54 protein-coding genes (1 of these 54 cut by a window edge) are annotated in these 49,733 nt (G+C 37.6%); all 54 read right to left on the bottom strand.

Annotation, left to right across the window (positions count from 1 at the left end):
* Positions 1 to 474: the 5' portion of an adenine phosphoribosyltransferase gene (locus tag K9L86_02425; protein ID MCF7907715.1), read on the bottom strand. The gene continues 39 nt to the left of window position 1, outside the view; the window shows 474 of its 513 coding nt (coding positions 1-474); it begins with the start codon at positions 472 to 474; its stop codon lies off the left edge, out of view.
* The gene (locus K9L86_02430) at positions 474 to 1,292 is read right to left on the bottom strand and encodes a sigma-70 family RNA polymerase sigma factor (protein ID MCF7907716.1); all 819 of its coding nucleotides are present in this window, start codon (positions 1,290 to 1,292) and stop codon (positions 474 to 476) included. The genes K9L86_02425 and K9L86_02430 overlap by 1 nt, the downstream gene beginning before the upstream one ends.
* A gap of 8 nt (positions 1,293 to 1,300) precedes the next feature.
* Positions 1,301 to 4,021 carry a pyruvate, phosphate dikinase gene (ppdK, locus tag K9L86_02435; protein ID MCF7907717.1) on the bottom strand — a complete coding sequence of 907 codons (2,721 nt, stop codon included), beginning with the start codon at positions 4,019 to 4,021 and terminating at the stop codon, positions 1,301 to 1,303.
* Positions 4,022 to 4,047: 26 nt separating this feature from the next.
* Positions 4,048 to 5,379, bottom strand: coding sequence for a glycine--tRNA ligase (locus K9L86_02440; protein MCF7907718.1), 1,332 nt, complete (start codon positions 5,377 to 5,379; stop codon positions 4,048 to 4,050).
* A 68-nt stretch (positions 5,380 to 5,447) separates the two neighbouring features.
* Entirely contained in the window at positions 5,448 to 5,987 is a 540-nt protein-coding gene (locus K9L86_02445) for a YdbL family protein (protein MCF7907719.1), read from the bottom strand.
* Entirely contained in the window at positions 5,984 to 6,751 is a 768-nt protein-coding gene (locus K9L86_02450) for a M48 family metalloprotease (GenBank protein ID MCF7907720.1), read from the bottom strand. The genes K9L86_02445 and K9L86_02450 overlap by 4 nt, the downstream gene beginning before the upstream one ends.
* Positions 6,729 to 7,490 carry a thermonuclease family protein gene (locus K9L86_02455; GenBank protein MCF7907721.1) on the bottom strand — a complete coding sequence of 254 codons (762 nt, stop codon included), beginning with the start codon at positions 7,488 to 7,490 and terminating at the stop codon, positions 6,729 to 6,731. Before K9L86_02455 ends, K9L86_02450 begins: the two co-directional genes overlap by 23 nt.
* The gene (locus tag K9L86_02460) at positions 7,490 to 7,858 is read right to left on the bottom strand and encodes a hypothetical protein (GenBank protein ID MCF7907722.1); all 369 of its coding nucleotides are present in this window, start codon (positions 7,856 to 7,858) and stop codon (positions 7,490 to 7,492) included. Before K9L86_02460 ends, K9L86_02455 begins: the two co-directional genes overlap by 1 nt.
* A gap of 73 nt (positions 7,859 to 7,931) precedes the next feature.
* Positions 7,932 to 8,549, bottom strand: coding sequence for an HAD family phosphatase (locus K9L86_02465; GenBank protein ID MCF7907723.1), 618 nt, complete (start codon positions 8,547 to 8,549; stop codon positions 7,932 to 7,934).
* Positions 8,539 to 9,471, bottom strand: a complete 933-nt coding sequence (locus K9L86_02470; protein MCF7907724.1) for an NAD(P)-dependent oxidoreductase — start codon at positions 9,469 to 9,471, stop codon at positions 8,539 to 8,541. Before K9L86_02470 ends, K9L86_02465 begins: the two co-directional genes overlap by 11 nt.
* On the bottom strand, positions 9,468 to 10,436 hold the full coding sequence (locus tag K9L86_02475) for an aldo/keto reductase (GenBank protein MCF7907725.1): 969 nt from the start codon (positions 10,434 to 10,436) through the stop codon (positions 9,468 to 9,470). The genes K9L86_02470 and K9L86_02475 overlap by 4 nt, the downstream gene beginning before the upstream one ends.
* Before the next feature lie 14 nt (positions 10,437 to 10,450).
* The gene (locus K9L86_02480; GenBank protein MCF7907726.1) at positions 10,451 to 11,371 is read right to left on the bottom strand and encodes an aminopeptidase; all 921 of its coding nucleotides are present in this window, start codon (positions 11,369 to 11,371) and stop codon (positions 10,451 to 10,453) included.
* 175 nt (positions 11,372 to 11,546) lie between these two features.
* Positions 11,547 to 13,043, bottom strand: coding sequence for a [FeFe] hydrogenase H-cluster radical SAM maturase HydG (gene hydG / locus K9L86_02485; GenBank protein ID MCF7907727.1), 1,497 nt, complete (start codon positions 13,041 to 13,043; stop codon positions 11,547 to 11,549).
* Positions 13,044 to 13,685, bottom strand: coding sequence for a redox-sensing transcriptional repressor Rex (locus K9L86_02490; protein MCF7907728.1), 642 nt, complete (start codon positions 13,683 to 13,685; stop codon positions 13,044 to 13,046).
* Entirely contained in the window at positions 13,672 to 15,003 is a 1,332-nt protein-coding gene (locus K9L86_02495; protein MCF7907729.1) for a HypC/HybG/HupF family hydrogenase formation chaperone, read from the bottom strand. Before K9L86_02495 ends, K9L86_02490 begins: the two co-directional genes overlap by 14 nt.
* Positions 15,004 to 15,017: 14 nt before the next feature.
* Entirely contained in the window at positions 15,018 to 15,260 is a 243-nt protein-coding gene (locus tag K9L86_02500; protein MCF7907730.1) for a hydrogenase/urease maturation nickel metallochaperone HypA, read from the bottom strand.
* Entirely contained in the window at positions 15,239 to 15,715 is a 477-nt protein-coding gene (locus K9L86_02505; GenBank protein MCF7907731.1) for a hydrogenase 3 maturation endopeptidase HyCI, read from the bottom strand. The genes K9L86_02500 and K9L86_02505 overlap by 22 nt, the downstream gene beginning before the upstream one ends.
* 40 nt (positions 15,716 to 15,755) lie before the next feature.
* Entirely contained in the window at positions 15,756 to 16,367 is a 612-nt protein-coding gene (locus K9L86_02510) for a 4Fe-4S binding protein (GenBank protein MCF7907732.1), read from the bottom strand.
* A gap of 84 nt (positions 16,368 to 16,451) precedes the next feature.
* Positions 16,452 to 16,787: a monovalent cation/H(+) antiporter subunit G gene (gene mnhG, locus K9L86_02515; GenBank protein MCF7907733.1), complete on the bottom strand. Its 336-nt coding sequence runs from the start codon at positions 16,785 to 16,787 to the stop codon at positions 16,452 to 16,454.
* Positions 16,780 to 17,142: a cation:proton antiporter gene (locus K9L86_02520; GenBank protein MCF7907734.1), complete on the bottom strand. Its 363-nt coding sequence runs from the start codon at positions 17,140 to 17,142 to the stop codon at positions 16,780 to 16,782. The genes mnhG and K9L86_02520 overlap by 8 nt, the downstream gene beginning before the upstream one ends.
* 38 nt (positions 17,143 to 17,180) lie before the next feature.
* The gene (locus K9L86_02525) at positions 17,181 to 17,678 is read right to left on the bottom strand and encodes a Na+/H+ antiporter subunit E (protein MCF7907735.1); all 498 of its coding nucleotides are present in this window, start codon (positions 17,676 to 17,678) and stop codon (positions 17,181 to 17,183) included.
* The gene (locus tag K9L86_02530; GenBank protein ID MCF7907736.1) at positions 17,675 to 19,174 is read right to left on the bottom strand and encodes a monovalent cation/H+ antiporter subunit D family protein; all 1,500 of its coding nucleotides are present in this window, start codon (positions 19,172 to 19,174) and stop codon (positions 17,675 to 17,677) included. The genes K9L86_02525 and K9L86_02530 overlap by 4 nt, the downstream gene beginning before the upstream one ends.
* A 2-nt stretch (positions 19,175 to 19,176) precedes the next feature.
* Positions 19,177 to 19,512 (bottom strand): sodium:proton antiporter, encoded by a 336-nt coding sequence (locus K9L86_02535; protein ID MCF7907737.1) that lies wholly within the window; start codon positions 19,510 to 19,512, stop codon positions 19,177 to 19,179.
* Positions 19,509 to 19,964 (bottom strand): hypothetical protein, encoded by a 456-nt coding sequence (locus K9L86_02540; protein MCF7907738.1) that lies wholly within the window; start codon positions 19,962 to 19,964, stop codon positions 19,509 to 19,511. Before K9L86_02540 ends, K9L86_02535 begins: the two co-directional genes overlap by 4 nt.
* Positions 19,965 to 20,513, bottom strand: coding sequence for a DUF4040 domain-containing protein (locus tag K9L86_02545; GenBank protein MCF7907739.1), 549 nt, complete (start codon positions 20,511 to 20,513; stop codon positions 19,965 to 19,967).
* Between the two features lie 7 nt (positions 20,514 to 20,520).
* Positions 20,521 to 22,179 (bottom strand): hypothetical protein, encoded by a 1,659-nt coding sequence (locus K9L86_02550; GenBank protein MCF7907740.1) that lies wholly within the window; start codon positions 22,177 to 22,179, stop codon positions 20,521 to 20,523.
* On the bottom strand, positions 22,176 to 23,363 hold the full coding sequence (locus K9L86_02555; protein ID MCF7907741.1) for a nickel-dependent hydrogenase large subunit: 1,188 nt from the start codon (positions 23,361 to 23,363) through the stop codon (positions 22,176 to 22,178). The genes K9L86_02550 and K9L86_02555 overlap by 4 nt, the downstream gene beginning before the upstream one ends.
* On the bottom strand, positions 23,363 to 23,836 hold the full coding sequence (locus K9L86_02560; GenBank protein ID MCF7907742.1) for an NADH-quinone oxidoreductase subunit C: 474 nt from the start codon (positions 23,834 to 23,836) through the stop codon (positions 23,363 to 23,365). The genes K9L86_02555 and K9L86_02560 overlap by 1 nt, the downstream gene beginning before the upstream one ends.
* Positions 23,833 to 24,273, bottom strand: coding sequence for an NADH-quinone oxidoreductase subunit NuoB (nuoB, locus tag K9L86_02565; GenBank protein MCF7907743.1), 441 nt, complete (start codon positions 24,271 to 24,273; stop codon positions 23,833 to 23,835). Before nuoB ends, K9L86_02560 begins: the two co-directional genes overlap by 4 nt.
* Positions 24,270 to 25,193, bottom strand: a complete 924-nt coding sequence (locus K9L86_02570) for an NADH-quinone oxidoreductase subunit H (protein MCF7907744.1) — start codon at positions 25,191 to 25,193, stop codon at positions 24,270 to 24,272. Before K9L86_02570 ends, nuoB begins: the two co-directional genes overlap by 4 nt.
* The gene (locus tag K9L86_02575; protein ID MCF7907745.1) at positions 25,190 to 25,756 is read right to left on the bottom strand and encodes a 4Fe-4S binding protein; all 567 of its coding nucleotides are present in this window, start codon (positions 25,754 to 25,756) and stop codon (positions 25,190 to 25,192) included. Before K9L86_02575 ends, K9L86_02570 begins: the two co-directional genes overlap by 4 nt.
* Positions 25,757 to 25,763: 7 nt before the next feature.
* Positions 25,764 to 26,588, bottom strand: a complete 825-nt coding sequence (locus K9L86_02580; protein MCF7907746.1) for an FAD/NAD(P)-binding protein — start codon at positions 26,586 to 26,588, stop codon at positions 25,764 to 25,766.
* Positions 26,581 to 27,606: a 4Fe-4S dicluster domain-containing protein gene (locus K9L86_02585; protein MCF7907747.1), complete on the bottom strand. Its 1,026-nt coding sequence runs from the start codon at positions 27,604 to 27,606 to the stop codon at positions 26,581 to 26,583. Before K9L86_02585 ends, K9L86_02580 begins: the two co-directional genes overlap by 8 nt.
* Positions 27,607 to 27,735: 129 nt before the next feature.
* The gene (locus K9L86_02590; GenBank protein MCF7907748.1) at positions 27,736 to 28,029 is read right to left on the bottom strand and encodes a hypothetical protein; all 294 of its coding nucleotides are present in this window, start codon (positions 28,027 to 28,029) and stop codon (positions 27,736 to 27,738) included.
* A gap of 95 nt (positions 28,030 to 28,124) precedes the next feature.
* Positions 28,125 to 29,156 carry a lipopolysaccharide heptosyltransferase II gene (waaF, locus tag K9L86_02595; protein ID MCF7907749.1) on the bottom strand — a complete coding sequence of 344 codons (1,032 nt, stop codon included), beginning with the start codon at positions 29,154 to 29,156 and terminating at the stop codon, positions 28,125 to 28,127.
* Between the two features lie 3 nt (positions 29,157 to 29,159).
* Entirely contained in the window at positions 29,160 to 30,089 is a 930-nt protein-coding gene (locus K9L86_02600; protein MCF7907750.1) for a glycosyltransferase family 9 protein, read from the bottom strand.
* The gene (waaF, locus tag K9L86_02605; GenBank protein MCF7907751.1) at positions 30,082 to 31,092 is read right to left on the bottom strand and encodes a lipopolysaccharide heptosyltransferase II; all 1,011 of its coding nucleotides are present in this window, start codon (positions 31,090 to 31,092) and stop codon (positions 30,082 to 30,084) included. The genes K9L86_02600 and waaF (K9L86_02605) overlap by 8 nt, the downstream gene beginning before the upstream one ends.
* An 11-nt stretch (positions 31,093 to 31,103) precedes the next feature.
* On the bottom strand, positions 31,104 to 31,868 hold the full coding sequence (locus K9L86_02610) for a polysaccharide deacetylase family protein (GenBank protein ID MCF7907752.1): 765 nt from the start codon (positions 31,866 to 31,868) through the stop codon (positions 31,104 to 31,106).
* Entirely contained in the window at positions 31,865 to 32,938 is a 1,074-nt protein-coding gene (locus K9L86_02615; protein ID MCF7907753.1) for a glycosyltransferase family 4 protein, read from the bottom strand. The genes K9L86_02610 and K9L86_02615 overlap by 4 nt, the downstream gene beginning before the upstream one ends.
* The gene (locus K9L86_02620) at positions 32,938 to 34,992 is read right to left on the bottom strand and encodes a glycosyltransferase (GenBank protein ID MCF7907754.1); all 2,055 of its coding nucleotides are present in this window, start codon (positions 34,990 to 34,992) and stop codon (positions 32,938 to 32,940) included. The genes K9L86_02615 and K9L86_02620 overlap by 1 nt, the downstream gene beginning before the upstream one ends.
* Positions 34,992 to 36,797, bottom strand: coding sequence for a mitochondrial fission ELM1 family protein (locus tag K9L86_02625; GenBank protein MCF7907755.1), 1,806 nt, complete (start codon positions 36,795 to 36,797; stop codon positions 34,992 to 34,994). Before K9L86_02625 ends, K9L86_02620 begins: the two co-directional genes overlap by 1 nt.
* Positions 36,798 to 36,799: 2 nt before the next feature.
* A complete protein-coding gene (gene lpxK / locus K9L86_02630; protein ID MCF7907756.1) occupies positions 36,800 to 37,819 on the bottom strand; it encodes a tetraacyldisaccharide 4'-kinase in 1,020 nt (339 codons plus the stop codon).
* Entirely contained in the window at positions 37,812 to 39,116 is a 1,305-nt protein-coding gene (locus K9L86_02635; GenBank protein ID MCF7907757.1) for a 3-deoxy-D-manno-octulosonic acid transferase, read from the bottom strand. Before K9L86_02635 ends, lpxK begins: the two co-directional genes overlap by 8 nt.
* Positions 39,113 to 39,994 carry a tyrosine recombinase XerC gene (locus K9L86_02640; GenBank protein ID MCF7907758.1) on the bottom strand — a complete coding sequence of 294 codons (882 nt, stop codon included), beginning with the start codon at positions 39,992 to 39,994 and terminating at the stop codon, positions 39,113 to 39,115. The genes K9L86_02635 and K9L86_02640 overlap by 4 nt, the downstream gene beginning before the upstream one ends.
* Positions 39,994 to 41,967 carry a type I DNA topoisomerase gene (gene topA / locus K9L86_02645; protein MCF7907759.1) on the bottom strand — a complete coding sequence of 658 codons (1,974 nt, stop codon included), beginning with the start codon at positions 41,965 to 41,967 and terminating at the stop codon, positions 39,994 to 39,996. The genes K9L86_02640 and topA overlap by 1 nt, the downstream gene beginning before the upstream one ends.
* Positions 41,968 to 41,972: 5 nt before the next feature.
* Positions 41,973 to 42,887 (bottom strand): DNA-processing protein DprA, encoded by a 915-nt coding sequence (gene dprA / locus K9L86_02650; protein ID MCF7907760.1) that lies wholly within the window; start codon positions 42,885 to 42,887, stop codon positions 41,973 to 41,975.
* Positions 42,880 to 43,392: a shikimate kinase gene (locus K9L86_02655; GenBank protein MCF7907761.1), complete on the bottom strand. Its 513-nt coding sequence runs from the start codon at positions 43,390 to 43,392 to the stop codon at positions 42,880 to 42,882. Before K9L86_02655 ends, dprA begins: the two co-directional genes overlap by 8 nt.
* 174 nt (positions 43,393 to 43,566) lie before the next feature.
* Complete coding sequence (locus K9L86_02660) at positions 43,567 to 44,730, bottom strand: acyl-CoA dehydrogenase family protein (GenBank protein ID MCF7907762.1); 1,164 nt, start codon at positions 44,728 to 44,730, stop codon at positions 43,567 to 43,569.
* Positions 44,731 to 44,746: 16 nt separating this feature from the next.
* Entirely contained in the window at positions 44,747 to 45,208 is a 462-nt protein-coding gene (locus K9L86_02665) for an N-acetyltransferase (GenBank protein MCF7907763.1), read from the bottom strand.
* The gene (locus tag K9L86_02670) at positions 45,205 to 45,840 is read right to left on the bottom strand and encodes an acyloxyacyl hydrolase (protein MCF7907764.1); all 636 of its coding nucleotides are present in this window, start codon (positions 45,838 to 45,840) and stop codon (positions 45,205 to 45,207) included. Before K9L86_02670 ends, K9L86_02665 begins: the two co-directional genes overlap by 4 nt.
* Positions 45,841 to 45,879: 39 nt before the next feature.
* Complete coding sequence (locus tag K9L86_02675; GenBank protein MCF7907765.1) at positions 45,880 to 47,112, bottom strand: NAD(P)/FAD-dependent oxidoreductase; 1,233 nt, start codon at positions 47,110 to 47,112, stop codon at positions 45,880 to 45,882.
* The gene (locus K9L86_02680) at positions 47,100 to 48,017 is read right to left on the bottom strand and encodes a malate dehydrogenase (GenBank protein ID MCF7907766.1); all 918 of its coding nucleotides are present in this window, start codon (positions 48,015 to 48,017) and stop codon (positions 47,100 to 47,102) included. The genes K9L86_02675 and K9L86_02680 overlap by 13 nt, the downstream gene beginning before the upstream one ends.
* A gap of 10 nt (positions 48,018 to 48,027) precedes the next feature.
* Entirely contained in the window at positions 48,028 to 48,531 is a 504-nt protein-coding gene (locus tag K9L86_02685) for a 3-isopropylmalate dehydratase (protein MCF7907767.1), read from the bottom strand.
* 9 nt (positions 48,532 to 48,540) lie between these two features.
* Positions 48,541 to 49,590, bottom strand: coding sequence for a type IV pilus twitching motility protein PilT (locus K9L86_02690; GenBank protein ID MCF7907768.1), 1,050 nt, complete (start codon positions 49,588 to 49,590; stop codon positions 48,541 to 48,543).
* Between the last annotated feature and the right edge of the window lie 143 nt (positions 49,591 to 49,733).

Here is a 49,733-nt window from a genome sequence, read left to right on the forward strand (position 1 = left end):
CTTGTCTTTACCTTTAAGGCCAACAAGCTCGATTAAAAAAGCAATACCAACAATCTCGGCCTTGAGTTCTTTTGCTAGATTAACCATAGCATTAGCAGTTCCGCCAATTGCCAGTAAATCGTCTAGGATTAAGACCTTAGCTCCTTCAGGGAAAGCATCCTTGTGAATTTCTAAGGAGTCCTCTCCGTACTCTAAAGCATAAGTATGACTATGAGTCTCAGCCGGAAGCTTTCCCGGTTTTCTGACCGGGACAAAACCACAACCTAATTTATAAGCCAATGCTCCACCAAAAATAAAACCGCGAGATTCAGCAGCCACAATATAGTCAAACTGAAGATCTTTAAGTAATTCTGCCAATTGATCAATCGCCAATCTAAAAGCCTCTTTATTATTCAATAATGTAGTAATGTCACGAAACAAAATACCTTTCCTAGGGAAGTCAGGAATAGCCCTTATGTATTTGCTAAGTTCCATTACTCTACCTCCCTTTTTCGCTCTTCTTGAGTATACTTACGTAATTTCTTTAAAGCTTCTTGCTCGATTTGTCTTACTCGTTCTCGAGATACATTTAAAACACTCGCCACCTCGGCTAAAGTATGCGGTCGACCATCAGTTATTCCAAAGCGTAGATCAAGCACCGACTTCTCACGGTCACCAATCGAAGTAAGTAGCTGCTTGACTCTTTCTTTAGTAAAAGCCATCTCAACGTTAGCTTCGGTGTCGGCATATTCGCTACTCTCGATAAAATCACTTAATTGTGATTCGCCTTCGCTTCCTACCGGGGCCTCAAGCGAGGATTTTTTCTGAGACCAAAGTTCAATCTCAGAAATTTTATCAACTTTCATCTTTAGCTTTTTAGAAAGCTCAAGTCTAGTTGGTTCGCGACCATTTTTTTGACGTAACTGCTCGCAAGCTTTCTTATACTTTGATTGTAGCTCACTCATATATACCGGAATGCGAATAGTTTTACCTTGATCGATTAAAGATCTCGTTACGGCTTGGCGTATCCACCAAGCAGCGTAAGTTGAAAAGCGGTAGCCTCTGCGAGTATCGAATTTGTCGATCGCCCGCATAAGACCAATATTTCCTTCAGCAATTAAATCCATCAAGGTGAGATTAAAGTGACTGTAGTGTTTAGAAATATTTACCACTAATTTTAAATTACAATTAATTACTTTACGACGAGCATCTCGGCTGCCTTTTTTTGCCTTTTGAATTAAATCTATCTCTTCTTTTTTAGTAAGCAGCGGTAGATCTTTGATTCTTTCTAAATAGGCTTTAATTGCGTCCATAGTATTTTTTACTTTTTAGATTTAGTTTTCTTTTTTTGTCCGTTTTCCATTATTACTGCTTGAGCAGCAGCCAATTTGGCAATCGGCACTCGGTAAGGAGAGCAACTAACATAATTTAATCCGGCCTTGTGACAAAACTTAACTGACTCAGAATCTCCGCCATGCTCTCCACAAATACCACATTTGAGCTTCTCATTGGTTGTTCGGCCTAAGCGTACTGCAGTTTTTACAAGTTGCCCGACACCTTCTTGATCAATTGTTTGAAAAGGATCATCAGGTAAAATTTTCTTTTCGATGTATTCCGGAAGAAAAACTCCGGCATCATCGCGACTGTACCCGAAAGTCATCTGAGTAAGGTCATTTGTACCAAAAGAGAAAAATTCAGCTTTTTTGGCAACTCGGTCAGCAGTTAATGCTGCCCGAGGAATTTCAATCATTGTCCCAACCATATACTTTACCTTAGATTGCGATTTAGCAAGAACTTCCTCAGCAGTCTTACGAACGATTTCTTCTAAATATTCAAATTCATTAGTTGTTCCAATAAGTGGGATCATGATTTCCGGAAGAACTTTTACCCCTTTCTTGGCCATGTTACAAGCAGCTTCGATAATCGCTGTTGTTTGCATAACACAAAGTTCAGGATAAGTAATTGATAACCGACAACCACGATGACCAAGCATCGGATTTAACTCGTGTAATTTTTTAACCAACTCATTTACTTTTGCTGGTGTAATATCCAAGCGTTTTGCCATTTCCTTTTGCCCGGCCTCATCATTAGGTAAAAATTCATGTAATGGCGGATCAAGAAGTCGAATTGTTACCGGCAGACCATTCATCTCTTTAAAAATCCCTTCAAAGTCTTTTCTTTGAAAGGGAAGTAATTTCTTGAGTGCTGCCTCTCGGCCTTTCAAATCTTGAGCTAAAATAAACTCGCGCACAGCCCAAATTCTTTCTCCCTCAAAAAACATATGTTCGGTCCGGGTAAGCCCAATGCCTTCGGCGCCCAATTTCCGAGCTGCCGCTGAGTCTTTAGGGGTATCAGCATTGGTTCGAACATTAAGCTTTCGATATTGATCAGCCCAAGCCATTACCTGAACAAACATTTTGTAAATCGGGCTCTTTTTAGCAATTGGATTGTTCTCAACAACTCCGGCGATTACTGGACTCACCGTAGCTGTTACATCTCCGAGCATAACTTCTCCGGTTGATCCGTCCAAGGAAAGACAATCACCCTCGTTAATTATAATATTGCCAACTGATATTTGTTTTTTAGCGTAGTTAATATTTAAAGCGCTACATCCAGCAATACAACATTTACCCCAACCTCTAGCAACTACAGCTGCATGGGAAGTCATTCCACCGGTTGAAGTCAATATTCCTTCGGCAGCATGCATTCCAGCCACATCTTCAGGAGAAGTTTCGTGACGGACAAGTATAACCTTTTTTCCTTTTTTCTTCCAAGCTTCGGCATCTTCAGCGGTAAATACGACTGATCCGGAAGCAGCCCCTGGTCCAGCCGGAAGGCCTTTAGCCACTCTTTGAGCTTTATTTTTAGCTGCGGGCTCAAAGATTGGAAAAAGAAGCTGATTGAGTTGGTCACCCTCAATCCGCATGATTGCTTCTTTCGGTGTAATCATTTTTTCTTGTACCATATCATAGGCAATCTTAACTGCCGCAAGCCCAGTACGCTTTCCAGTACGAGTCTGAAGCATAAATAGTCTGCCTTCCTGTATGGTGAATTCTACATCTTGTATATCTTTGTAGTGTTGTTCGAGTTTTTCCTTAATCGCATAAAGTTGTTTGTAAATTTTCGGCATTTCTGTTTTAAGGTCCTCTATCGGCTCAGGGGTTCTTATTCCAGCAACCACATCTTCACCTTGAGCATTAATAAGAAACTCGCCAAAGAATTTCTTTTCTCCATTTGAAGGATTACGAGTAAAAGCCACTCCAGTTCCCGAAGTATTACCCATATTTCCAAAAACCATAGCTTGAACATTAACTGCTGTTCCCAAGAGTCCGGTGATTTTATTTATTCTTCGATAAATTACGGCTCGCTCAATATTCCAGGAAGCAAATACGGCATTAACTGCCGCCATTAATTGATCTTTTGCGTCAGTTGGAAATGCCTTCTTTACATGTTTTTTATACACATCTTTATACTCCGCAACCAACTCTTTAAGCTGTGCGGCGGTAAGATCATTGTCCTGCTTTGCTTTATATTTTTTCTTAATCAAGGTTAGTTTTTCTTCAAAATGTTCATGGTCAACACCCATAACTACATTTCCAAACATATCAATAAAACGTCGGTAAGCATCCCAAGCAAGACGTTCGTTACCAGTTTTCTTTGCTAGACCGATTACCGCAGCATCATTTAAGCCTAGATTAAGAACTGTATCCATCATTCCCGGCATTGAAACCGCGGCACCGCTGCGTACTGAAACTAACAAAGGGTTATTAGAATCACCCAATTTTGCCTGCATGCTTTTTTCTAAATTGCTAATGTTAGCATCGATTTGTCTTTGCAAATCAGCTGGATATTTTTTTCCGTGTTTATTATAATAGTCGCAAACTTCAGTCGAAATCGTAAACCCCGGCGGCACCGGTACTCCGATGCTACACATTTCAGCCAAATTTGCACCTTTTCCACCAAGAATATTCTTCATTTTTGCATTACCATCAGATTTTTCCTTGCTGAAAAAATATACGTACTTTTTCTTCTTGTCAGCCATTTTTAGCCTCTCCTTATTTTGCTGCTTTAACCTATTTTTGAAGTAATAAATCCAAGCAATTTATCAATTGAAAGTCTTTCCTGCTTCATGGTGTCGCGATCTCGAACTGTAACACACTTATCAGTTAGACTATCAACGTCAACGGTTATACAAAACGGTGTACCAATCTCATCCTGCCTCCGGTAAAGTTTCCCGATCGCGCCGGTATCATCGTAGGTAGCAGGAACCTTATCTTTTATATCATAAAAAATATTTTTTGCAAGTTCAACTAGCTCGGCTTTATTCTTCAATAAAGGAAATATCGCCGCTGCATATGGGGAAAGCTTCGGCTTTATCTTTAGAACCGTTCTAAGCTTACCTTTCACCTCTTCTTCATGGTAAGCATCGGAAATTATGGCGAAAAAGGTCCGATCCACTCCAGCTGAAGGCTCAATCACAAAAGGAACTACCTTTTCTTTACTTAGTGGATCAAAAAAAGACAGTTCTTTTTTACTTACCCGAGCATGTTCAGATAAATCAAAATCACCCCGGTTAGCTATACCTTCCAATTCGCTCCAACCAAAGGGAAAATTAAACTCAATATCGGTGCAAGCTTTAGCATAGTGAGCCAACTCATCCTTTGCGTGCTCACGTAACCTTAAACTATCTTTTCTTAAGCCAATTTTATCAGTATAAAAACTCAAGCGATCGCTTACCCAATTTTTATATGAATTATTAGCATCCTTGGGATAAACGAAATACTCTATTTCCATTTGTTCGAATTCTTTCATTCGAAAAATAAAACTACCGGTTGTAACCTCGTTACGAAAAGCCTTTCCGATTTGGGCAATACCTAAAGGGAGCTTTTTATGGGTAGTGTTTAAAACGTTAGCAAAGTTAACAAATATTCCTTGAGCAGTTTCCGGACGAAGATAGCCATAGTAAGGATCGTCTTCGGTTGCGCTCATATTTGTTTTAAACATAAGATTAAAACTACGCGGTTTATTTTTAGTAGTATCTATCTTTTCGCTGCATTCAGGACAAATATACAGATCCTCTTTACTCTTCTCCATTTTATCAATTCGGAAGCGTTTTTTACAACCTGGGCAATCGACCAAAGAATCAGTAAAACCTTCAAGATGGCCAGAGGCCCTAAACACATCCTCATGCATAATAATGCTGGAATCGAGACCAACAATATCTTCGCGGGAGTCAACATAGGTTTTCCACCAAATGTCTTTTATCTTTTTTTTAAGACGAGCTCCCAATGGTCCATAGTCCCAAACACTGGAAAGCCCTCCATAGAGCTCAGAACCGCCAAAGATAAAGCCCCGGCGCTTACATAAAGAAACTATCTTAGATAAACGATCTTCAGCCATAAGGGTACAATTATACCTTAAAAATTGATTTTTTTAAGCATTATTTTGAAGTTCTAAAAGATGGGTTTTTACTTCTGCTTCCAGATATATTGGCCATTTTCCGGAACCTGAAACCACCAACCACTAGAGGCTCGATCGTAATCATCTTCCAAGAACACCTTTCTTGTCTCGGAAATGCTAACCGAATTTCTGGTAGCGGTGTAGGTATATACAGCCTCACGGTCGAAATTCTCCTGAGCGATTAACTCAGCTGCATCAGCCGGAGCGCCCTTGCGTGTCTCAAGCAAAGCGTTCTGATTTTCGCCAATAAATCCTTGATTAAAATAGCTCTCAACCTTTTGAGCCCTAGCTCTTCTTCTATCAATAATTGCCTGAATGTCGGCCGATAAATCAGAAGCATAGGCTTCAGCAAAGTTAAAAAGAGCATTAAATTTCTTTTCTTTATTACCATAAATCTGATCGTTGATTGATTCAGCATCTTTAGCAACATGTTGATAAACATCAATTCGCATATTTATGTCGACTTTAATCGGATTTTTAGTCTCAACGCTTACCTTAGCGCAACCGAACACAACTAAAGCTAACAAAATTAAACCAAGTTTCCTCATTGAACACCTCCACCTTTTAATTCCTTCAATTTAGAACTTATATTTTTTATCCTCTGATCACTGTTTGGATGTGAACTTAGATAAAAAGGTGGCCTGGCCATCCCTTTATTTGCCTCCTTAAGCTTTTCGAATAAACTAATCGCTGCCCTAGGATCATACCCAGCATCTGAAACATAGTTAAAAGCTAAATTGTCAGCTTGTAACTCATCGCTTCTAGAATAGCCTTTTGCCACAAGACCAAACAACTGATTAACTAACTGTTTTGCTTGAGCCTGATCAGGACTCCTTAAAAGGGTAGTCGCCAAGATGCTAAAGCCCAAAGTTGCCCCTAGTTTTTTCAAACTGTGTCGAGCAGAAATATGACCAATTTCATGAGCTAAAACAAAAGCTAACTCTGAGTCATCAACCGTATCTAATAAACCTTTATATATAAAGACATGCCCTCCGGGAATAGCCAAAGCATTCATTTGATCCTGATCAATGATATAAAACTTATAGTTAAGGTTGCTGCGATGACTCACCTTTGCTAAAGACACACCGATATCTTTAATATAATTGATTCGCTTCTGATCATCAAGAAGTTTATTTTCTTTAATAAATTCATTAGCCATGGCGTCGCCCCAGGAAATCTCTCCTTTTTCATCAAAAAGATACCATTCCTTTTTACCGGTTACCGGATTATAAACTGAGACACATCCAGTTGAGAAAATAATAAAAGTTAAAAAACCAAACCAACTAATCTTAATCCAAAATTTGTATCTCATAAGGGGTATTCACAATAATTTCCGGACCATTATACTCTCTAATTCGGCCGGAAACTTCAACTATTTTATTTCGATAAAAAGTTATAGGATCTATCTTCTGTTGAGTAAACGCACTAAAAGCGTTGTTAAAAATAACTACAGTGAAATCATGCTTATAGTCACCGCCGAAATTTAAGAATAGACACTTAGACGATTTGTAGGTACTGAGAACTCTTCCCCGAACAGTCCTTATTTGACCAATATATTTATAAGCCTGTTCCTGGTCTATAACTTCGTAGCTTTCCCAAAGCCCTTGTTTTTTTGCCCGGGCTTGCTTTTGTAAGCTAACAAATTTATCGACATATTTTACATTAGGTGGATAGGTGTAAAGCACCGCCAACCCTTCTTGAATCAATTTAGCATTAACGAAAGTATCTCCGATAAAGCAATAGCCTAGTAGTCGACCGTACTTATCCTGTTTTTCTAAATCAAACTCTATTCTTACAGCCTTTCCCTCTACTAATTTTCGGTTATATTCTGTAGCTTCTAACGAAAAAGGTTGAGGATCGTAGATAAATTTTCCATCTTTTTTGCTTCGTACTTCAGGAGTATCAAGTCCGATATAACGCAAAAGTTTCCCGTTAGAAAGCTTGATCGTATCACCATCAATAACTTTTGAAACAAAGATTTGTGAATAATCCGTAGGAATTCCCGTGCAGGCAATTAAAAAAAGGGCTAAAAAAAGAAGTTTTTTCTTCACTATAAGTCTTCAACAATCTTAAAAAAGACTTTTTGTGCAAGCTGTGGCTTAGGAAGGAAATTTCTTCGAGCAGAAACCTTTAAGCGTTGACTCTCAGGAGTAAGCGTATTTATCTTTATCACTACGCTGTGATCAGAAACTTTAGCCTTAATCATCCCCTTAGATTCATTAACAACTAATATTTCTGCCTCCATCACCTCTAGGGTATCTAAACAAATATCCCAAAGTATCCGGTATTCACTTTTTACAGTACCATTGGCTGAATCATTGCTTATGCCATAACCGGTAACTACTCCGGCAGCAATCAAGGCCGGTACGCATCCGGCTAACAACAATATACCCACCATTAGGGAAATTATATTTTTCATAATTTATTCTCTTTCGTATTTACTATACCAAATATTTTTTTCTTTTGCAAGCTATAATCATAAAATATCTCACTCATTCGATGATGACCTTTAAATGCTTAAGGCTTTTAATAAGTTGCTGATGATTTTCAAATTGAATACAGTTAAGTCCAAGTTTGCTTGCCTCAATTATTAAATCCTGACGATCGTCAATATAGATTATGTCTGAAAACCGGGCCCCAGAGATATTGCTTAAAGTCTGATAGATCTTAAGTTCTGGTTTAACTGATTTAACTTCATAAGACAAAATCAACCGATCAAAAAGAGAAAATACCTGTTTGTATTCTTGGTAAAGATATTCAAAATGAAGCTGATTAATATTAGAAATTAGATATAAAGGATATTGACCTTTAAGTAACTTAACTAATTCAATAGTCTCAGTAATCGGTGAAAATATTTTACACCAAACATCAACAAATTCAGAATAAGAAAAATTAATACCGAATTCATCACAAAAGTTCTTATGGAACTGCTCGCCGGAAACTAGACCTTTTTCAAAAGGAATAGTAAAGTTTTTATCATAAAGCGAATAAATAACCTCTGAAATAGACAACTTCATCCTGTCTTTAATCTTATTCAGAGCTAAAGTATAGTCAAACTTAAAAAGAACATTGCCGAGGTCAAAAGCTAAAATTTTACTTTTATTTTCCATAGTACAGTTTTTCAGCACTGATAATAAGACTTTTTTTGGCCTCGAAATGAGGCTTAAATCCTAAAGATTCTATCCTTTTTAAGCTGTATATTCGATCTTTCAAAAAAAAGCTAATTTTTTTACCTATACCTGGTAAATTAAGCAATAAAAGTTCGGTTAATTTAAAAAGCCTGCCCGGAGGTTTTGCGCCTATCCCCTTTGCCAAGGCTTTGAAGATATCTTTAACCCTTAGGGCTTCTTTATCGGCAACAAAAAAAGAACCTTTTAAGAATTCATCACTCTCTAAGCAAAACAGCATCGCCGAAACAACATTTTCAACATAAGCAAGATGAAGTATATTTTCTCCTTGATTAATTAAAGGCAGAAGCCTTGCCTTAAGCAACTTGAGTAGAAATTTTAAAGCATGGGGCTCATCCTCGCCATAAACTATTGGCGGTCGGAGTATGGTTATGGCTAAGCCTTTATTTCGAAATTCCAAAGCAACTTTTTCAGCCTCAATTTTAGACTCACCATAAGCATTAGTAGCTGCGAAAGGTAAATCTTCCCTCAAGGGAAGTTCAGTATTTCCGCTAATAACGGCAACCGAGCTCAAGTATACCAACCTCGACACTCGATGCTCTAGGCAAATATCACAAACATTCCTTGTGCCTTGAACATTAACCTGGTGCAGTTTTTTAATATTTTTATTCTCAACATAGGCTGCACAATGAAAAGCAAGGTCAATCTTATACCCTTTAAGCTTAGCTAACGACTTTTTATCGGTGATATCGCCATAAATAAGCTGAGCCCCTAACCCTTCAAGTAATTTTGCTTTTTTCGGATTACGAACAAAACAAAAAACATCATATTTTTTATGATGTAGCAACTCACGTACTAGATGTCGCCCGATAAATCCAGTTGCCCCAGTAACTAATACATTCATAGCCCCTCTATTTCTCCTTGACGTTGGGTAAGAATTTTATTTATTTTCTGCATATCAACTTCAGATATTGTCCAACCTAAGCCACCTAAGTTATCTTTAACTTGTTCTAAGTTCCGCATACCAACGATAGTTGAAGTAACCCCCTTCTGGCTAAAATTCCAATTTATCGCTAGTTGAGTTAATGTCTTTTTGTAATTAACGGCAATGGTTTTTAACTGACTAAGTGCTTCTTTATTTATCGAAAAAAGCGGTTCTCGCAAATGTCTTTTTTTCATTTTTCTATTAGTATCATTAGGAATTGAAACCTTATCGAAAAAAAACTTACCAGTTAATAAACCACTATAAAGCGGTGCGTAAGCTATTACCGCTATATTATTTTTTAGACAAAATGGAATGATCTCCTCTTCGATACCACGATTAAACATGCTGTATTCGGGTTGTAAACAATGTAGTGGTGCATATTTCATAAATTCGCGCATTTGAGCAACTGAATGATTACTTACACCAATGGATTTGATAATTCTCCGTTGATATAATTCATAGATCACCTCGGCGGTTTCGCCAATCGGTATATTAGAATCAGGCCAATGGACTTGGTAAAGATCAAAATAATCAGTTTCAAGACGTTTACGTGATATATCTACCTCTTCTAAAATCCTTTTTTTACTAAGATTATGTAAAATCTTTGGCCCTTCCCAGGAAAGACCGACTTTAGTAGCCAAAACTACCCTTTCACGAAGTTTCCTTTTTCTAATAAAAGCTCCGATGATCCTTTCTGAACGACCCTTACCATATATCGGCGCAGTATCAATAAGCGTAATGCCACTAGAAATAGCTTTATCTAAAACCGCTACTGAGTTAGCATCTTCCTGAGGCCCCCACCAACTATCGCCGCCAAAAGACCAAGTGCCTAAAGATATTGGTAAAATAGCTTGATCCAATCCTTTTATTTTTCGATAATCCATATTTATTTTTTAATTTAAATTTTTATCTTAATGCCGTCGGCAATAACTGTTGGTTTTAAAAAAACAAAATCCAAATGAGACGGGCAACTTACACGGCCACCAAAAGATTTATTATTGCCAAAGGCAATGTGAGCAGTGCCCAAACTCTTCTCATCTTCAAGAATGCTTCCAGTTACCTTCGCCTTAGGATTAAGACCAATGCCCAATTCAGCGACGTTAAGAATCTTTCTACCGTATAAATGCACTAAAGGCCTCATCTTTGCTATCGGAACATTCTCAGCATAACCATTTTTTATTTTTATTTTAAGCGACTTTTTTAATTTACCAAGAAATGGAGCACTGCCATCAATAACTAACTGCCCATTAGCAGTTCCCTCTAGAGGACTAATACAAGCCTCACCGGCCGGTAAATTTCCGAAAGCACCGGATTTTATATATAAGCCGTTATCACTAAAACCGCGCCGACCCTTAACTGACATTGTTAAATGAGTTCCGGCTTCAGTGTAGACTTCAATCTTTTTTGCTTTAGTCAAAGAATTGGCTAACTTTGTTGTTTTTTTTGCCAAATTTGAATAATTAAGACAAATAGCGCGATTAAGCATCGCCAGAGTTACCCCCGGAAGACTCCCAATGCGCGTCCCATACTTTTTAGAAGCAATTTTACGAGCCTTAGTGTGAGAAAGGGACATCGAAGTAAATAACAATGCGGCATCGGCTTTCTTTAAGGCTTCAGCGACCACAGCCGGAGGTTCTTGGCCGTGCATTTGGCGAGGTTTAATCAAAAAACAACTGCTTTCTATCCCTTGTGACTGCGCTAAACGATAGAACTCATAAGCAAGTTTACAAAGCTTATCATCACACACAATCAAAAGCTCTTCTGATTTTCTCAAACCAAGACATTTTCTCGTTATGGTTTTGACGATTTGCTTTTTCACTAAATTTAGTGTTAGTCGAAGGCTTGAGAAATGCCGTAGGCTGCAGCAGCTGAGATGCCGGCTCCGATAAGAGCGCAACCCTGCATAAGCGGTAATAATACTAAAATTGAAATGATAACAATTCTTTTAATCATCCTCTTTTCCTCCTTTAAATAATTATATCACAAGATATGCTCTAGAAAAAGAGATCTCTTTCGCCTTCTTTAATCCTTCGATAATAACTCATGAATTGGTCAAAAACCTGAGGGATGTTTTTGCGGACTTCCTCTATTTCTTTCGTGATTACTTTCTCAGCTATATTTTTAGTTTCCTCGCTGGCAAAATCATCTAACCATTCACGAAAAGTTAAAACAGCATTTAATTTACAAAATTTACCTTCTTGACCAGTTTTAAGTAACTCCATAATGCATTCACCCGTTCTGCCGCAGCGATAACCAGCAGTACAAAAAGAACTGATTACCCCCATTGAGGCAAACTCTCTAATCATCTCATCTAGGCTACGAGTATCAGCCAAAATAAATTGCTGTCGGGGGCTGTCTTGAGTTTTACTCTGATCGCTGTATGAACCAATTCCTATTTTGGTAGAAGCATCAGTTTGAGTTATTCCTAGCCTGATTGAATCTCTCTTCATCTGAGGGGTTTCCCGACAAGTAATAATTAGACCAGTATGAGGCACAGCCAGTCTAAGCACAGTAATTAACTTTTTAAACTGCTGATCCGAAACCTTATATTTTAAATTATCATTAAAAGGCGTGTTTTCTGCCGGTTCAAGGCGTGGAAAAGATATCGTATGAGCTCCGACACCAAATTTATCCTCTAATTCACGATTATGCGCAACCAAGCTCATTAGCTCAAACTTCCAATCGTAAAGCCCAAATAAAACACCCAAGCCAACATCATCAACCCCAGCCTCAAAGGCACGATGCATCGCATAAAGTCGCCAGAAGTAATTTCCTTTTATTGTAGTTGGCGGATGAATAGTTTTATAGGTGGTCTTATGGTAAGTCTCTTGGAAAACTTGATAGGTACCAATTCCGACATCTTTTAGACGACCCAATTCCTCTATCGATAAGGGCGGAGCATTCACATTTACCCGACGAATCTGACCAACGCCATTTTTGGTTTTCTCCCGAACATTATAAATAGTACGAATTGAATCAACCATGTAATTTATATCATTCGAAGGATGCTCTCCATAAACGACAATTAAACGTTTATGACCAATCTTACCAGCCAAAACAGCGGTTTCCTTCTCAACCTGCTTTAAGCTTAAGACTCGGCGTTCACTCTTTGTGTTAGATCGTCTGAAACCACAATAAAGACAATCATTAACACAATAATTCCCAAGATAAAGCGGAGCAAAGGTGACGATTCGATTGTCATAAACCTTTCGCTTCACCCTTAAGGCGCATTCCTTCATCAATTCTAATGTTTTAGAATCAGTTACCCTTAAAAGGGTTGCCGTCTCATCAAGAGTTAAAGTTTTAATCGCTAAGGATTTATTTAAAATGTCTTCGACTTCTTTGGAATCAGGCTCCTGAGTGCATGATAATTTCGTAAAGATTTCTTTCTGAGGAATAAAATCCTTACCCTCAATCATATAACGCTCAATTTGGTCGCGCTTTATACGTTGAGACTCCCAACTCTGAAATTTATTAGTCTTAATTAACATCTAACTTCCCTGCTTTACAAAAAATATTAAACTCTCTAACTCACAAGCCATATCAACGTTAGAAACAAATATATTATCAGGAACTTTCAAGGCAATTGGAGCGAAGTTAAGTATTCCCTTAATATTTGAATCGATTAACTGGTTAGCTATGTCTTGAGCTACTTCAGGCGGCGTAGCTATTATTGCTATTTTTATTCCATCTTTTTTAATCATTTCACTCAAATTATCAATAGCCTGAACTACGATACCTTTTTTTGTTTTACCAATCTTTTTCTGATCATTATCAAAAATTGCAGTAATTTTTATATTAAACTTTGAAAAACCATCGAACCCCAACAAGGCCCCACCGACTCTACCTAGGCCTACCAAAGCAATATTCCAATCAATATGGGTTCCGACTATTTTTTGGATTTGTCCAATTAAAAAATCTACGTTATAGCCCACACCGCGCTTGCCAAATTCACCAAAATAAGACAAATCCTTTCTAAACTGAGACGGAGTTACGTTTAAAAACTTAGTTATTTTATCCGAAGAAATAACTTCAACTCCCTGCTTTTTTATTTTTCGTAAGTTACGTAAATACAGAGTAAGCCTTCTGATCGTTTCCAAAGAAAAATGTTTCTTGTCTTTACTGTTTTTCATCAGATACTCTAGTATCCCGAGCTATACCTAAATCGGTAGGCGCCCGGCCTAAAGATTTAAGTAAATTAATAGTCTCAGTAATCTGATCATTAATCTCCGCTTCGCCATAGGCCTTATTAGGATAAATTGCATAATACTTTCGATATTTACGCGGAGTTAAATTGAGCATTACCGAATTTCCACCCGAAGACAATCCTTTCTTGCGTGCCTCTAAAGATAAGGTCTCAAAGGCTGTGGTTATAAGAATTTTAGCCGCTTCTGGATCGATTAAACGAGCCAAAGCAAGGTTTTTTAAAACTTCTTCTTCAGAAGGAGCTTTGCAATTGGCCAAGAGACTATTCGGGTGAGGCAAAAATGGCCCAAATGAGTACATCTCAGAGCCCAAAGCCTTAGTTAGATAAATATCATTTATCGTATCTTGATTAGTTTGACCAGGCAAACCAATCAAGGCACCAGTCATAACTAAATACCCTAATTCATGGGCTTTTTTTAGATGATCCAGGCGACTATCTAAAGTTTGGCCAGGATGTAATTTCTCATAGATTTTAGGATTTGAAGTTTCAAAACGCATCAACAATGCTCTTGCCCCAGCCTGATAAAGCTTAAGCAATCCATCAAGCCCGACTTCACCAAAGCTTATACAAATCAAAACTGGAACCGTTTCTTTAATTTTTCTTATAATTTCCGCTAGATCATCTATGCTATAGTGTGGGTCTTCTCCCGATTGCAAAACTAAAGCCTGGAAACCATACTCTTTAACGGCACCAACTGCCGTCTCAATGATTTCCGCCGCTGACATTCGATAACGCATAAGATTCTGGTTGTCAGCTGAAATACCACAATATTGACAACTCTGCTTACAAAAATTAGATATTTCGATTATCCCATGAATACAACATGAATTTTTATGGTACTTTTGACGCAAAAAGTTAGCGGTTCGATAAAGAATATCTTGAGCCTCAGGCTTATCTAACTTAAGTAAATAAAATAACTCTTCTTTACTCAATTGAATATTTTCTAAAGCTTTATCTAAAATAAGACTTAGCTGCCTGTCGATATTTTTTTTGCTAAGATCCAAGCGAGACAATCGTAAGTCCATATCCTGAAGTTCGAAAAAAAGCTCATTCCAAGCTGCCAAGGTCTCCTCAGCCTCCTTTGGGGAAACTTTTTTAATTACAAACCCGCCTTGAGCCGACACATAATCACCGGGTTTGATATCATAAAACTCATTGATTGCTTTTTTTTCTTCACCAAAGTAATCAACCAGAACGGTTTTCCCAACTATTTCTTTTACCTTGCCAGGTATTGCATAACACATAACAAACTCCAATTTTACTCTACATCAAACGATAGCACCTGTATCACTGTTCCCGGGAAAAAAGTTAGCTCTAGCTCAGCCTTAGCACAAGGAGTCCCCTCAGCTAAAATTTTAAAGGTTTCTCTAAATGAATCCTCCTTGATCCCGTTCAGCTCACCGATTTTTATATGTATCTTAGACACTACCTTTGAGCCTTCTTTTTCAGCGTGTTCACAAATTCCTTTAATCAATGGTTTTATGATATGGGTTTCGTGCATGTTTTTACCTCAATAATTAAATTAGTTAATTCCTTTAATGTTTTAGCAACACTTTGTGAAATCTCATCACCAAACTCAAGAGTTTTCGGTTGCACCCCTAAAAGAAAAATATCAGCTTCGGTTTCTTTACCCAAAAAATCTAAAAACATCCTTGGTGATAAATCATGAGTAGTGAATCCCGATTTCACGATATCTTCCTTAACTAAAATCTCATAATCTCCTGGCTCTTTACCAAGATCAACAACATCAACTATTAAAATCGTATTTGGACGTTCTTTGGTTATTTTGCCAATATAGTTTTCTGGTGCTGAACCAACATCAATACAGGTTGCATCCACTTTCTGGTAAACAGTCTCAATGAACTTAGGACCGAAAGCATCGTCACCACGCATAATATTTCCTACCCCAACGATAACGACTTTCCCTTTAAAAACATTCCGAAAAATATTATTCATAGTGTAAAATAAAATTTAAATGAAACTGTCTTAGTTGATATTACTCAGCAGTAAGGGTGGTTTCACGTCGACAGCGGGCGCATAGAATCTTAACTCGATCAGAACGCCCATCATCCCTTAAAGCTGAAACAATATTTTCATCTACAATACCAAGACTTTTAAGATGGGAAAGATAAAGCGTAGGACTTGAGTAGGTAAGCTCACCTAATTTTTGAGAAATCCATTTAAGGTGATCTTTGCAGGCTATTACATCGCCGCAAACTTCACAAAGTTGTAGTTCTTTTTCTATTTGTTCTTGGGCTTGAGCGCGGTCAAAAAATGATAACTCCCAATCAGTAGATAACTTAATACCTTGCTTATCAGCCAAACAGGCTGCTTCACACTGTCCACAAAAAATACAAGTATCAGTATAATGAATCATCAGCCGCTTAGGATCATCTTTATTTTCAGTAATATCCTTATGAGAAATCGCTTCAACTGGGCAAACCTCTTCACAACCGCAACAACCAACACATTTTTGATCATTAAACTTCGGCTGACCGCGAAAGTTAGGATGAGCCACATGGGCCTCTTTAGGGAACTTTGACGTGTAAGGCCCCTTAATCAATGCCTTGATTGCTTCAACCAACTCTCTTAATTTTGGCAACTTCATAAATTTATCTTAAAAAAGAAGCGTAAAACGTAGTCTAGACTCAATATTCTTGAATCACCCGTGGCTAAAACTTTTCGTCTACGTTTACGCTTCTCCTTCCTTATCCTCTTTATATTTATCAATTACACTACCTTCCCAAAGTTTAACCCCGGCCCGATGGGCTCCTCTGGCTACAGCATGGGCAGCTACCGGCGAGGTTAACAAAAGAAAAACCGCACAAAGAAGCGCCTTAAAGCCCGCGGCAATAAAGCCAACAATTAAAAATGTTCCAAAAAGAATACTACAAGTTCCTAAAGTAACACACTTGGTGGCTGCTTGAAGACGATTATATACATCCGGAAGTCTTACCAAACCTAAGCAACCAACTATATCAAAAGCTAACCCACCGGAAATGAATATCAAACCAATAATATCACTCATCAAACCCTCTTCCCTCTAAATATTTCGAAAGAGCTAAGGTGCTAATAAAACTTTGAAGCGCCCAAGCAATTCCAATATCCAGATACCAAGATCTTCCAGTCGAAATAGTTAAAACTGCACAAAGCCCCACAATCATAATCCCTAAAATATCAATCGCTACAATTCTGTCGGCTCCGGTAGGACCTTTAGCAATACGATAAAGCGCCAGTACACATCCTAGAATTAGAATGTAAAGTGCCCTCCCAACAAGACCACTATAGACGAGATTTTCAGGAAAAAGAAAACCAAAAGGCCTAAAAATAATTAAGCCTAAAACAATACTAAGGGTAGTTGCTCCAAACAGCCAATTTAACATCTTTTTGCTTTCAGCTTTTTTCTTTTTAGCCATAGTAATTATTCAAATATTTTTCTTAATATTTTCTCAAACCGCTCAATAATAACTTTGGTAGCAGCTTCAGTCTGAGTTTCCTTCACGTCAATCCAATGTACATATAAAACACCATCATCCTTGTCAATATCTACAGTTAAAGTTCCTGGAGTAAGTGTTATTGAATTCGCTAAAAATGTAAGCGCTGTATCTGTCTTAAGCGTAGTTTTCACCTTAACAATGCCAGGTTTTATCGGTAAATTAGGATGTAGAATCCTGTAGGCAACATCAATATTTGCTTTAAAACACTCCCATAGAAATCTCGGAAGATAATAAACAAAAAAATACCAGTATCTCAAAGGGTGCTTAAGGACATGAGGACGTTTTACAAACAAATCTCCGGTTAAAAAAGCACAAAGAGCGGCTGCGAATACACCAATAGCTAGATGCTGCCAATCCGGTACCCAGTTCAATAAGCACCATACAACAAAGGCAACTAAAAATAAAACTATTTTTCTTTTCATTGGACTGCTCTGATAATATTTATTGTGTAGTTTTTTGTGCCAAGCAAAACCCCAGAGGCTTTAAGCAGGAATTGTTCTCTTATCCCCGGAAAAAATAAAAACCCACCTAAAAGGCAAACTAAAACTAAGATAATCATCGAAGCCTTCATGAAAGCAGGCACTTCAGTAATATTTTCCCACTGTTTCCTAAGATTTCCAAAAAATGCATACTTCATAACCTTGGTAAAAGAAGCAAGGGTCAAAATACTAGCCAACACTGCCCAAAAACCATACCAATACTGGTTGGCCTGAACACAAGCAATAATAATAATTAACTTGCTCCAAAAACCATTAAACGGCGGAATTCCAGCGATTGACATAGAAGCTCCAAAAGCAGTAGCTGAGGTAACTGGCATTCTTTGACTTAATCCCCCCATTTTTTTTAAATCTCTGGTTCCGGTTGTGTATTCAACAGCACCAGAATTTAAAAAAAGAAGAGATTTGAATATTGAGTGATTGAACAAATGGAATAAGCCTCCGATTATACCTAAAGGAGTGCCCAAACCTATCCCCAAAATAACATAACCAATCTGGCTTATTGAATGATAGGCAAGCAAACGTTTCAAATCCCACTGTCCGATAGCCAAAAATACACCAACCACCATTGAGAGCGCACCGAGCGCCATCAAAATCATTGAAAGCTGACTATTCACACCTAAAATATTAAAGAATATACGGCAAAGAGTGTATACTCCTAATGATTTAATCAATACCCCAGAAAGCATAGCTGATATTGGAGCTGGTGCTGAAGGATGAGCATCAGGAAGCCAGGCATGAAACGGCACCAAAGCTGCTTTTAAACCAAAACCCATAAGAAACAATACACTTACTAATATTAAAACATTTGGGCAGTCGGCTTGAGACAAAACTAAACCCATATCAGCCATATTTAGGGTTGAAGTGCAACTATATAGAAATACAATACCTAAAAGAATAAATAATGACCCTACGGTACTCATCAGGGCATATTTAAAGGCGGCTTCAAGCTCATGGCGTTCAGTTCCAAAAGCAACCAGAGCATAACTAGCAACAGAGGCAATCTCTAAAAAAACAAAAAGGTTAAATATGTCGCCAGTTATCAAAACCCCGTTCATCCCTCCCAACATCAATAGAAATAAGGTGTAAAATTTCCATTTAGCGGTGAACTTTTCCATGTAGTTAATTGAAAAAAGAGCTACACAAAAAGCAACTAAATTAACCGTAACTAACATAAAACTAGTTAGACCGTCTAAGACAAAAGTTATCCCGATTGGCGGCTTCCAAGATCCAGCAGCATAAACCAACACTCCATGCTCAGCCACAAGTTTTACACTGTAAAGCGACAAAAATAAAAGAGCTGTTGTGCATAAATTACCAATTAAATCCGGCAGCCATTTACTTTTTTTACCAAACAAAACAGTTAAAAAGGCACCCGAAAGACAAACTACAACAAAAATTGGTATAATATTAGAACTCATATCTATCCCCGCAACTCTCTAATTTTAGTAATATCAAATGTTTGATACTTTTCATAAATTCGCATAGCGATTGCAATAAGCAAAGCTGTTGATGCCAAACCAATAACAATTGAAGTCAAAACTACTGCCTGAGGTAAGGCATCGACCATATTATTAATTGTTGTGTCTGGTGAATATATCGGAGAACGCCCCTTTATCCGATAAGCAACTAAGATAAATAAAAGATTTACTGCATATTCAGCGATGATAACACCAATAATAATCTTAATTATATTACGTTTACGTAAAATACAATAAAGACCAACACAAAAAAGCACCAAACAAAGCAAGTAGATCATTTTCCTTCGGTTCCTCCATCAAATTTAAGCAAAGTAAGGGCAATAAATATAGCAAACAAACCGGCCCCGACCTTTAAACTAATTGCAATATTACAAAGTGGAATAATCCCAGCTGAAAAAAGTCTAAACGGCTCCCCCTTAGGAAGAAAGTTTAAAAAGAAATACCCACCAGTAAACCCCAAAAGGGCAATTGCTAAAAACATTATTGCTCCAAAACCTTCAAAAAAAGAAATAGCTTTCTTAGGCATTCTTTTTAAAGCCGCGTCTTTACCATAAGCAAGCATTAAATGAATAAAGCTGAGTGCAATAATTACCCCTCCGGCAAATCCTCCACCGGGGGAAACATGACCATGAGAAAGAATATAAATACCAAAAAGAAGTATTATGCCCACGGTAAGACGAGTAATTGTCTTAACGATTACCGACATTCCCTTTTCATGCTCTTTGCTCATTTATTCATCCTCTGGGTCTACTTTCTCATTAATTTTTTTACGCCCGACCCTGCGCACTAGGGTTAAAACACCTATTACTGCGGTAAATAAAACTGTAGCTTCACCTAAGGTGTCATAGGCTCGATAATCAAGAATAACTGAAGCAACAATATTAGTTGCTCCGGTCTTAGCTAAGCCTTGCTTAAGATAAGTATCGGCCACCCGCATAATTGGATAACCAAAACGTGGCAAATCACCAATTGCCTTATAGGCTGCAAATAAAAATAAACTAACAAAGCCTAAAATAATTGAGGTATTAAGTAACCATCGACCACTAGTTGAAAAAGGTAAATCTTTTTTTAAAGTTGCCCGAATCAAAATGATTAAACATAATATCTCAACTACTAATTGAGTAATTGCAACATCGGGAGCTTTGAGAATAATAAACGTTATCGAAAGCCCTAGCCCTACGGCACCGACGGCAATAACTGAGGAAAGCAGATCTTTAAGCTCAACGGCGACAATTGCCCCAACAATCATAAAAATTAATAAAATATATAGCTCAAACATATTTAAGTTACTTTAAAAGTATATAAAAAAGTATCCCCATACCTAAAAGACACCAGGACAAATAAGTAGATAAAATGCCATTATGCAAATAACGCAAAATACTGTTAAAGCCAAAAGTAATTTTACTACCGACTTCATAAATATCGAATAATTTCTTATTAGCTAAACTATAGATAACCTTTAACAGGCCCAACTCTTTGATTGTGTTATAAAAATCAGTTCCTGAAACTCTCATCTCGGGATATTTTTCAGTGCTTTCTCCGCCCATAAAAATATTAACCTGGCGACTCTTTGAAACTGTGCCCAAAAGATAAACTATTAGACCAATGACCATGCCAGCAAGAATCAAAGCCGTAGCTAAACTTGCATTCCAGACTCCGGAAAACTCTACTGGCTGCCAAATAACCGGAAAGATAAAAAACTTAAGCGGAAGCCGGTAAGCAAATACACCAAAAACTACACATAGTAAGGCTAAAATTGCTCCCGGTATCCACATCGCTAGCCCAACCTCTTTTTTCTGATCTTTACTGAGTGCTTTTACGGTTGTGCTTTCTTGACCCAAAAATACAGCATGAACAAGTTTCATGAAACTTGCCAAAGTTAAGGCACTTCCAAACATGGCTGAAACTAACCAAACGACCCATAACCCACCACTGTTTTTAGCCGTCTCAATGATACCCTGGTAGATCATCCATTTAGAAACAAAACCATTAAATGGCGGAACCCCAGAGATAGCAAATGAAGCAATCAAAAAAGTAATAAAAGTAATCGGCATATATTTAGCAAGACCGCCAAGTTTATCTAAATTAGTAGTTTTGGTCCTTTTTTCTACAGAGCCACTGGTTAAAAATAAACAAGACTTATAAATCGCATTATTCAGCATATGAAATAGTCCACCGGCAATACCGATAATTGTACCCGTACCAATACCTAAAATCATATAACCAACTTGACTTACCGCATGATAACCAAGGAGTCTCTTTAAGTCATGTTGGACTAAAGCCATCATAACCGCAGCTATAATAGTAAAGCTACCGATAAACATCAAAAATGTATTCATGCTTAAACCTAAACGAAACATTTCCAAGGAAATTCTAATTAAAAGATATATTCCCAAAAGTTTGTCCAAAGAAGCAGGCAAATAAGCCGCAACCGGAGTTGGTGAGTCTTCAGCTGCGTCAGGAACCCAGGTATGAAAAGGCATAGCCCCGGCTTTAGCAAAAGCTCCGACCGCCAAACAAAGATAGGCAAAAGTAGCCACCTTAGAAGTCAATGGTATTGATATTAAATCCATCTCGAATAAACCGGTAAGTTTCCAAATTAAGGCAACTCCCAAAAGCATTAAAGCATCGGTTCCACCAATTATAATAAATGCTTTCTTTGCCGTAGCTGAGCTATTATCCTTTTTACCAAAGCCAATTAAAAGATAAAGAAGCAACCCCAAGAATCCCCAGAAAACCATGAACAGAATTAAATTATTGGCAAAAACCACACCCAAAGAAGCAATCAAAGTAAAAAAGATATAAAGGTAGTAACGTGAAATTCCACGTTGGGCACGCATGTACCCCATCGAATATACAGTTACCAAAATAGAAAAAAACCAAATAAATATTCCGACAAATATCGACAAAGCATCAAATCTAAAATAATTCGCTAAAAAATTCATTTTATGCCTAGTTTACTTTTTATCTTTTCGGTTTTACTTTGTGAAAGGCGAACTAAATCCTCACCGTTATATATTTTTTTACCCTTAGTGTTACGTACCGCCACTCTCTCAGTACAACAATAACAAGGATCAATGGACGCTAAAATTATCGTTGCATCAGAAATCGTCTCGCCAACCACAGTTGCCTTATAGGTCGGTAAATTCATAAAAGTAGGTGCTCTTACTTTGTGACGAGCCGGTCGATTGGTCCCATCGCTTTTCACATAATGAAAACATTCACCCCGCGGCGCCTCAATATGACCGATACCTTCACCTGAAGGAATACTTTTAATCTTAGCATCAATTTCTGTATCCGGAAGGTTTAAAAGGCAATACTTAACCATATCTATCGATTCAAAAGTCTCTAAAATTCTTACTACCGCTTTATCGAAAACATCGCCATTTTTAGTCACAATCATATTCCAGTTAAACTGATCATATGCCCCATAAGGAGAATTTTTACGTAGATCTCTGGCCACCCCCGAAGCCCGAGATACCGGACCGAGAGCACAAAAGTTAATTGCCTCATCCTTAGTGAGGATACCTATTCCTTTAGTCCTAGCATGTAACACCGGGTCATCGATTACTGCCTTTTTAAGCATTTCAAGAGTCGGGATAATCGAATCTATCTTTTTTATCGCAAAAGGTATATCTTCTTTTTTTATGTCTCGCCGAACCCCTCCCGGCTTAAACATAGCATAGTTGTTGCGATTTCCCGAAAGTGCCTCCATAACATCAAGGATTTCCTCACGCAACTTCCAAGCCCACATATAAACAGTATTGTAACCTAAAAAATGTCCGGCAAGACCCAACCATAAAAGATGTGAATGAATACGTTCTCCCTCAGCGATAATTGTTCGGATATATTTAGCCCTCATTGGCACTTCTAGAGGGATAACATCCTCAACTGCCCGAGTATAAGCATAAGGATGACTGGTTGAACAAATACCACAGATTCTCTCAATTACAAAAGTAGATTGGTCGAAGGTTTTTCGCTCAGAAAGCTTTTCAATGCCGCGATGGTTATAACCAATCTGAACATCGATATCAACAACTGTCTCCCCATCTACAGTTAAGCTGAAAAACTCAGGCTCTTCCTGTAAAGGGTGATATGGTCCGATTGGAACTATAGTTCGTTTTCCCATTATAATCCTCGATCTCTAATTGATGAGTCGTCCCACTCTTGATAATCGCGTCTCAAAGGATATACACCTTGTGGCCACTCATCGGGCAAAAGCAACCGCTTCAACTCTGGATGACCGCGAAAATTGACTCCTAACATTTCAGCTATCTCACGTTCAATCCAATTAGCACCTTCAAATATTGGGGCTAATGAATCTATTTCTAATTTGCTCTTATCCAACTTAACCCGGAAAGAAACTACTAAATTTATATCTTCAAAGGTAAAATGATAAAGAATTTCTATATGTTTAAATGTATCTACTCCCGAAGCAATATTGAATCTGGCCCCCAAATTTTTAAAAACATAGGTCGCAACCTTAACAATCGCCTGAGGTTTAATCTCAATATAGACCCGAGTTAAGGTCTTATCGAAAATATCTAAAATATCTTCGTCGAATCTTTTCTTTAAATCTTTAATAACTTCGCTTCTGGTCATTTTGCTTGAGGGTTTCCAGCCCCACTTAATTTATCGATTAACTTAACAACCCCGGCAATAATCGCCTCTGGTTTCGGCGGGCACCCAGGTATATATACGTCTACCGGAATAATTTTATCAACTGGCAAAGGACAGTTATAGCTATGAATAAACATACCTCGCGACAAAGAGCACTCACCAACAGCCACTACTACACAAGGCTTCGGCATCTGCTCATATACTTCTTTAATCCGAGGAATGCACTTTCGATTAGCAGAACCAGTTACTAAAAGCACGTCAGCATGTTTTATGCTTCCGGCTAAAAGCATGCCAAACCTTTCGATATCAAAGCGTGGGGTTAAACAATCCAATATTTCAATATCGCAATTATTGCAACTACCAGTTGAAAGATGAAAAACCCATGGTGACTTGAGTAATGCTTTAAGTTTTATGCTCATAAACCCTTTAAGGCTAAAATAACTGCGATTATAGCAATAATCAACATTGGCCCCCAAAAAAATCTTATTGCCTGATCAATTCTAACTCTAGGATTAGTATTACGAATAACGGTGATCAAGGCAACCAAACCAACATACCTCAACACCCCGTATATAAGATTTAAGCCGTTTAGTCTTAACCCACCAATAAAAGTAATCATTATAAAGAAAGGCAAGACAAAGAACAACATATTTTTCATAAGTTTGTATACCGCAAGCGGGGCTCCCGAATACTCAACTAACGGTCCACCAATAATTTCGGTCTCAGCTTCAGGAATATCAAAAGGCACTAAGGCTAGTTTTGCCTGTACACACATAATAATTACAATAAAAGCCAAAAACCCCGACCAGCTTCCTAAGATTACGCCATTTTGAGCCTGATAAGTGATAATTTCACCTAAACGCAAGCTAAACCCGCTTTGAATAACCGGAACTAAAACCGCTAGAATAAATGGCAATTCATAACTTAAAACTAATTTCATTTCTCGTGATGCACCAATACTAGCTAAAGGATTGCCTGAAGCAAAGCCTCCGATAATTATGCTTATTGAAGGAATAGCCAATAAATAAACTACAACAACAATATCACCAACAAAGGTCCTCAGCGGATTAAAATTATTAAACCAAAGCACCGTAGACACAACAATAACACTCCCTAAACCAATAATCGGAGCGCTCAAAAAACTAAACTGAGAAGCGCCTTTAGGAACCAAAGTCTCTTTTCCAAGAAGCTTCACCAAATCAATAAGCGGCTGTAGGATTGGCGGCCCAACGCGATACTGAACTCGAGCGGTAACTTTACGGTCAACCCAGCTAGTTAACAAACCAATAATGGCGGTTAACAAGAATCCGAAAATAAAAAGATAAACTAAATAAATCATACTTTTTCTCTATCCCAATGAGTAGAATGTACTATTAAATTGTCACCAACTAAAAATGAATCTTTGGTTAATAAATCATCCGAATTTACTAATTTTAATGCTCCGTATGGGCATGATTTTATGCAAAGCGGTTCATTTTTTTTATCTCTTCGATCAAAACAAAAATCACAATTATGAATTAAATAAGGCACATGCTCAGGATAAATGGTTCCGTAAGGGCAAGCATGAGAACAAGTTTTGCAACTTACGCAACGCATATTATGCCTAATCAAAAGGTTGTCTTTTTCGGTTTGTTGTTCCAAAGCCTCAAATGGGCAAGCATTAACACAGTGAGGTTCTTGGCATCTACGACAAACCAAAGCATAAGTTGCCAATTCAGCTACTGAAACTATTCCATTATTTATCGGATCTTGAGTGTGGTAAAAATAGCTGCACTCTAACTTACATTTTTTGCATTCTCCGGCCGCACAAATATCAAGATCAACAAAAAGCCGTTGACCACTATCAGATTTAGCTTCGGTATTTAATTTTCCTTGATGTAGTTGTTCGGCACTTGTATCCATAATAGCTCTAATCCCAAATATTAGGAAAATTCTTTATTTTGTCGTAAGTAAACACTGGTCCATCTTTGCAGGCATAATAAGTCCCTAGCCGACAATGACCGCATTTACCAATTCCACAAGACATATTTTTTTCCATTGAAAGATAGATATTCTTCTCCTTAAAACCCAACTCAAGCAATTTTTTAGTAGAAAACTTCATGGCGATTGGCGGCCCGCAAACAATAGCTATTGCCTCAGGGCAATTCATATCTAAATCATCCAAAATTGTAGTAACAACACCTACGTTACCTTTCCAATCAGGGCTAGCTTTATCAACAGTAAGTCTTAAATTTAAATCATCTCGCTTTGCCCAGCCGGCTATCTCAGTTTTATAGAGTAGCTCCTGTGAGGTTTTACAGCCACCCCGAAAAGACAGCTTCTTAAACTCCCCGCTTCGGGCAAAAAACTCATACATCAAACTACGCAAAGGAGCAAATCCACATCCACCACCGACGACAACGATTTCCTTACCTTTAAATTCATCAATCGGGTAACCAGTCCCAAAAGGGCCTCTCACTCCAATCAAATCGCCTTTTTTAAGCTGATGAACTTTATCGGTAACCTTGCCAACTTTCATTACCGTGACTTCCATTACATCTCTCACTGATGGCCTCGATGAAGGTGTAAATGGCGCCTCACCCACGCCGGGAACAGTTAATTCGATAAATTGACCGGTCTCAAAACCCAAAGGCTCTTTAGGACGAAAACGTATGGTTTTAATCGTTGGCGTTTCGGTTATTACATCAAGAACTTCGGCCTCAATCGATCTGTAAGGATTCTCGATTTTATGCATTATCCACCAACTTCTTTAAGACTTTTCGAATATCAATTTTAGCCGGGCAAGCTGTTATACAACGGCCACAGCCGGTACAAGCATACTCAGCGGCCACCTTGGGAAAAAAATCAAATTTTTTCTCAAACCTATTACGCAATCTCATCCAAAGCCTCTCTCGAGGATTGGCTCCGCCAGCAACCCGAGCAAAATCTTTTATCATACAAGAATCCCAAATGCGTAAACGCTCCATCTTGTCTTTATCTTTTTGATCATACAAAAGAAAACAATGGCAGGTTGGGCAAATTGCATTACAGGCTCCACATTCAACGCAAGTTTTTGCTTCGTCTTCCCAAATTTTAGACTCATAGTTTTTCTGAACCACATCTTTGAAGCTGCTTTGGTCAGGAACGGTATTTTTACTTAGGTTAGCGTTAGCTTCTCCAGTTATTTTTTCACGCTTCTTATCTCTGGTAACAACTAGATCTTCTCGAGTTTGACGAAAAAGAAGAGTATATTGCTTCAGAATACTCTCACCTTTATCGGATCCGCTTTCAACAACAAAGCCATCATCAACCACAGAAAGATTTAGATCAAAATTATCTTTAGGATACGGTTTTAGACCTAAAGCCGCACAAAAGCAAGTATCAATTACGCAAGTGCAATCAGCTGAAATAATAAGGCTATCCTGACGTAACTTTAAATAAAAAGGATCCTGATAATCGGGATTATCAAAAACATAGTCTTGAATTTTAAAACCTTTCAGATCACAAGCCTTGACTCCGACAATAGCAAAAGGCTTACTCGGAGACTGCGGAAGATCCGGACTAAAACCAGAAGCTACCTTCTGACGAGCCTTCAAAAAAAATGATTTTACCGGCTCAAAAGCCCTTACCTCGCCAACAACGAATTCACTAGTCGAGCTATCGAACTTATCGTAAAACCGCTGCTGACCTTTTTTGACCGGAACAAATACCTGATAATCTTTATTTAGGTTTTCAAGAAATTTAGAAAAATTATCGGAAGAGATATAATACATCAGAAGTCCTTGTTCTGTTTATGATTGATACTTAAATTAACCATACTTTGTGATTTTATTCACAAAGTATTAAAGGCTAAATTAACATAAATGCTATAATCTGTCAAATATTTTTTATCTAATCGTTGATTAGGTAGGTTTTTTAATATCTACATAATTCGTTAGGGTCGGGTTAAACTTAGCCAGAAAAAGCATTATCCCCCAAATTATAATCGTAGCTAAAGCAATAACTACCCCCAACAGCAAATCTCTGCCTATATTTTCAGTAACCAGAAATAGTTCACGATTCCAAAGGTGATCGATAAAACCAAATAAGGCACCACCGTAAAACAATAGGGTTAACCACCAAATTTTTACATTTTTACTTTTATACCAAGCTAACGATGTTGCGGCAGCGCCCAGTAAAGATACAGCATAACACATTTAAACACCTCCGTAGTAAAATTAACCTTTTTATAATTAAACTAACGAAACTTTACCAGATTCGAGTCTCATCAAAAATAGTCACTTATCATACCCTAAGTTTTATTTAAAATCAAGAGCGATTTTTCAACTACTTCTTGAGGGGTAATTTTTCCAAGGCAAATAAAATCTTCTTTACAATTATGAGCAAAACAAACCGAACAACCAGAATCCTTATGAAGGTAAGTTGAATTTTCTCCTAAAGGTTTCCAGCGTTTTGGAGAAAGACCAGAATCCTTTCGACCAAAGATAGAAATTACTGGTGTATTAACGCTAGCGGCAATGTGTACTGGTCCAGAATCATTAGAAATAAAAAGACTTGCCCGTTGCAGAATGGCCCCAATTTCAGAAATATTAAGTCTTCCACGAAAATCAATAACCTTATTTTGCTTAGTAATCTTTTGCGCAAAGCTGGCTTCTTTTTTCGAAGTTATAACTACCACCTTAATCTTTAGTTTATCCTGTAGAATTTTGATAACTTCTGAAAAATAATCTTGCGGCCAACGCTTAGAAGGACACGACGCTGAAGGATGAATTACAATAAACTCATCCTCTACTCCCAAATCGGCTTCTTTAAGTAATTTATCTACCCTCTTTTTCGCCTCAACAGATACTGGAAAAAACAACTCCTTATCTTTTACCGGTATCTTTAAATAACGCAAAATATCTAAGGTGTATTCTAACTCATGCTTCTGGCCTTCTTGTTTAGTATGCGGTAACCTTTCACTAAGTGACCAATCCATATTTTTGGCCCAACCAATACGTCTAGGAATAGCAGCAAAAAAAGACACCAGATGCATTCGATTCGTCGGATGCAAAATTAAAGCTAAATCAAATTTCTTTTTTTTCAGCTCCCAAGCAAATTTTATCGTTCCCCAAATACTTTTATGCTTACCATATTTATCATAAACAATAATTTCATCCAGATAAGGATTTCCGATCAAAACTTCTTGCGTGTAGGGACGGCAGATAAAAGCAATGTGCGCCTTCGGATAGTAAAGACGTAAGTTTTTAATTACTGGAGTCGAAAGAATAACATCACCCAATCGATCGGTTCTTGCGATTAGTATCTTTTTGGGTATACCCATTAGCTATTTTCCGATTGTTTTTTCTATTGCCTTAAGCACCTGCTCGGGCTCTATCTCCATCCGCTTGAGCAAAACTTGATAATTCTGTTTTCTCTGCGCTGACGAAGGCGCCATATATTTATTTTTTTGCAAAACCGAATATTTAGCAGACCAGGGTCCGTATCGAACTGGATCACTGTGCCCAAAAAGAGCAACTATCGGCAAGTCGAGATAACTAGCCAAATGCATAATGCTTGAATCAACACAAAGAAGCAAATCAACATAATTTTTGAGTAAGAAATAAACCTCGTTCATTTCAGTTTTGCCAACAAGATCAATCACCCCCGGAAAATATAAAATATCCTTATAAAAATCCCGGTCCTTAGCCACACCAAGAATGGCCACTGAATGCTTAGCAATTAATTCGCTAACTACCACTTTTAAATATTCGTAAGGATATTGTTTGAGTTTTTCTCTGGAAGAACAAGCAATAAACACGGATTTTTTTAACTTTAAACTCTCTAAATTTTTCTTTTTGGACTCCTCAAGGATAAGCTCACTTTTCAATCTCGCTTCTTTAGGGGCAACTTTAGCAATCAGACTTAAAACTTCATCTTTTGCATGCATTCCTTTAGGGAATTTGCGCACGAATGATGTGCTTTTTCGAACCCCTAAAGCAACCGGAAGAAAAGTGTTTTTTAAATCAATCATTAAATCATATTTTCCACGAAGATCTAAAACGAACTTCAATTTTTGACCCCAAGGCCAAAGTTTATTGTAAAGAATAACTTCGTCAATAAAATTATTCTCAAGAAGAAAAGTTTTTGTTTTTAAAGACGCAATTGCGGTTATTTTTGAATCAGGGTAATTAGTCTTCAAGCGATCGAGTGCCGGCAAGCTGACAATCGTATCGCCAAGATTACTAAGAAAATTTATCAGTATACTTTTAACCACAGGACAATTGTTTGGCCGCAGCAGCTGCGACCTCTTCTACGGTTATATTGCTCATACATTTATTATTTAAACAATTAAGATCATAACAAGGAATTTTACAGTCAAAATCTTTTTGGATTATAATAACTTTTCTGCCACGGGGAGCTGTTAATTCCCTTGCTGTGGGTCCAAAAAGAGCTATCGTTGTAACACCCAAAGAAGCGGCTAAATGCGCCGGACCAGAGTCATTAGAAATAAAAAGTTCACTATTTTTTATTAAAGCACCTAACTCCTTAAGGCTGGTTTTACCGCAAAAATCATAAGCCTTAAACTCCATATTTTTTATAACTTCATCGACAATCGACCTCTGATCTTTGGCTCCGATAAAAATTATCGCTGCCCTATGCTTCTTGATTAAAAAATCCGCAAGCCTGGAAAAATTTTTGGCTGGCCAACGCTTCAGCTTCCAATTTGCCGAAGGATTAATCCCAACAATTAAGCTATGTTTTTGTTTTAAAACCTGCAAGGATACGTCTACCTGTTGCTGTGTTTTACGGTCAATAAAAAAAGTAGGTATTTTTTCGTTAATTACTATATCCTGACTCTCAAAAAGATTCAAATAGTAATCCTGTCGATGAAGAAAACCTTGAGGCACTGAAACCGTTTTAGTTAAGAAAAATAAATTTTTGAGTCGCTTGTAACCAATTCGCAAGCTAATACCAGACAACCAGCAAATAATGGCCTTAGTTGCTGAGCGATGTATAAGAAACGCCGTATCAAACTTTTTTTCTTTTAAAAACTTAATAAACCGTAACTTAGCGATCAATCCCTTCTGATTATTTTTCTCATCAAAAACAATAACTTCGTCAATAAATGGATTATCATCAAAAACGCCTCGCACTCGCTCAGGAACCATTACCCCTAAATAAGAAGAAGGAAATTGGTCCTTAATCGCCTTAAAAACCGGGGTAGTCATTAACGCGTCACCTAACCAATTAACCGTAACTATCAGTATTCTTTCCATTATTGCAATACTTAATAAGGATGCTTGGGTTTTCTAAAAATATCATAAAAACCGCTTAATTTAGCCCAAAGCCTTACTCCGCGATCGCGATCAGTGATTTTAATCCTTCGAAGAGTGAACGGAGTTAACTTTTTAGAAAAACCACGATTGGTAGTGCAAGCACATAAATAACCTGCCAATTCAACCTCTTTTAATGTTTGCCGATTATACCCACCAATCGTATAAGAAAAAAATTTAATCGTTTTCGAAAACAGATCCTCTAAGGCTGCCTTTGAATTTCTAATTTCATAGCTAAGCTCATTCGGCCCTAAACTCGGCAAATAAGCCTCGCTTACTGTATGAGAACCAATAGTTATTTTAGGATTCTCTAAGGCCTGGGCGATATCAACTCTTGATAGATAGCTCGGACTATTTAACTTATCGACAATAATAAAAAATGTAGCCGGAAAATTAAATCTTTTCAATACCTCAAAAGCAACCAGATTATCTTTATGCCCGTCGTCAAAAGTTATAACCAATGACTTTTTAGGAACTGGTGCTCCGGCTCGGCGCAAGCGACAATATTCATCAAGCTCAATCACCCGATAACCATGTCTGTCGATATACTCCATCTGCTTAATAAAATTATCCGGAGCAACAGCCGCATAGTTATCTATCCTTTCTGGGTCAAGTGAATGATACATAAAAATCGGAGTTTCGTAGTTACGATTAAGATACCAAAAAAACGAAAAGAAGATAATCCATACAATTAACAAAGGAATAAAAATCTTTTTCATTGCCCAGCCTCCTGATATACTTTTACGGTTTCAGAAACCATACGTTGCAAGGAAAAATTAAAAACGTCCCTATAGGCCTGTTCAACGATTCTCTCTCTCAATTCTTTACCCGAAATAACTTCCTCAATCGCCGAAGCTAAAGCAAAAGGTTTATAGTCATAAAATAAAATTCCATTTTCACCGTTCCTAATAATTTCTGATATTCCTCCAGTATTGTAGCCAACTACCGGAACCTTTTTAGCAAAAGCTTCAACCACTGAATAACCAAAACCTTCTTTTATCGAAGGAGCAATCAATAAATCTACCAGGTCAAGAAACTCCTCGGAAGTAGTTTGAATAAACTTTACATTGCGATTAAGCTCACTAGCCTCTATCGCCTCTTTTAATTCGTCTTTTAATTTACCTTCACCAGACACTAAAAGATAGGCATCCTTATGCCGGGGAAGTAATTTTTTCATTGCTTCAAGAGCTAAAAAATGTCCTTTCTCTTGAGATATTCTACCAAGAATCCCAATTAGATAATCTCCGGATCCAAACCCATACTGCTTACGATTGATAACCTTAGGAGAAAACTCTTCGGCGTCAATACCATTATAAACCACCCGAATCTTTTTTTCACTAATCCCTAAATCATCAACTAAGTGATGCTTTACTTTTTTACTAACAGCAATTGACAGAACTCCCGAAAACGAAAATAATTTTCGAAACAACCCCGGCTTATAGAACCCGTGGAATGCACAAATGTAAGGAACCTGATATCTTTTCTGAATCAAAGCTCCAAGGCTTTGAGTCGCCCGAGTATTAGCATGAATTAGATCAATTTTAGTTTTACGGATTAATCTTTTCAAAACAAAACAAGAAAACAATATTTTAAAACTAAAAATAGCCTTTGTTTTTATTGGAATATATTTATGTACTATGCCAACTTTCACTAATTCCGGAACCCAACTCCCACCGCTTGAAGCCACGAAAACCGTATGTCCTTGTTTAACCAATCCTTTAGCTAAATTTAAAACATAGCGAGAAACTCCACCGGGATTTAGATGGGTCGCTAAAATCAGAATATTCATTACTTAAACAAGCTCCTAAGCTTATTAAATACTTCCTGCGGTGTTATTTTTTCTAAACAAAGTGAACTTTCAGAAAATTTACATTTTGGTTTATAGCAAAAGGAACAAGGTAATTTTTGACAGAAAGTACTAAGGTTACTAGCCTCCACAGTATGCCGACTAGGGTCAGTTGGTCCAAAAAGAGCAACCACTGGTATTCCGATAGCCATCGCTAGATGAAGAGTTGCTGTGTCGGGGGTGATAAAGACTTTAAGCCTACGCAAGGCTTGAGCTAAACCGCCAAGAGTAGTTTTGCCGCAAAGGCTGATTGGCGGAATTTTCAAAGCAGCTTCAATCTCGGTGGCTAGTTTCTTAGACTGTTCTTCACCGAAAAGCAGAACTTTAGTTCCTGGTAAATTTTTTTGAATCAATTCAATTAACCTAACAATATGTCTAGCCGGCCAATTCTTTGAAACCCAACGTGAAGAGGCCGCTATATTGATTCCAATAAGATTAGCCTCGGGTAAATTAACCTCAGCTCGATTGTTAGTTTCCCAAAAAATTAACTTTTTTTCTTTAAGCCTTACGCCCAATAATTCTAAAATTGACTCTTGAGAGCTAAGCGGATCTAAGTTACGTTTACAAGTTATTCGATTGGAGAGCAACTTACCCCAACGAAGACTATAGCCAAATGAGTAGCGTCCAAAACTTAAAAAAGAAATTAAATGCGAAGCATGATTATTCTGAAAATCAATTATATAATCAAAACTCTCGCGACGTAAATTCTTTGAAAGCTTACAAAGATTAGTAAATTTCTTATAATTATCCTCCACGGTAATAATCTTATCGACATAAGGGCACCCGTCTAATAAGGAATAATACTTCCTTGAAGTCAAAAGAGAAATTTTAGCCTTCGGGTAGGCTTGACGAATCGCTTTAAGCGAAGGGAAACTTAAAATAAGATCACCCAAAGAAGAAATTTTAACTACTAAAATATTTAAACCGCTAATCGTGGACTCATAAACTTTTTTGGTCTCATCTAAACATTGCTCTGAAGCATAAAACCGTTCTACCTTCCTGCGTGCGCACTCAGTAAGCCTTTGGGCATATTGCGGATCCTTCACTAGTTGTAAAATAGCTTGGCCTATTGCTTCAGAGTTTTTAGGTTCAACCAAAATACCATCTTTACCCTGTTCAATTATCTCCTTGAATCCTCCAAGGTTGCTTGCAATTACCGGAACTCCACAAGCAAAAGCCTCAATCACCACCCGGCCAAATGACTCCTCAATTACTGAAGGTGCAATCAGGACTCGTGCTTTACTCAAAGCATCTTCGATATCTTTCTTAAAACCAATAAACTCAACATTGTAATTTAAAGAAAAACGGCTTACCAAACTTTTCAAATAATCCAAATATCTTAGCTTAGATTTATCGGCCGAACCTATTATTTTTAACTTAAAATAAGGATTAAATCGCACCACTCGCCTAAAACCCTCTATCAAATATTCATAACCCTTAGTCGATGAAATACGCCCAATACTAACAATCAAATTACTTTGAGCTCTACTCTGATAATCACAAAAGTTAAACTTAGCTAAATCTACCCAACGTGGTATAACTTTAATCTTCTCGTCACTAACCCCAAACTGTTCCTTCATATGGCGAGCAACTACTTTGGAAGGACAAATAACATATTTACCCCAGCCCATAACATCACTAGACAAAGGGCTTTTGTAAACACCGTGAGCCGTGGTAATAAAGTGGGTCTGAGTTGTCCGTGTTGCAAAAAAGCTTATCCAGGCTGGCACGCGGCTTCGAGCATGAACAATATCAATATTTTCTTTACGAATAATCTCTCTTAATTTTCGTATATAGAGCAAACTAAAGATAGATTTCCTATGCACTGGTAGTTTATAGTGAGTAATACCTTGCTTTTCTAGCTCCTCAACGAGTCTCCCTCCGGAGCTAACCACAATATTGTCCACCCCGCGGTCCTTAAAATATTTTACTAAATCGATCACTCCCCGCTCGATACCACCAATATTCATAGCTGGAAGAATCTGCATTATGCGCATTAAATTAACTCCTTTAAAGCAAAGGCTAGCTTCTCTTTATTCTTTAAAAACATATTCGAAGAGCGCAAGGTTATTGATTCTAAGTCATAGGGTGGCTTGAGAAAATTAATCTCATCCTTTATCGAATCTAAAAACACTTTATGCTTATCATCTTCAATGCCCAGCCAAACACAAACAGTAAACGGATTAATTGAAACACTTTCTGATATCATTGAAATACTATCATTGGATACAAAAGCAATATCCGCTAAAGCATTAAAACCTTCAAAAACAAAATCGAAATTAGCTTGACTTGCCCTGACCCAAGCCTCGGTGTGAGAAAAATGATTAAACTCTTGCTGTAGATATTCCTCAACCTCCTTAGGCGTACGCCGTGAGCTACTTAAAATGATTTTATAATTATTTTTCTCAGCAAATATTTTCAATCCAAACACGAAAGACCTTAAGTTTGTAAAAAACTCTTTTCCGTCTAACAATGGTCCACCGACAAAAAAAGAAATCTTTTTTTCTTCACTTAGTTGAAAAATACTTTTACATTTATTAATTTTATCAGTTAAATTTTCAGGATAGCAAAGTGCTCCTTTAATTGACACTGCTTGTGGGCTACGAATTCGATCATGTTCAGGAATAACTGCTAAATCAAATTTTCGCAATGGCACGTTGGGACGTAAAATAACCGCTGACCTTGCACCTAGATATGAAGCCAGTAACTTATTAACTGGAGCAACAATGCTTCCAGTGCTTATTACAATATCCATGCAAACGCTATCTAAAGCCTGCCAGCTCTTTTTATCAACCAACAACGAAAGCAACCTTCCGGCAAAAACCATATTTGATCCGATACAAGTTGCTAAGATATCGGCAATAAATCTATGCACTTGGCTACGGTAAGTAATTTTAATCACTTGGCTACGTACCGGGTTTTCTCCTTCTTCCAATATTTTAAGTAAAGCTTTGGACTGCTTAAGGTGACCAATCTTACCATCGCTTAAAATTACAACATCGCGATTTATCTTGCGCTTGAAGCGTTTATAATACCAAAAATATTCCCAGGGGTACTTTCTCAAATAATTTTCATAAATCTTATATAAAGATCTCAGAACTTCCTTATCGTCCCTACCAACAACATCAATCGGCTTTCCAATCTCGCTTACATGATAAAAACGTTCCTTGCGATAACAAAAATCAGGAAATATTTTTTTATTAAACTTTTTAGCTAAATATACCGACCCCCTCGGGGTAGGAACTAAATGAGAAAAAAACTCAACTACCGGTGCATCTTTTTCAGCGCCATGATCAATAACTATGCCGATTAAATTCTTCTGCTTTAAATAGCGAATTAATTCCTTTAGGGAAAAAACTACATTGATTTTACCGTCCTGACGTACTTCATTTAAAAAACGGTCCAGCTCTTTATTTTTTTGTTGCTTGGCGAAAACAGCAAAAGTATGCTTATGAGCGAACAAAGATATTGCTGTCTCCCAATTTCCGGCATGGATTCCGACAAAGATACCACCATCAGCAGTAAGGTTTTCCTCTCCTTTTATCGTCACATAAGGATATATCCTAGAAGCAATAAGATTTTCAATAACATCTAAAGCTAAATAACAAAAACTCCGCTTAAGAATTGAATGTACCTCTGAATAAGATTTCTCAGGAAAGGCTAATTTTATGTTTCTAAAAGCTACCCGCCGCTTGCGTGGATGGTAATAAAACCCAAGTCCGATCGTTTTTCCTAAAAACCAAATAATCCAAAGTGGCGTTTTTAATAATATTTTTTGCAGCTGCTTACAAAAACGATACATAACTACTCACCCTTGCCAATAACCTTCGACCTTACCTCAGCCAAAAATTCAAGTTCATTCTCAATTTGCAGTTCTATTTCCATAACAATAATATTAAGCTTACAACTCATAGCCGGAAGATGATATCTATCCTTACTGGTAATTATTAAGTCATGAATATCTTGCGACAATAAATCAGTTTCAATCTTTTTATATTCTAAATCCGAAAGCTCATGATGATCCGGATAGATAATTTCAGATACAAGATTCAACCCCGACTCTTTTAACTTATTAAGAAAACCTTGTGGATATCCAATCGCCGTAAAAACTGCTACCCTTTTATTTTGAAGTTTTTTAGTCTCAATTACTTTCGAACTTAAATCGATAAATTGCCCGAGTCTATAATTAGAAAAATACAAAGAACTGTTACCTGTCAACCGCTTGATTTCTGATATAATTTTGTCGCGATCGGAAATCTCATCCGCATAGTTAATAAGCACCAAATCTGCTCTCTTTAGGGAACTCCAAGGTTCCCTAAAAAAATCTGCTGGGATTAGCTGCCGGCTTCGTGAAAACTCCCTGGCCCCGATAACAACAAGATTAAGCTCCCTTTTTAATCTACGATACTGAAATCCATCATCAAGGATCAGAATCTCAAATCGAGAACCTAACTCTTTTGCTAGGCGACACCTGTCGGGGCTTGAGTATACATTTTGAGATATCTCTTTGAGCAGCAACTCTTCGTCCCGACCGTAGCCGCGACGCAATATCGCAACTTTAAATTCAACCGATAGTCTTTCGTTCAGCCAAATCGCTAAAGAAGTTTTTCCTGAACCTGCCCAAGAAATATTACCGATACTAATAACTTTTGCCTGCGACCGATAAGAACTAAACATATTGTGGTCGTAGAAAAAATTACGTAAGCCTACTACAGCTCCATAAACCCAAGAAAGTATCTCCAAAAACCAATGAAAAACTATTTCCGCTGCGTTTTTTTTATCTTTTTCTAAAAAGCTCAAATAAAGCTGTTTTAATTTAAACATTGCCTTTATTTAGTGCTAACGACTGTAAAACTATTTTTAAATTTTTATCTAAGCTTTGTCGCTCTTGCTGAAAAACCTCATGACAACGACTGCTTAAATTCTTACGTAATGCTTCATCCTTAACTAACCTTAAGAGAACCTGTCTTAATTGCTCCTTATCCTCTACTTTAATTCCAGCCCCCTTTTCCAAAACAACTTCTTCAACATCGAGAAAGTTATCCATATGACAGCCAAAGATAGTCGGCTTCTCGAGGTAAATCGGCTCCAGGATATTGTGTCCTCCATCGGGAGATAAACTCCCGCCAACAAAACAAATATCAGCAAGACCGTAAAAATAAAATAGTTCACCTATTGTATCTAGAATAAAAACTGGATTTTTGCTCTTGTTTGCGCCCTGCAAAAAGCAATTAGAGATTTGACTTACCTTGAAGGGTTCAAAACCTTTAAAACGAGCCAACTTTTCAACAGCTGCCACTCGTTCAGGATGCCGCGGAGCAATCAAAAACCGGAAATTACCCGACGGCTCAACAACATCTTTATATACCTCTAACAAAATCTCTTCTTCCCCGGGATGAGTACAACCAGCAACAAAAAGAAGTTTATCACTGCCCTTGAGAATTGGCTCATAAACTTTTTTGATGTTGGCGGAAACCTTTTGATCAATCGAAATGCTTTCAAATTTCATATTTCCACTAACCACTATCTTACCTTCATCGGCTCCCAAAAAACAAAAACGCTCTTTATACATTTCATTTTGAACCGCTATGTAACTACACTTATTAATTACCACCTTAAGTACCGACCGAATTAGCTTATAGCGCTTAAAGGCCTTATCGGAAATCCTCCCGTTAATAATCAGAATTGGTATTTTACGAGCTGCCAGCTGAAAAAAAAGGTTTGGCCAAATTTCAGTTTCAACGGCAATAAAAACCTTTGGCCGGAACACCTTTATGAAATGCTTAATAACAATAGAAAGGTCTAAAGGAAAAAAGACTACTTGAGCGCAATCAGAATATTTATTTTTCGCTATTCTGTTTCCGGTTAAGGTCGTAGTTGATATGATAATTTGATTATCGTAATATTCCCTTATTTTTTGAATTAAACTTCCAATTACATTTGCCTCGCCAACACTAACTACCTGTATCCAGATAGCTTCTCCGGAAGCTAAATTCTTTACTAATCCAAATTTCTGGCAAAAAGCTGAAAAATTTATTTTCTTACGCCAAATATAAACCGGAAGATAAATAATAAAACCTAGAAAAAAAATACAATCATAAAGTAAAAGTAGTACCTTCATCGTGCTCGTGGGTGCGCTTTTTGGTAAACGTTTTTTAAAGAATCTATCGTAAGATGGGTATATATTTGAGTAGTAGCTATTGTTGAATGACCTAAAAGCTCTTGGACACTTCGCAAATCAGCCCCTCGGTTAAGAAGATGGGTTGCGAAAGAATGCCGAAAAGTATGTGGTGACACATGTAAATTAAGCGCAGCTTTTTTTATATACTTAGAAATAATTAACCTAACTCCGCGATCGCTTAGAGGGCCGTTTCTTCGATTCACGAATAAAGCCTTAGTGTCATCCAGACGGGCATCTACGTATTGCTTAATACTAACCACTGCCGGTTCCCCCAAAGGAAGAAGTCGTTCCTTGCGCCCTTTTCCCTTAACTTTGACAATTCCTCCAATAAGATCTACCTCATCTATTTTTAAGGCGGTCATTTCAGAAACTCGGGCCCCAGTTGAATAGAGAAACTCTAAAATTGCCTTATCGCGAAGAACTAAAACACCATCTCCTTTAGGGAGATTCAAAACCAGGCCAACTTCTTTTTCAGTTAAAAATTTAGGTAACGGCTTATCAAGACGGGGGTAAATTAACGAAGCTGCCGGATTATTCTTCATAATACCTTCGCGTAGAATAAATTTAAAAAAACTTTTAAGAGTAGATATCTTGCGCGATATGGTTCGCTTATCCAATCTCTTTTCACTCAAAACCCCCAGGAACTTACGTAGCAAAAAGTAATCAATGCTTTTAATATCCCTGCAGTTACGTGAGTCCAAAAATTCGGAAAACTCGTTTAAGTCCCGTTGATAATTAATAGCCGTATGCTGGGAATAATTTTTCTCAATAGTTAGATAATTAATAAATTTATCGATATAGTATGAAAAAGAGTTCATTAGTTAACTATAGTTTGTTCTTCTTCTCCTGGCGACTTATCATCAGGAAGACTACGGTTAGTATAAGTACACTTTGGAAAAGAACTGCAACCAAAGAATATTTGACCACGCCGGTTTCTACGCTCAACCAACTCTCCCTGTTTACACTCCGGACAAACTATTCCAGTGGTAATACTTTCAGCATACTTACATTTAGGAAAATGCTCGCAACTCAAGAAACGACCCTTTCTTGACCATTTAATTATCATTCGGCCATCACACTTGGTGCAATTTTTATCCGAATATTCAATTTCTTTTTTCGCTAAAATTAATGACCTGTCCACTCGTTCCTTAAACTGCGGATAAAAATCCTTCAAAATCTTATGCCACTCTATTTTGCCACGCTCAACTTCATCTAGCTTTTCTTCCATCGAAGCGGTGAACCCTTCATCCATAATCTTAGGAAAAAACTCTACTAAAAGTTTAATTACCTTTGCCCCTAAATCAGTCGGAATAAAAGCACGTTTTTCTCGACGGGCATAATTCCTTCTAATCAAAGTAAATATAGTCGGCGCGTAAGTGGATGGCCTACCGATACCTTTTTCTTCAAGCAAGCGCACCAAAGATGCATCGTTATAGCGCGGTGGGGGCTTAGTTACGTGTTCAATCACGTTAAATTCCCCAGCCTCTAAATCTTGCCCTTTTTTAAGGTCGGGCAAAGGGTTATCTTCAGCTCCCGAATCAAGAACTTTAAGATATCCCGGAAAAACTACCCGCCTCCCATCGGCGGCAAATTCACTGTCCTTTGACAAAATTATTGCTTTTTTTTGCTCCAACAAAGCCTCTTTCATAACTGTCGAGAGAAATCTTCGCCAAATTAGTTCATACAGCCGTAGTTCATCATCAGAAAGAGAAGAGGCTAAATCCTCAGGTCTACGATATACGCTAGTCGGTCGTATGGCTTCATGGGCAAGCTGAGCCCCCTTTTTCTTTTTGTAGCGATACTCTTTATCGGCAATATAATCCTGACCAAAGGTTTCACCAACGAACTCTTTAGCTTCATTTTTAGCTTTTGAGCTTACATGAAAAGAATCAGTACGCATATACGTGATCAGACCGACGCTTTCATCATTAATTTGGATACCTTCGTATAGCTTCTGGGCAATCATCATTGTTTTTTGAGCCGAGAAATGTAATTTGTTAAAAGCTTCTTGCTGTAAAAGTGAAGTAATATGTGGCGAAGGTGGTTTTCTCGTAGAGTTTTTCTTTATTATATCTTTTACCGAAAAATCTTGATCTTTAACTATCGCTATACACTGATCGGCATCGGTTATTTTAGTAAATATTCCTTTTTTACTTCTGTACTTATTAAGTTTGGCCTTAAAAGTTAAATCCTGAGTCTTAAATTGAGCTTCAACTGAATAAGTAGTTTGTGGTTTAAATTTTTCTATTTCTTTTTCACGCTCAACGATAAACTTTAAAGCTATCGACTGTACTCTTCCGGCTGAAAGACCGCGAACTATCTTTTTCCACAAAAGCGGTGAAAGACTATAACCAACAACTCGGTCTAAAACTCTTCGGGCAATCTGTGAATTAACCCTATTAACATCTAGCTTACTCGGATGCTTAAAAGCCTCAATTAAAGCCTCCTTAGTAATTTCATGAAAGGTCACCCGACTGAACTTCGTTGTTACTTCTGATAGCTGTTCTTTTATATGCCAACTTATCGCCTCCCCTTCTCGATCCGGGTCAGTAGCCAAATAAACTACCTTTTTCTTTTTGGCTTTTTTCTTTAACTGCTTTACTGCTTTTTCTTTTCCCGAAATAATCTTATAGTTTGGTTCAAAATTATTTTCGATGTCTATTGAAATTTTATTGACCGGTAAATCTACTAAATGCCCCATTGAAGAGACAACTTCGTAATCTTTTCCTAAAATCGAGCCAATGGTCTTTGCTTTTGTCGGCGATTCAACTATAACTAAATACTTACTCATAATTACTAATTACTCTCCAGTTTTACTAAATTTTCCTCTTTATCTTTAAATTTATCAAAATTAATATTTAATTCATCTAAAATATCCTCTAAAGTCTCAACTAATTTTGCTCCATCTTTGATTAAAAAATGCGGCCCTTTGCTCAAAAGAGAATTGACTGGCCCCGGAATAGCGAACACTTCACGATTCTGTTCGCAAGCTAACCGAGCAGTAATTAAGGCGCCGCTTCTTTTGGCTGCCTCAACAACTAATACCCCACATGAAAGACCGCTAACAATTCGGTTACGTCGCGGAAAATTTTCCGGTAAAGGCGGGGTATTAAGCGGAAACTCGCTAATAACCACTCCCTTTGCGGTAATTTTTTCAAAAAGAGCCTGATTTTCCCGAGGATAAACATTAAGCAAACCACTACCTAAAACCGCAACCGTCTCACCGGTCTCTATTGCTCCTTTGTGAGCTGCGGTATCAACCCCCCTAGCTAAACCAGAAATAATAACAATACCTAAAGAAGAAAGCTTAACAGCATAATCGTGAGCCAAAGAAATTCCATAATTAGTCGCATTTCTACTTCCAACGATAGCAAATAAGGGCTTATTCAAAACAGTTAAATCACCCTCCAGATAAAGAAGTAGCGGCGCTGAATCGATTTCTCTTAATAGGCTCGGATAACCAGGGTCAAAAATATCCAGACAAATAACTTTATTCTTTTCAATCAAACGTAGTTCATCATCGAAAACTTTAGAATTTCGAAACTTTAAAATTTTTTCGATATCATTATTAGTTAAAGAAGAAATCTCCCTTAACTCAGCAACATTTACTCTCAATAGTGAATCTAAATCCGAAAAACTAGCGACTAAGTCTTTTATCTTCTTAGGTGAAAGATTTATAAGATTAAGTAAAATTGAACTTTTTTTAGCCATTAGTTAACTTTAACAACTCGATAATTTTATAAACTACTCCCTCTGGGTCTAGTTTATCAGTGTCAACTGTATAGTCAGCCTGTTCATAGTATGGTTTTCGAGCAACAAGTAACCTTTCGATTACCGCCAAAGGATCCTTAGTGTTTAGCAACGGTCGGTGAATCTTATGCTTAGTTCTTTCATGAATTGTTGAAGCCTTTGCCGAAAGAGAGACCACTACTCCGCTTTCTTTTAAAATACCTAGATTATCTTCATTACAGATAAGCCCACCGCCACAGCTAATCACTAAATCACTTTTTGCTGACAATTCCCTAAGTAATTCTTGCTCGAGACGACGAAAATGGGCTTCGCCCGAATCGGCAAAAATGTTCGTAATCGACTTGCCTTGGTCTTCTTCAATGGCTACATCCATATCAACAAAGCCACGATTTAACTTCTTAGCCAAAAAACTAGCAACCGTCGTCTTACCGGTTCCCATAAACCCTACGATATATATATTATTCATAAAAATAAAATGGTTTCTTGTGTGCTATATAGGTAAGTAGTATTATCAACAGATTTATGAAAAAAGTCAAGCTGGAGATTAAAAAGACAGTAAATTATAAAAAATAAAACCCTAACCGATTGATTAACAGTCAGTTAGGGTTAGTAAACCGATATCTGGTTTCTTTAGGCTCGTTTACTTACCGTATTTCTTTATCAGTTCAAGAGCAATAATATTCCTCTGAATTTGGTTTGTGCCTTCATAAATTTGAGTAATTTTGGCATCGCGCATAAATTTCTCAATCGGATAGTCACGCATATAGCCATAGCCACCATAGATTTGAACAGCATTGGTAGTAACCTCCATGGCCACATCTGAAGCAAACATCTTAGCGGCAGCCGAAGCTACCCCAACATCCTTTGACCCCCGATCAACCATCGAAGCGCAAGCATAAACTAGGCTTCGAGCAGCCTCAATCTTAGTAGCCATATCCGCCAACATCCATTGTATACCCTGAAATGAGCTTATCGGTTTGCCAAACTGTATACGTTCATGTGCATATTTGGTTGCAAGTTCTAAAGCTCCTTGAGCAATACCAACAGCCTGAGCAGCTACCCCCGGACGAGATTGATCAAAAGTCCTCATAGTAGCAATAAAACCTAATCCTTCACGGCCACCAAGTAGATTTTCCTGAGGAACCTTAACATCATTAAAAACAAGTTCTCCAGTAGAAGAAGCTCTTATGCCTAATTTTTCTTCCTTTTTACCAAAAGTAAATCCCTCAGCCCCTTTCTCGACTATAAACGCTGAAACTCCTCGCGGCCCCCTGGATTTATTGGTTACTGCAACAACCGTATAAACTTGAGCATCACCAGCATTAGTAATAAAATGCTTAGTGCCATTTAAAATATAATAATCACCGTCTTTTTTAGCAGTTGTTTTTACCGCTGCGGCATCTGATCCGGCCTCTGGTTCAGTTAAACCAAAAGCAGTCAAATGTTTGCCGGAAGCAATGTCCGGTAAATATTTCTTTTTTTGATCTTCAGTTCCATGTAGTAAAATTGGAAACATACCCAAAAATGATGCTGCATAAGAAGTTGCCACGCCTCCGTCAACACGAGATATCTCTTCAGTTGCAATACACAGCTCAGCTAGCCCCGAACCCATTCCGCCATAGGCCTCTGGGATACAAAGTGAAAAAAGATCCGATTGAGCAAGGATTTGCATAATATCTTTAGGAAATTCCTCCTTCTCATCGAGTTCCCTGGACTGAGGACGAATCTTTTCCTCAGCAATTTGGCGACATAGCTCCCGTAACATTTTTTGATCTTCAGTTAGATTATGATCAACAATAAACATAATCAATCCTCCTAGATTATTTACCCTTTAATTTTAAAATTACCGCCTCCTCAGAACAATTAGGAAAACTCATACAATGTATGCAGTCACTCCAAATTTTATGCGGTAACTTCTTACGAGATATTTTTTTAAAACCTAACTTTTTAAAAAACTGAGGAACAAAGGTTAATGCAAAAATATTACTTACCTCTAACCTTCTAGCTTCCTCTAAACATTTTAAAACTAGTTTTTTTCCAATGCCGCGGCCTTGAAAACTCTTAGCAATGGCTAAAGACTTTACTTCACCGAGATCTTGCCAACCGACAACGCTAAGAGCGCAACAGCCAATTATTCGTTTACCCTGGGTATAAACCCAAAAATCACGTATATGCTCATAGATATAATTTAAAGAACGCTCTAAAACTCTGCCCTCTTTGGCCCAAGCATTAATAAGAGCTTGAATTTTTTTACTATCAGTTAGAGTAGCTTTTCTTATCATTCAAAAAAGAATGTGATGCCAGCTAAATACATTTTTGCATCTATACCTTTGTTCGGATGTTTTATGCTGGCATTAGAAAGGTGGCGGTGACGATATTCACAACTAAAAGCAATATTATCCTTCAAGCTCCAATGAAACCCAACCGACCCCTGAGGTAAAAAATTCCACTGTGTTCCCTGCTCTTTCGTCTCCTGAGACATATAAATTAAACCAAGACCGCCTTTAATATAAGGTTGGAACCAATCAGTAAGCGGAAAATCATATTCAACTAGAAAATTCGAACCTACCTCAAACTCATCGCTGGGACTGGTAATAACATTAAAAAATGGTTCGAGTACAAAATCTAGGTAACCTTTAGTGCTAATGCCAACTTTTGAAAAAAAAGGCCTTGCATCGTAACCCAAAGAAACCAAAAGAGATACGCCTCGATTATCATGCTCGTGCTTCATTCGCTCGTCTAAAAACCCGGTAAAGATTCCAATTTTACGCAAGCCTCCTTCTTTGGCGGTTGGGACTTCAGTAGCAACTTTAGCCTGGCCTTTACCTTCAATGCTATCTAAAGTGTCGCTAATACCGGCATAAGTAAAACCTGGAATAAAAAGAAAAACTAAAACAACTACTATCTTTTTCATCGTTATATTGTAGCAAAAATACTTACTATTGCAACTTTTTTATTGCACTAATAAGGGAATGATTTCAGAAAGGGTAGGATGAATAAAAAGGCATTTCTTTAAATCATTCAAATTTAATTGATTCTTTATGCAAAGCGAAAAAATACTGATTAGCTCGCCAGCATGCTTTGAAATTATCCCGGCACCAATTATCTTCCCCTGGTCATCGATCAAAACCTTCATAAATCCGTCGCTATCGTCATAGACATGAGCCGAAGAAAACTTTAAAAAGTTTGACTTTATAACTTTAAAATTAATTCCTTCTAACTTAGCCTCAGCTTCTAAAATACCAACCTTAGCTAGCTGGGGTTGAGAAAATACACATTCCGGTAATCCACTATAATCTTCAAGAATATTTTTACCGCTTATATTGTCAACCGCAAGACGCCCTTGATATTCCGCCACATAGGCCAGAAGGCGTTTTCCAATCACGTCGCCACAAGCATAAATATTATCCTGAGAAGTTTTAAGGTAATTGTCTGTTTTAATCCAGCCATTACCGTCAACTAAAACAGCAGCATTTTCTAATTTTAAGCCTTCCAAGCTCGGGCTTCGGCCAACTGCTTGGACGATCATAGAAAACTTACTGAAATCATACTTATTAGCATCGACTCCGGTTTCCAGCTCAACCCCCTGCCGCTTGAGAATTACTTCTAAACGCGAGCTAAGTTGGCTATCAAAACTAGGTAAAATCTGATTTTCTTTTTCAATCAGAAGTACTTTTTTACCGAATTTGTGTAAAAGCGAAGATAATTCTACCCCCACATAGCCGGCTCCAATAATTAAAATATTATCAGCTAAAATTTTTTGATCAAGAACCGATTCAACTGAAATAGTTTTTGATGATTTAAAAATATCTTTGGAAAGAGACCCTGAAGCGATAATAATATTTTTAGCTAAGACTTTTTCTCCGTTTACAGCTAAAGTATTTTTATCGACAAAAGAAGCTTCCCCGAAAATAATATCTAACCCTTGCTTCTTTAGAGAACCGATTATCGGTAACTTAATTTTTTCAATCAGAGCTTGCTTTAATACCAATAAGTCAGACCAAGATTTACTTGAGTTAGAATTTTGAATAAAAAATTTGGTAGGAATGCAACCTTGATTCAAGCAAACACCGCCGAAAGCATTTTCGCTTTTATCAATCAAGATTGACTTTAAACCCGCGGCTAAGGCGCTCTTGGCGGCAGATATCCCAGCCGGGCCTGCTCCGATAATCGCTAGATCATACATTCTTTAAACAGTTTTTCAGCTTTTTTAAGAGCGGTTTTTTCTTTTTTAGTCAACTCTACTTCGATAATCTTGGCGATTCCTTTGCGATTAATAAAACAAGGCACGCCTAAACAAATATTATTTAAACCATACTCACCCTTAAGCATCGCTGATACTGGAATAAGCTCATTTTTATTGTAAACAATAGTTTCAATCAACCGCGAGCAAGCAGCAGCCGGTCCAAAACGAGCGCTAGACTTTTTTAAAACACTGACTATTTCAGCCCCGCGAAGCTGAACTCTCTCTTCGATTGTTTTAGCCTTAGATTTACCAACTACGGACTCTAAACTTTTTGTAGCAATAGTTATTCGTTTAGACTCAACAATCATATCCTTACTATGCGGTCCATAAGCAAACCCTTGCATCGAAAGTGTCGAAGCTCCAGTCGAATTGTGTAAAATATTAAAAAGACGGCTCGTATCTAAAGAAGACCCCATGCCAATGACTCGATTACGCGGGAAACCAGTCTCCTTGGCAACTATATAAGTAATAAAATCTAAAGGATTAGTTACGGCGATAACTATCGCATTCTTAGCGAGCTTTTTTATCTTTTCGGAAATTTCTTTAGCAATTTTTGAGTTAATTTTTAAAAGGTCAAGACGGGTCATACCTTTTTTACGCGCAAGACCTGCGGTAATAACAACTATATCTGAATTTTTGATATCAGACAGTCTGTTGCTTCCTTTAATTTTAGTTGAAAATCCAAAAGATCCCCGACAATCCTCCAAATCTAAACCCGAACCCTTGGCCAGATCAGCGTCAATATCAATAAGTGCTAACTCATTAACCGGCAGTCGGTTAAGAATAGTAAACGCAAGGGTAGCACCAACTCCACCAACACCAACTATCGAAATCTTATTAACCATGCAATTAAGCTTATTTGATTTTAAATCCTTTATTTTTCTTAAGATAGCTTAAAATACCCCCACAGTAGATTAACTCCTTCCTAAAGCTATCCCAAGGTTTAAACTCCAGGCAGGCAGAGCTTTTTTCTTTAGTAATTATGCCTTTATCAAAATTTATGCTGATCTTATCGGCTTCTTTTAAAGAATTAGTATTTGCCTCAACTAAAGCTAAGCCAATGTTAAAAGCGTTTCGATAAAAAATTCTAGCAAAGCTCTTGGCCACAACGCAAACTACGCCAGCCTCTTTTATAACCCAGGGAGCTTGTTCGCGCGACGAACCCATACCAAAGTTTTCGCCGGCTACAATTATTGACTTTTTCGGTTCAAGTTCATCATAAAACCCCGGACGTATGTCTTCAAAAAGATAATGAGCCAATTCTTTCATGTCAGTAATTGAAAACTTATACCGCCCAGAGATTATCCAATCAGTATTGATGTTGTTACCGAATTTAAATACTTTTCCTTTTAAAGTCATTGCTGTTCTCTATAAACTTTCAAACTCGACAACGTTTTTAACCTTTCGCAGGGCTACATCTTTAGTGATAATTTTCTTTTTATAAAGCTCTTTTAAGCTTTTATCCATTGTATGCATTCCATATTGTGCACCCATCTGAAGCAAAGAAGGAATCTGGGCGATGTCATTCTCTCTAATTAAATTACGTATACCCGGAGTTGACACCATAACCTCAGTAGCAAGAACCCTTCCTGCATTGTCAGCTCTGGGAAGTAGCACCTGAGATAAAACTCCCTGTAAGCATTCAGCTAGTTGAACAGTAACTTGACGTTGTTGGTGCGGTGGAAAAACATCGATGATTCTTTGAACTGTCTGGGGAGCATCTGGTGTGTGCAAAGTAGCTAAAACTAGATGTCCAGTTTCAGCTGCCGTAAGGGTAGTTGAAATAGTATCTAAATCTCTCATCTCACCGACCACGATAACATCAGGATCCTGGCGCAAAATTCGCTTTAAAGCCTCTGGAAAGGAGTGGGTGTCAGAATATACTTCTCGTTGTTTTATGATACTCTTTTTATTAACGTGAATAAATTCAATCGGATCTTCTACGCAAATAACCATCTCTTCACGTTCTTTATTGATAAAATCGATCATCGAAGCAAGGGTCGTACTTTTTCCGGTTCCGGTAGGCCCAGTAACTAAAACCAATCCATTAGGCCTTTTAACAAAATCATAAACTACATCCGGCAATCCCAAGCTATCAATGGATGGGATTTCCATCGGTACCCGACGCATCGCCGCCTCAACACTACCCTTTTGAATATGAACGTTTACTCTATAGCGGTCCATATCCGGCAAGGCAAAGGAAAAATCTAACTCCTTATCTCGTTCAAATAAAGCCTTCTGCTCATTATTAAGCATACTGTAAATTAAATGCTTAGTTTCCTCACTGTTAAGCGGATCAAACTCACCGATACTTAACTTGCCGTCAACTCGAAAAATAGGAGGATTATCTGCGCTGAGATGAAGATCGCTCGCCCCTTTATCCTGTGTTTGTTTAAGAAGCTGATTTATATTAACCATATTGTCCTCCTATGTTAATTGTCCAGTATATTCTACTCTCAAAATATCAAGCCATTTATCGCAAGCCCTACATTAGGCTGGAGATAAATGGTAAACTTTTTTATCAGATTGTAATTTAAAATTACTAAAATCTTCAAATACCC

Source organism: Candidatus Omnitrophota bacterium, from assembly GCA_021735655.1.
Classification (GTDB): Bacteria; Omnitrophota; Gorgyraeia; order Duberdicusellales; family 4484-171; genus JAHKAJ01.

What these genes read in the sequence shown, in the direction of transcription:
- K9L86_02430 (MCF7907716.1), bottom strand. Translation starts at nt 1,292, where the DNA reads ATGGACGCAATTAAAGCCTATTTAGAAAGAATCAAAGATCTACCGCTG.
- ppdK (MCF7907717.1), bottom strand. Translation starts at nt 4,021, where the DNA reads ATGGCTGACAAGAAGAAAAAGTACGTATATTTTTTCAGCAAGGAAAAA.
- K9L86_02440 (MCF7907718.1), bottom strand. Translation starts at nt 5,379, where the DNA reads ATGGCTGAAGATCGTTTATCTAAGATAGTTTCTTTATGTAAGCGCCGG.
- K9L86_02445 (MCF7907719.1), bottom strand. Translation starts at nt 5,987, where the DNA reads ATGAGGAAACTTGGTTTAATTTTGTTAGCTTTAGTTGTGTTCGGTTGC.
- K9L86_02450 (MCF7907720.1), bottom strand. Translation starts at nt 6,751, where the DNA reads ATGAGATACAAATTTTGGATTAAGATTAGTTGGTTTGGTTTTTTAACT.
- K9L86_02460 (MCF7907722.1), bottom strand. Translation starts at nt 7,858, where the DNA reads ATGAAAAATATAATTTCCCTAATGGTGGGTATATTGTTGTTAGCCGGA.
- K9L86_02465 (MCF7907723.1), bottom strand. Translation starts at nt 8,549, where the DNA reads ATGGAAAATAAAAGTAAAATTTTAGCTTTTGACCTCGGCAATGTTCTT.
- K9L86_02470 (MCF7907724.1), bottom strand. Translation starts at nt 9,471, where the DNA reads ATGAATGTATTAGTTACTGGGGCAACTGGATTTATCGGGCGACATCTA.
- K9L86_02475 (MCF7907725.1), bottom strand. Translation starts at nt 10,436, where the DNA reads ATGGATTATCGAAAAATAAAAGGATTGGATCAAGCTATTTTACCAATA.
- hydG (MCF7907727.1), bottom strand. Translation starts at nt 13,043, where the DNA reads ATGTTAATTAAGACTAATAAATTTCAGAGTTGGGAGTCTCAACGTATA.
- K9L86_02490 (MCF7907728.1), bottom strand. Translation starts at nt 13,685, where the DNA reads ATGAAAAACAGTAAAGACAAGAAACATTTTTCTTTGGAAACGATCAGA.
- K9L86_02495 (MCF7907729.1), bottom strand. Translation starts at nt 15,003, where the DNA reads ATGTGTTATGCAATACCTGGCAAGGTAAAAGAAATAGTTGGGAAAACC.
- K9L86_02500 (MCF7907730.1), bottom strand. Translation starts at nt 15,260, where the DNA reads ATGCACGAAACCCATATCATAAAACCATTGATTAAAGGAATTTGTGAA.
- K9L86_02505 (MCF7907731.1), bottom strand. Translation starts at nt 15,715, where the DNA reads ATGAATAATATTTTTCGGAATGTTTTTAAAGGGAAAGTCGTTATCGTT.
- K9L86_02510 (MCF7907732.1), bottom strand. Translation starts at nt 16,367, where the DNA reads ATGAAGTTGCCAAAATTAAGAGAGTTGGTTGAAGCAATCAAGGCATTG.
- mnhG (MCF7907733.1), bottom strand. Translation starts at nt 16,787, where the DNA reads ATGAGTGATATTATTGGTTTGATATTCATTTCCGGTGGGTTAGCTTTT.
- K9L86_02520 (MCF7907734.1), bottom strand. Translation starts at nt 17,142, where the DNA reads ATGTTAAATTGGCTGTTTGGAGCAACTACCCTTAGTATTGTTTTAGGC.
- K9L86_02525 (MCF7907735.1), bottom strand. Translation starts at nt 17,678, where the DNA reads ATGAAAAGAAAAATAGTTTTATTTTTAGTTGCCTTTGTTGTATGGTGC.
- K9L86_02530 (MCF7907736.1), bottom strand. Translation starts at nt 19,174, where the DNA reads ATGAGTTCTAATATTATACCAATTTTTGTTGTAGTTTGTCTTTCGGGT.
- K9L86_02535 (MCF7907737.1), bottom strand. Translation starts at nt 19,512, where the DNA reads ATGATCTACTTGCTTTGTTTGGTGCTTTTTTGTGTTGGTCTTTATTGT.
- K9L86_02540 (MCF7907738.1), bottom strand. Translation starts at nt 19,964, where the DNA reads ATGAGCAAAGAGCATGAAAAGGGAATGTCGGTAATCGTTAAGACAATT.
- K9L86_02545 (MCF7907739.1), bottom strand. Translation starts at nt 20,513, where the DNA reads ATGTTTGAGCTATATATTTTATTAATTTTTATGATTGTTGGGGCAATT.
- K9L86_02550 (MCF7907740.1), bottom strand. Translation starts at nt 22,179, where the DNA reads ATGAATTTTTTAGCGAATTATTTTAGATTTGATGCTTTGTCGATATTT.
- K9L86_02555 (MCF7907741.1), bottom strand. Translation starts at nt 23,363, where the DNA reads ATGGGAAAACGAACTATAGTTCCAATCGGACCATATCACCCTTTACAG.
- K9L86_02560 (MCF7907742.1), bottom strand. Translation starts at nt 23,836, where the DNA reads ATGACCAGAAGCGAAGTTATTAAAGATTTAAAGAAAAGATTCGACGAA.
- nuoB (MCF7907743.1), bottom strand. Translation starts at nt 24,273, where the DNA reads ATGAGCATAAAACTTAAAGCATTACTCAAGTCACCATGGGTTTTTCAT.
- K9L86_02570 (MCF7907744.1), bottom strand. Translation starts at nt 25,193, where the DNA reads ATGATTTATTTAGTTTATCTTTTTATTTTCGGATTCTTGTTAACCGCC.
- K9L86_02575 (MCF7907745.1), bottom strand. Translation starts at nt 25,756, where the DNA reads ATGGATACAAGTGCCGAACAACTACATCAAGGAAAATTAAATACCGAA.
- K9L86_02580 (MCF7907746.1), bottom strand. Translation starts at nt 26,588, where the DNA reads ATGCATAAAATCGAGAATCCTTACAGATCGATTGAGGCCGAAGTTCTT.
- K9L86_02585 (MCF7907747.1), bottom strand. Translation starts at nt 27,606, where the DNA reads ATGTATTATATCTCTTCCGATAATTTTTCTAAATTTCTTGAAAACCTA.
- K9L86_02590 (MCF7907748.1), bottom strand. Translation starts at nt 28,029, where the DNA reads ATGTGTTATGCTGTATCTTTACTGGGCGCTGCCGCAACATCGTTAGCT.
- waaF (MCF7907749.1), bottom strand. Translation starts at nt 29,156, where the DNA reads ATGGGTATACCCAAAAAGATACTAATCGCAAGAACCGATCGATTGGGT.
- waaF (MCF7907751.1), bottom strand. Translation starts at nt 31,092, where the DNA reads ATGGAAAGAATACTGATAGTTACGGTTAATTGGTTAGGTGACGCGTTA.
- K9L86_02610 (MCF7907752.1), bottom strand. Translation starts at nt 31,868, where the DNA reads ATGAAAAAGATTTTTATTCCTTTGTTAATTGTATGGATTATCTTCTTT.
- K9L86_02615 (MCF7907753.1), bottom strand. Translation starts at nt 32,938, where the DNA reads ATGAATATTCTGATTTTAGCGACCCATCTAAATCCCGGTGGAGTTTCT.
- K9L86_02620 (MCF7907754.1), bottom strand. Translation starts at nt 34,992, where the DNA reads ATGCGCATAATGCAGATTCTTCCAGCTATGAATATTGGTGGTATCGAG.
- K9L86_02625 (MCF7907755.1), bottom strand. Translation starts at nt 36,797, where the DNA reads ATGTATCGTTTTTGTAAGCAGCTGCAAAAAATATTATTAAAAACGCCA.
- lpxK (MCF7907756.1), bottom strand. Translation starts at nt 37,819, where the DNA reads ATGTTTAAATTAAAACAGCTTTATTTGAGCTTTTTAGAAAAAGATAAA.
- K9L86_02635 (MCF7907757.1), bottom strand. Translation starts at nt 39,116, where the DNA reads ATGAAGGTACTACTTTTACTTTATGATTGTATTTTTTTTCTAGGTTTT.
- K9L86_02640 (MCF7907758.1), bottom strand. Translation starts at nt 39,994, where the DNA reads ATGAACTCTTTTTCATACTATATCGATAAATTTATTAATTATCTAACT.
- topA (MCF7907759.1), bottom strand. Translation starts at nt 41,967, where the DNA reads ATGAGTAAGTATTTAGTTATAGTTGAATCGCCGACAAAAGCAAAGACC.
- dprA (MCF7907760.1), bottom strand. Translation starts at nt 42,887, where the DNA reads ATGGCTAAAAAAAGTTCAATTTTACTTAATCTTATAAATCTTTCACCT.
- K9L86_02655 (MCF7907761.1), bottom strand. Translation starts at nt 43,392, where the DNA reads ATGAATAATATATATATCGTAGGGTTTATGGGAACCGGTAAGACGACG.
- K9L86_02660 (MCF7907762.1), bottom strand. Translation starts at nt 44,730, where the DNA reads ATGTTTATTGTTGATCATAATCTAACTGAAGATCAAAAAATGTTACGG.
- K9L86_02665 (MCF7907763.1), bottom strand. Translation starts at nt 45,208, where the DNA reads ATGATAAGAAAAGCTACTCTAACTGATAGTAAAAAAATTCAAGCTCTT.
- K9L86_02670 (MCF7907764.1), bottom strand. Translation starts at nt 45,840, where the DNA reads ATGAAAAAGATAGTAGTTGTTTTAGTTTTTCTTTTTATTCCAGGTTTT.
- K9L86_02675 (MCF7907765.1), bottom strand. Translation starts at nt 47,112, where the DNA reads ATGTATGATCTAGCGATTATCGGAGCAGGCCCGGCTGGGATATCTGCC.
- K9L86_02680 (MCF7907766.1), bottom strand. Translation starts at nt 48,017, where the DNA reads ATGGTTAATAAGATTTCGATAGTTGGTGTTGGTGGAGTTGGTGCTACC.
- K9L86_02685 (MCF7907767.1), bottom strand. Translation starts at nt 48,531, where the DNA reads ATGACTTTAAAAGGAAAAGTATTTAAATTCGGTAACAACATCAATACT.
- K9L86_02690 (MCF7907768.1), bottom strand. Translation starts at nt 49,590, where the DNA reads ATGGTTAATATAAATCAGCTTCTTAAACAAACACAGGATAAAGGGGCG.